Source organism: uncultured Demequina sp., from assembly GCF_913055775.1.
In the GTDB taxonomy this organism is placed as follows: domain Bacteria; phylum Actinomycetota; class Actinomycetes; order Actinomycetales; family Demequinaceae; genus Demequina.
The window spans coordinates 1-41,723 of the sequence record NZ_CAJXJX010000003.1 but is presented as its reverse complement, the minus strand read 5'-3'; the positions used below and the strand labels follow the sequence as shown (position 1 = coordinate 41,723).

Genomic DNA, 41,723 nt, shown 5'->3' with positions numbered 1-41,723 from the left:
GCGATCGCGTGTCGTACCCGGCCGAGTGGGCGGGCACCGACTTCATGCTCATGGACACCGGCGGCTGGGAGGCCAAGGTCCAGGGCCTCGACCTGTCGGTCGCTCAGCAGGCCGAGGTCGCGATCGACATGGCGGACGCGATCCTGTTCGTCGTCGACGCGACGGTCGGGGCGACGGCGTCGGACGAGAAGGTCGTGAAGCTGCTCCGGCGCTCCGGCAAGCCGGTGATCCTCGCCGCCAACAAGGTGGACGGCCCGCAGGGCGAGCTCGAGGCCGCGGCGCTGTGGAACCTCGGGCTCGGCGAGCCGTACCCGGTCAGCGCGCTGCACGGTCGTGGCACGGGCGACCTGCTCGACGCGGCTGTCGCGGCACTGCCCACGGAGATGCCGGAGGTCGAGATCGACCCCGAGGCGCCGCGCCGCATCGCGCTGGTGGGCCGGCCCAACGTGGGGAAGAGCTCGCTTCTGAATCAGCTCGCGGGGGAGCGTCGCGTCGTGGTCGACGAGACCGCGGGCACCACGCGCGACCCCGTCGACGAGCGCGTCGAGATCGGCGGCCGCGCGTGGACGCTGGTCGACACCGCAGGCATCCGTCGCCGCGTTCACATGACCAAGGGCGCGGACTTCTACGCCTCGCTGCGCACGGGTGCCGCGATCGATCGCGCCGAGGTCGCGCTCGTGCTGCTCGACGCGTCGCAGCCGCTCACGGACCAGGACACGCGCGTCATCTCTCAGGTGGTCGACGCCGGTCGTGCGCTGGTGCTGGTGTTCAACAAGTGGGACCTGGTGGGTGAGGACGAGCGCTTCCTGCTGGAGCGCAGCATCGAGCAGGACCTCGTGCAGCTGCCCTGGGCGCTCCGGATCAACCTCTCGGCACGCACGGGCTGGCACACGAACCGGCTCGTGCCCGCGATCGACCTGGCGCTTGGCAGCTGGGATCAGCGCGTCTCGACGGGCCGGCTCAACTCCTTCCTGGGAGAGCTGGTCGCGGAGCATCCCCATCCGGTGCGCTCCGGCAAGCAGCCCAAGATCCTGTTCGGCACGCAGGCGTCCACGCGGCCGCCGAGGTTCGTCATCTTCGCGAGCGGCTTCATCGATCCCACGTACCGTCGTTTCATCGAGCGGCGACTGCGCGAGCGTTTCGGGTTCGAGGGATCGCCGATCCAGATCTCTGTGCGCGTGCGCGAGAAGCGCAAGAGGCGGTGACGGCAGCGCCCACCCGGCCCCCGCATCGGCCCGCCATGAGCTGAGGCCGACGGGCCTACCCCACCGGCGGAACGGACAGGTGCAGCAGCTCGAACGCGTCGTCCTCGCCGTCGCGGGGAAGCCCCGTCCTGAGGTCGACCGCCAGCGAGCAGCCCCGACCCGGATCGACCCCTCTCGCCGCCGCGTGGACATCGCGGCTGCGCAGCGCCTTGTCCGCGGCGTCCTTCGCCTGGGCTCCCAGGGCTGACAGGGGAGTGTCCGCGTCGGGGGCGGAGGTCTGGATCACCAGGCGATCGGCGCGGCCGGTCTTGGCGCGATCGATCTGGAGCCCCGCGATCGACCACAGTGAGACGTCGACGCTCCCGTACTGCGCGCGCACGCGCTCGAGACCGCCGGGCTCCCACAGGTACGCCGCGAGGCGTGAGGTGTTCGACCACACCGCCGCCATTGCCAGCCGGTGCGTGCCGATGCCTCGCTCGCCGGCGACGCGCAGCCCGTGCGCGAAGAGCAGGAGCCCCGGTGCGGAGTCCAGCTCGGGCGCCTGGGCGGCCACACGCTCCCGCACGCGGTCCACGGAGTAGTCGCGCGGCAGGGAGACGGAGCAGTGCAGAAGGATCATGCGTCGAGCCTAGGCGGTCGCGTCATAGTCCCCGTGCTGGTAGCCCAGGTCGATCAGATCGCGGAGAACCTCCTCGTCGACGTCTTCGAGGCGCTTGACGTAGACGCAGCTCGCACCGGACGTGTGAGGACCGAGGCGCTCAAGGAGCGCCTTCTGCGCGGGATCCTCGTTCAGCCCGTACAGCGAGAGCTGGGCCTTGCGCGGCGAGAAGCCCACGCGGAGCATGTCGCCCTCGCGACCGGACGCGTAGCGGTAGTGGTAGCTCCCGAACCCGACCATCGTGGGCCCCCACATCACGGCCTCGTCACCGGTGACCTCGGTCATGATCGCGAGCAGACGCTCGCCTTCGAGCCTGCGCCGCTCGGGCGTGACGCTCGCGAGGAAGTCCGCGACTGGCTGATCCGTCGGTTGCGTCTTGTTCTCTGCCATGACCCCAGGGTATGTCTGGCGCGACCCCGTCGCGCGGGCGCGCGACGGGACGCCTCGAGTCCGCGCACGATCCACGGCGTGGCGTGCGTCACGATCCTCTCGCCAGCGCGCCCGTGCGGCGGATAGGTTGTGCTGCGTGTTCGACATCGAGACCATGCGCCTGATGCTCGGCGCCGTGTCGCTCATGGTGCTCGTGCTGTTCTACCTGGGTGTCTACCGACCGACGCGATCGGCGTTCGCGGGCTGGTGGACGCTGGCGCTGCTGTGCTCGGGCCTGTCGTCGACGTTCCTGCTGATGAACGGCACGATCGTGCAGGGGCTCGCGAACCCCGCGTCGAGCGTGGCGTCCGCCGTGGGGGTCACGTGCACGTGGTTCGCTACGCGGTCGCTGAGGCGGTCCACGGTACCGATCTGGGTGCTGCCGGCAGGGGCGGCCCTGGTCCTCGCTCTTGCCGCGCTCGGTGACCCCGCGGAGAACATCTGGGCGGGCGACGGCATCCTGTTCATCTACATGGCGGCGATGCTCGGGGCCGCCGCGACCGAGGTCTGGGCGACGTGGCACGAGCATCGCCGCGAGCTCGGGTCCGGCGGCGAGGCGAGGGTCGCGCTGCTCGTGAGCGCGCTGGCCGCGACCGTGCTGTGCGGGTTCTACGTCGAGCGCGCGGCGCTGTTCCTGGCGGTGGGCCCGGAGTCCGCGCTGTTCCAGACGCTCGCGGGCACGGGGGCCACCTCGGCCATCCTCCTGCTGTGCCTCGTCGCCGTCACCTTCTCGGCGTCGGCGCTCGGCTGGGATCAGCGCACGCATGACCTCCGGCGCCGGGCCATCTCGGATGACCTGACGGGCCTGCTGGGGCGCTCGGAGTTCCTGGCGTGGGCGGAGACGGCCGTGACGGACTCTCCTGCGGGCGTGTCGTTGGTGGTCGCCGATCTCGACCACTTCAAGCAGATCAACGACGTGCACGGGCATGCCGCCGGCGACCTGGCGCTCCGCGAGTTCGCGGACGTGCTGCGCGAGGCCGTGGGCGTCGGCGAGTTCGCCGGCCGGCTGGGCGGCGAGGAGTTCGCTCTGCTGCTCCGGGACGCGCCTGAGCGCGCGAGCGAGCGCCTCGACGACCTCGCAGCGGCCTTCGCGGCACGTGCCGCGAGCTTCGAGACGCCGTTGCCCACCGTCAGCTTCGGTGTCGCCGCCGGCGAGCACGGGGAGACGCTCACGGACGTCTTCGAGCATGCGGACAAGGCGATGTACCAGGCCAAGGCCGACGGCCGGGACCGCGTGGTCGCCTACACGCCCGAGCCGACCTGAACGGTTCGGACCGTAGAGCTCCGCGGTCGCGACGCGCCGCAGATTTGACGTCTCCGCCATCTCCCTCCTAGTGTGAACCACAACCTGAATCATGTTTCAGGTTGACTGCTTTCAATGGCGAAAGGGACGCATGATGCGTGTAGTGAAGCCGGTGCTGTTCAGCACCGCGGTCGTGATGGCCACTGTCCTGGCGGCGTGCGCGCCGTCCTCCGAGCCCGAGGAGACCAGTGCTCCTTCGGACGACTCCTCCGCAACCGAGGAGCCCACGGTCGAGATGCAGGAGGTGACCGTCGGGATCATCTCGTCCGAATCCGGCCCTCTGGCCGGCTACGGCGAGCAGTACCTCGCCGGCTTCCGCGCCGGCCTCGACTACGCCACCGATGGCACCAGCACGGTGGGCAACTACGAGATCGTCGTGGACTACCGCGATGACGGCGGCGACCCCGACAAGGCCGTGACCGCGGCCAAGGAGCTCATCGGTCAGGGAGTGAACATCCTCGGCGGCACGGTCTCCTCGGGTGTGGCCCTGGCGCTCGCCGAGCAGGCCGCGCAGAACCAGGTGCTCTACGTGTCCGGCCCGGCTGCGGCCGATGCGATCACTGGCCTCAACGAGTACACGTTCCGCTCGGGTCGCCAGAGCTCGCAGGACGTCGCGACGGCCGGCTCGTTCCTCGACGGCATCGACGGCAAGGACGTGCTGGTCTTCGCCCAGGACACCGCGTTCGGCCAGGGCAACGTGGCCGCCGTGGACGCGATCCTGGGTGCGGGCGGAGCGAACGTCGACTCGATCCTCGTGGCCGAGGACGTCACGGAGTTCACCACATTCGCGCAGCAGGTGATCGACGCCGACCCCGACCTGGTCTTCGTGGCCTGGGCGGGTGCGACCTCGGTCGCCATGTGGCAGTCGATGAGCCAGCAGGGCGTGCTCGACCAGGTCCAGGTCGTCACCGGCCTGGGTGACGTCGCGACGTACGGCGCCTACGGCGAGGCGTCCGAGTCCATCGGGTTCCTCAACCACTACTTCGCGGGAGGCCCGGACAACGAGGTCAACACCGCGATGGTCGAGGCGATCGAGGCCGAGGGCGGCGAGGCCGACCTGTTCAGCCCCGACGGCTTCAACGCAGCGCTCATGATCGTGCATGCGATCGAGCAGGGCGCGGGCGACGTCGACGCGATGATCGCCGCTCTCGAGGGCTACACGTTCGATGGTCCCAAGGGCTCCACGACCGTGCGCGCGTCGGACCACGCTCTGATCCAGGAGATGTACCAGGTCTCCCTCGTGGCCGACGGTGACTCCTACGTGCCCGAGCTGATCGCGACCGCCCCGGCGGACGCGGTGGCACCGGCCGAGGCGCAGTAGGCCGCGCGGTTCAAGGAGGAGCCAGAAGGTGAGCACACCAGTCCCGTCCGCGCTGTCCGTCCAGGGCCTCGGCCTGACGATCGGCGGCGCGACCATCCTGCAGGATGTCGATCTCGAGGTCGAGCCGGGAGCCCTGATCGGGGTGATCGGTCCGAACGGCGCAGGCAAGACCACGCTGTTCAACGCGATCTCCGGGCTCATGCGGCCCACGGCCGGATCGATCTCCATGGACGGCCACGACATCACCGCGATGTCCGTGCCGGCCCGAGCGCGGGCGGGACTGGGGCGCACCTTCCAGACCTCGAGCAACTTCCCGAGGCTGAGTGTGCTCGAGAACGTGCGCGTCGCCGCGCAGGTGGGGATCGGCGGCGACTACTCGCTGCTGCACTTCCCGCGGCGCGGCGACCGTGCGACCGAGGTCGCGATGGACTGCCTCAGGGCTGTGGGGCTGGACCATCGTGCCCACACCGCAGCGGGAGACATCTCCCATGGCGACAAGCGCAAGCTGGAGATCGCCGTGCTGCTCGCGACCGACGCGGGACTGGTGCTGCTCGACGAGCCCATGGCCGGCGTGGGCTCAGGCGATGTCCCCGGCCTGGTCGATCGCATCCGCGACCTGCACGAGGAGAAGGGCTGCACCGTGCTCATCGTCGAGCACCACATCGAGGTGCTGATGGACCTCGCCCAGAAGGTCGCGGTCATGGCGTCCGGGACGATCATCGCGTTCGACACCCCGGACAAGATCATGGCGGATCCGCGCGTGCAGAGCGCCTACCTGGGGACGGCGGCATGAGCGCCCAGCCCATCCTGGAGGTCGAGGGTCTCCAGGCGACCATCGCCGGCCAACAGGTGGTCGAGGACGTCTCCTTCTCGGTGCCGTCCACCGGCATCACGGCGGTCCTGGGCCGCAACGGCGTGGGCAAGACCTCGACGCTGCGAGCGATCCTCGGCCTGATCCAGCGCACGGGCTCGGTGACGCTCGCCGGAGACCGCATCGACGGTCTCGCGACCCATCGCATCGTCCAGCGCGGCATCGGCTACGTGCCCGAGGACCGCGAGGTGTTCTCGAAGCTCACGGTCGCGGAGAACCTGGCGCTCGCCGAGCGTCAGAAGAACCCGCGTCGCGAGTTCGTCGACGCACTGTTCCCGGATCTCGTGAAGCGGCGCCAGCAGGCGGCCGGGACCCTGTCCGGCGGCCAGCAGCAGATGGTCTCGCTCGCTCGAGCGCTCATCAACGACAACCGGCTGCTGATGGTCGACGAGCCCACCAAGGGCCTCGCGCCCCGCATCGTGGGCGAGGTGGCCGAGGCTCTCGCCGAGGCATCGGCCACTGTGCCGATCCTGCTGGTCGAGCAGAACCTCGAGGTGGTGCGCCGGCTCGCCGCGGACGCGATCGTCCTGGATGGAGGGCGCGTGGTGCACACGGGCGACGCGAACGCGATCCTCGACGACGACGCGCTCGTGCACCGCCTGCTGGGCGTCGGCACCGCGGAGACGGGAGCGAGCGCATGAGCACGCTGATCCTGATCCTCATCACGGGAGTGGGCCTGGGAGCGCTGTACTTCCTGGTCGCCTCCGGCCTGAGCCTGATCTACGGGCTCATGCACGTGCTGAACTTCGCTCACGGAGCCTTCCTCACGTTCGGAGCGTTCCTGGGCTTCGAGATCGCGCGGCGCATCGGTTCCGACACGTGGTGGGCGTTCGCCGCCTCCGTGGTGATCGGCGGCGTGGTCGGAGCACTGTTCGCGACGCTCACCGAGCTCGCGCTCATCAGGCCCCTGTACGAACGCCATATCGAGCAGGTGCTGGTCACGGTGGGTCTCGCCCTCGCGGCGGTCGCCCTGTTCGAGGGCATCTGGGGGTCGGACCCGATCTACATCTCCGCGCCGGCCTGGATGAACGAGACCACCAGCGTGTTCGGCGCCCAGGTGCCCAACACCTACTGGGTCCTCATGGCGGCCGCGACGGCACTGCTGATCTCGCTGGTCGTGTTCCTGCGCTTCACCCGGTTCGGCATGATCATCAGGGCCGGGGTGGAGAATCGCAAGATGGTGACCGCGCTCGGCATCGATGTCAGGAAGGCCTTCACCCTGGTCTTCGCGATCGGCGGGTCCGCCGCAGGAGTGGGCGGCGTGCTCGCGTCGCACTACACGGGCTACGTGTCCGCGCACCTGGGATCGACCCTGCTGATCTTCGCGTTCATCGTCACCGTCATCGGTGGCCTGGGCTCGCTCACCGGTGCGGCGATCGCGTCCGTGCTCGTGGCCGTGCTGCAGCAGTTCGCCAACTACTACCTGGGCGGCACCGGCGACCTCATCGTCGTCGTCGCCCTCGCGGCAGTGCTGCTCGTGCGGCCCGCGGGACTCTTGGGGAGGACGGCATGACCGCCACCGACAACTCAGCCCCCGCATCGGCTGGCCGTGGTTGGAGCAGTGAGCTGCGGCGTCGTGCGCCGCTGCTCGCGGGAGTGGGCTTCGTGGTCCTGCTCGCGTGCCTGCCCCTGCTGAACATCTCGATTCCTGGCATCCTGCCCACGCCCACCTACCAGCCGGGAGCAATGGCCCTGATGTCGCTGGCCATGGTGTTCGCGGCGCTGGCGCTCAGCTACAACATGCTGCTGGGCACCTCGGGCATGCTGTCGTTCGGCCACGCGCTGTACTTCGGCGCCGGCGCGTACGGACTGGGCATCGCCCTCGAGCACCTGGGCGTGCCGCTGTGGCCGGGCGTGCTCATCGCGCTGCTCGGCGGGCTGGTCATCGCGTTGATCACCGGCTCCGTGGCGATGCGCGTGAACGGGATTCCGTTCGCGATGGTCACGCTGGCCTTCGCTCAGGCCGGATCGGTGCTCGTGCGACGCAACGCCTCGGTGACCGGTGGCGAAGAGGGACTGAGCCTCAACACCGAGGGCGTTCCCGACGCGCTCGTGGGCGTGATCAACACGCGCAACCTGTACTGGGCCTGCCTCGTGATGGTGGTCGTCGTCTACCTCGTCGCGCTGTGGGTGGACCGTTCGCGCCTGGGGCACCTCGCGAGCGCGACGCGCGAGAATGAGCTGCGGGTGCGCGTGCTCGGGCTCAAGCCCAACCGCGCCCGGCTCACGCTGTTCGTCATCGCCGGTCTGTGCGCAGGCCTCGCCGGCATGGCCTACATGCTCCTGCAGTCCGGGACGGTGCCGCGCGCCGTGTCCGCGGACCTGACCATCACCGTCCTCGTGATGGTCGTGCTCGGGGGAGTGGGCTATCGCTGGGGCGCCGTGCTGGGCGGCGTCGTGTACACGATCCTCGACCAGCGCCTCACGGTCCTGGCGGGATCGGACGCGATCGACGCACTGCCCTCTGTGCTCCGCATCCCGCTGTCCGAGCCGCTGTTCATCCTGGGCACGCTGTTCATCCTGATGGTGCTGTTCGCGCCCGGCGGCATCGCCGGCACGGTGCATGCGTGGATCGACCGGCGCCGCCACCGCAACGCCCGCGACGAGGGACTGCGCGAGCTCGACGCGGACGCGTCCGCGAACGACGAGCCGGTCGAGGTGCGCGCATGACCGAGACCACGCGCCACACGATCGGGCGCTTCCTGCTCGATCGCGCCGTTCAGCACCCGGAGCGGATCGCGATCGACGACCGCGGTGTCGCGACCGACTACCGGACACTCGCGGTGCGGGCCGATGCGCTGGCGCAGGGGCTGCGGGACGCCGGCTATGGGCCGGGTCACCGCATCGCGACGGTGTCCGCGAGCTCGACCGACCAGGTCATCGCGTTCTTCGCGTGCGCCCTGGCAGGAGTGGCGTTCGTGCCGCTGTCGTGGCGCCTCACGGCGTCCGAGCTCTCCGCGCTGGTGCAGCGCGCCGCTCCGGAGCTGATTCTCGTCGACGAGCAGCACTCGACGCTCGCCATGGAGGCCACGCGCATCGCCGGGAGTGCCGCGCCTCAGCAGACGCTCGGCACGTCCGGCATCGAGGCGCACGTGCCTGCTGCGCGCCAGCCCGTCACAGCGCGGCCCGTGCGGGACTCGGACCCGCTCCTGGTGATCTTCACCTCCGGCTCGGCGGCCGAGCCCAAGGGCGTGGTGCTGACCCACGAGAACTGCTTCTGGAACAACCTCGCGCTGCAGCAGGCACTGCCGCTCACCGCCGACGACGTGGTGCTCGCGATCCTGCCGCAGTTCCACGTCGCCGCGTGGAACGTCCAGCCGCTGCTGGCGTGGTGGGCGGGGGCGACGGTCGTGCTGGAATCGTCGTTCGAGCCGTCGCGAGCGCTGCGGCTGATCGGCGAGCGCGGCGTCACCACGATGATGGGAGTGCCGACTCAATACCGGATGCTCGCGGACGATGCCTCGTGGCCTCAGGCCCGCCTCGAGACGCTGCGCCTCGTCGTGGTGGGAGGGGCGCCACTGACCGAGGACGTCGCCGACGCGTGGGCAGCGCGCGGCATTCGCCTGACGGCCGGATACGGCCTGACCGAAGCCGGTCCCAACGTGCTGCATGTGCCCGCCGGGCTGGCCGACGCGGGGCCCGGAACCGTCGGCAGGCCCTACCCGCACGTCGAGGTGATGATCGCCGACCCGGATACCGGGCTTGCGCTCGAGGGCGAGTCGACCGGGGAACTGTGGGTGCGGGGGCCGTCGGTGTTCGCGGGCTACCTGGACGATCCCGTGGCCACCGCCGACGCCATGCACGGCGAGTGGCTGCGCACGGGGGATCTGGCGCATCGCGATGCGGACGGTGACTACGCGATCGTGGGGCGGCTCAAGGAGATCTACATCTCCGGCGGGGAGAACGTCGCGCCCGCGGAGGTCGAGGCCGCGCTTGCGCTGCACCCGCTGGTTGCGGAGGTGGCCGTGGTGGGAGCACCTGACCCCGTGTGGGGTGAGCGCGGAGTCGCCTTCGTGGTGCCGCGCGGTGGTGCGGCGCTGTCCGCGGATGAGCTGCGCGCACATGCCCGGTCGCGCCTCGCAGGCTTCAAGGTCCCCGGTCACATCGAGATCGTGGCGGCGCTGCCGACCGCGGGACCGCACAAGGTCGCTCGCGCCCAGCTGCGTGAACGCGCCGCGCGGATGATGGAGGAGGCCAGCCATGACTACCGATGAGCAGTCGCTGTCCACGGCAGGCCGTCCGCTGACCGCTCGCGGCGAGAAGACCCGGGCTCGGCTGCTGGATGCCGCCGAGCATGTCTTCGCGGAACTGGGGTATCACGAGGCGTCGATCGTGAAGATCACGGAGCACGCCGGGATCGGTCTCGGCACGTTCTACCTGTACTTCGAGACCAAGCAGGCGATCTTCGAGGACCTGGTGCTGGACCTCAACCAGCGGGTCCGGCGCTCGATGTCCGAGGAGATGGAAGGCGCGACGACGCGCATCGAGGCAGAGCGCGCCGGATTCGCAGGCTTCTTCCGGTTCACCGCCGAGCACCCGGCCCTCTATCGCGTGGTGCGCGAGGCCGAGTTCGTCTCGCCTCCCACGCTCAAGCTCCACTACGAGCGCATCGTCGAGGGCTACCGTCAGGGCCTGGCCCGGGCGCAGTCCGACGGCGACATCGACCCTCGGCTCGACCCGCACGTCGCGGCATGGGCGCTCATGGGCGTGGGCGAGCTGATCGGCATGAGGTTCCTGCTGTGGGACCGCGACGTGAACGGCGCACCGGCGGCCCTCGACGACGAGGTGTTCGACTCCATGATGCGCTTCATCGACAACGCGCTGGGAGGCCGGCGCACGCAGGGAGGCGATGAGTGATGGCGGACAGGGGACTCGAGGGCAGGCGAGCGATCGTCACCGGCGGCGCGAGTGGCATCGGGCGTGCGTGCGTCGAGGAGTTCGCCCGGCTCGGGGCGACAGTGACCGTCGCTGACATCGACGGCGATGCCGCTGCGGCCGTCGCAGCGGAGGTCGGGGGAGAGGCCTGGCAGGTCGACCTGGCGGACACGACGGCGCTCGAGACGGTCGAGCTCGACGCAGACATCCTGGTCAACAACGCGGGCATCCAGCGGGTGTCGCCCCTCGAGAGCTTCGACCCGGCGGCCTTCCGCTTCATCCACGACCTCATGCTCGTCTCGCCGTTCCTGCTCATCCGGGCGGTGCTGCCGGGGATGTACGAGCGCGGCTGGGGGCGGATCCTCAACATCTCGAGCGTCCACGGGCTGCGCGCAAGCGCGTTCAAGTCGGCCTACGTGTCAGCCAAGCACGGGCTGGAGGGCCTGTCCAAGGTCACAGCGCTCGAGGGCGGGCCGCACGGCGTCACGTCCAACTGCATCGACCCGGCCTATGTGCGCACGCCGCTCGTCGAGAAGCAGATCGCGGATCAGGCGCGCGTTCACGGGATCCCCGAGGGCGAGGTGGTCGAGCGGATCATGCTGACAGAGACCGCCGTCAAGCGCCTGGTGGAACCGCGCGAGGTCGCGTCGCTCGCGAGCTGGCTCGCGTCCGACCACGCCGGCATGGTCACGGGGGCGTCCTACACGATCGACGGCGGCTGGACGGCGCGATGACGGGTCAGCACTATCGGACGCTCGACGTCGCGGTCGACGGGGGCGATCTGCGCGTGGGCGTGTGGGAGCCCGACGGTGGGGACAGCGACGGCGCCGTGGTCCTCATCCACGGTGTCACCGCGTCGCACCTGGCCTTCGCGCACGTGGTGCCGCACCTGTCGAACGCGCTGGTGATCGCCCCGGACCTGCGGGGGCGCGGGCGCAGCGCGGGTGTGGGCTCGGCCGCAGGCATGGCCGCGCACGCCGATGACATCGTCGCCGCGCTTGACGCCCTGGGCGTCGAGAGTGCCACCGTCGTGGGCCACTCCATGGGTGGCTTCGTCGCCATGGTGCTCGCGCATCGGCACCCCGACCGCGTCGCCCGCACCCTGCTGGTCGACGGCGGGCTGCCGCTCGACGTGCCGGCCAACGTGCCCCCCGAGGTGCTCGTGGGCGCGATCCTGGGTCCCACCGCCGAGCGGCTGTCGATGAGGTTCGCGGATCTCGACGCCTATCTCGACTACTGGCGACCGCACCCGGCGTTCGCGGCATCGTGGGATGAGCAGCTGGAGGCCTACTTCGCGTACGACCTGGTGCCCGAGGGAGAGGAGTACCGCGCCGCGACCTCGTTGGAGGTCACGGTGGCGGACACCGCCGACATGATCGAGGGGAACGCGCTGCGCGACGCCATCGCGGCGGTGGAGCCACCTATGCGGCTCGTGACGGTCGGGCGAGGACTGCTGAACGAGGAACCGGGCCTCTATGCCCCGGACTACCTCGAGCGCGTCCTCGCGGATCTGCCGGCGATCGAGCACCAGCGCATCGACGGCTTCAACCACTACACCATCGTGATGTCGCCGGACGGGGGTCGCATGGTCGCGGCGCTCGCCGCGGAGGAGATCGAGGCCGCGAAGAAGGGAGCCCTCGCATGATCGACAAGACCATCGGATCGGCCATGGAGGCCGTCTCGGACATCCCGGATGGCGCTTCCTTGGCCGTGGGCGGGTTCGGGCTGTGCGGCAATCCCATGGCGCTGATCACCGCACTGCTGGCGCAGGGCACGCGCGATCTGTCGATCGTGTCGAACAACTGCGGCGTGGACGACTGGGGCCTGGGGCTCCTGCTGCGAGCGCAGCGCATTCGCAAGATGACGTCGTCGTATGTTGGGGAGAACAAGGACTTCGAGCGCCAGTTCCTGTCGGGGGATCTCGAGGTGGAGCTCACGCCCCAGGGCACGCTCGCCGAGAAGCTCCGCGCCGGCGGTGCGGGCATCGCAGCGTTCTTCACGACCACCGGCGTGGGGACTCAGATGGCCGATGGCGGGCTCCCGTTGCGCTACGACGGTGCGGGCGGCGTCGCGGTCGCCTCCGAGCCCAAGGAGGTCAGGACCTTCACCGTCGACGGGCGCGAGCGTGAGTACGTGCTGGAGGAGTCCATCGTGACGGACTACGCCCTGGTGCACGCGCGCCGTGGCGACCGGCACGGCAACCTGGTCTTCGACAAGTCGGCCCGCAACTTCAACCCCCTCGCCGCGATGGCCGGTCGCGTCTGCGTGGCGCAGGTCGAGGAGCTGGTCGAGCCGGGCGAGATCGGTCCCGATGAGGTGCATCTGCCCGGCGTCTTCGTGCATCGGGTGCTCGAGGTGGGCGTCGGCATCGAGAAGCGCATCGAGAGGCGGACCGTGTCCGCCGCGGAAGGAGCGTGATCGCCGTGGCGCTCACCCGGACCGAGATGGCCGCCCGCGCGGCGCGAGAGCTGGCGGACGGCTCGTACGTCAACCTGGGCATCGGGCTCCCGACGCTCGTGCCCAATCACCTGCCGCCCGGCGTCACCGTGGTGCTGCAGTCCGAGAACGGGATCCTGGGCGTGGGGCCGTACCCCACCGAGGACGAGGTGGACCCCGACCTCATCAACGCCGGCAAGGAGACCGTGACGGTGCTGCCGGGTGCCGCGTACTTCGACTCCGCCACGAGCTTCGGCATGATCCGCGGCGGCAAGATCGACGCCGCGATCCTGGGAGGCATGCAGGTGTCGAGCGGCGGAGACCTCGCGAACTGGATGATCCCGGGGAAGATGGTCAAGGGCCCGGGCGGCGCGATGGACCTGGTCCACGGTGCTCGCAAGGTGATCGTGCTGATGGAGCACGTCGCGCGCGATGGCAGCCACAAGATCGTCGAGCAGTGCACACTGCCCCTCACTGGCAAGGCCGTCGTGGACCGCATCATCACTGACCTTGCGGTGATCGACGTGACGTCTGAGGGCCTCGAGCTCGTGGAGATCGCGCCCGGGGTGACCGTCGCTGAGGTCGAGGCCGCCACCGGCGCGCCGCTGACCATCAAGGTGGCCGCGTGAGCGCCGAGGTCGTCATCGTCGGCGCGGCGCGCACGGCGCAAGGGAAGCTGCAGGGTTCTCTGTCGGGTGTGCCAGCGCACGAGCTGGGCGCGACGGCGATTCGCGGTGCGCTGCGGCGCGCGGGAGCCGATGCCGAGCACGTCGACGCGGTCGTGATGGGGCAGGTCCTGCAGGCGGGGTGCGGGCAGAACCCCGCCCGGCAGGCGTCCATCGCGGCGGGCATCCCGTGGAGCGTCCCCGCCGGCACGGTGAACCGGGTGTGCCTGTCCGGGCTGTCGGCCGTGATCGACGCCGCACGCATGATCCGCCTGGGCGAGGTCGAGGTCGCCGTCGCTGGCGGCATGGAGTCGATGTCCCTGGCACCTCACCTGATGCCGGGATCCCGCTCCGGGTGGCGCTACGGCAGCATCGAGGTCCTTGACCACCTGGCGCACGACGCCCTCACGGACGCCTTCGAGCGGGACTCGATGGGTGCCTCGACCGAGCGGCACAACGCGCACTTCGGGGTGAGCCGGGAAGACCAGGACGCGTGGGCGGCGCGCTCTCACGAGCGAGCCGCAGAGGCCCAGGCCGCGGGCATCTTTGATGGCGAGATCGAGCCAGTGACGGTTCCGCAGCGACGCGGAGACGACGTCGAGGTGACCGTCGACGAGGGCGTGCGTGGCGACACGACGGCCGTTGCGCTGGCCCGGCTGCGGCCCGCATTCTCGCCCGAGGGCTCGATCACTGCGGGCAACGCCTCGCAGATCTCCGACGGCGCGGCCGCGGTGGTGCTGACCACGCGGGAGCGCGCCGAGCGGGAGGGCTGGGCCGTCATGGCCGTCCTCGGTGCGCACGGGCAGGTGGCAGGCCCGGATCCGTCGCTGCAGGAGCAGCCGGCTCGCGCGATCGAGGCCGCCTGTGCCGCTGACGGCATTGACGCGCGCGACATCGACATGGTCGAGATCAACGAGGCCTTCGGCGCGGTGGTGGCGCGGTCGCAGTCGATGCTGGGCGTCGACGCCGAGCGCGTGAACATCCACGGCGGCGGCATCGCGGTGGGGCATCCGGTGGGCGCCTCGGGCGCACGACTGGTGGTCCATGCGGCCCATGAGTTGGCGAGGCGTGGAGGCGGCACGGCCGTCGTCGCGCTGTGCGGCGGAGGCGGTCAGGGAGACGCTCTGCTGCTGCGCGCCTGAACCGCTCAGGACTCCGCGTCGGCGTGGCGGTCGAGGAACTCGTACACGGCGACCCGGTCCACGCCGGTGGCGGAGCCGGACGGCGCCGCGGCGAGCAGCGACGAGTTGAGCCGCGCTGACGGCCGGACCTTGCCCGCCCAGCGCGTGCTGAGCTCGGGCCGCGGCTCGCGGCAGCAGTCCGGATCGGGGCAGTGCGAGGACTGGCGAGTCTGCGTGTCTCGCCCACGGAACCACTTCGTGTGCTCGTAGCGGGTCCCCACGGACACCGAGAAGTCCCCGGCCGCATCGGACTGCACCGCGGACGTGCACCAATAGGTGCCGTTGGGCTTGTCCGTGTACTGGTGGTAAATGCCGTAGCGATCGTCGCGCTCGAAGACCTGACGAGCGCTCCACTTGCGGCACACGCGCTGGCCCTCGATGTGGCCCAGCGCGTCGCGCGGGAAGGTCACATCGTCGTTCTCGTACGCCTTCGACACGATGCCGGAGGCATCGGCCTTGAGGAAGTGCACCGGAAGCCCCAGATGCTCGGTGGCGAGGTTGCAGAACCGGTGCGCCGCGGTCTCGTAGCTCACCGAGAAGGCGTCCCGAAGGTCCTCCACCGACAGGTCGCGGGCGTCCTTGGCCGCCGCCAGCAGGTCCACGGCAGACCGTTCGGGCATCATCAGGGCACCCGCGAGGTAGTTGGTCGCGACGCGCTGGCGCAGGAGCTGCTCGTAGGTGTCCGGCTCGTCGTGCTCGAGGACGGTGCCGGCCAGGGCCTGCAGCAGGACCACGCGCCGGTCATTGCCCGACTGCCGGATGGGCAGGTAGATGCGTCCGCGCCGGTCGTCGGTGACGGAGCGCGTGGTCACCGGCAGGTCGTGGACGTAGTGCAGGGAGTAGCCGAGATGATGGGCGAGCGCCGACGCGGCGGAGTGCGACAGGGGGCCGCCGCGGTGATCGATCGCGTCGAGCAGGCCCGCGGCGGTGCGCTCCAGCTCGGGGTAGTGGTTGGCTCGGCGGCGCTGCTCTGCACGCAGCTCGGTATTCGCGCGTCGCAGCTCCTCGGGTGTGGACGCATGCCGATCCAACTCCGCGAGCAGTGCGCGGTGCAGCCCCAGCACCGTCTCGATCGCCTCGTCGGGCAGCGACTTGCGCACGGGGAGCTCGGGCACATCCAGGGACTCGAAGAGTGGGCCTGACTGCACGCGCGCGAGCTCGAGCTCCAGCGCGTCGCGGCGGCTCGGGGGAGAGGGATCGAGCAGTTCCTCGAGACCGCAGCCCAACGCGCGCGCGACGTTCTGCAGCTCACTCAGCTTGAGCTCGCGCCGACCGTTCTCGATGACCGAGATCTGCGACCCCGCCCGGCCGATCTCCTCGCCCAGCCGGTGCACCGTCCACCCCTTGGCCTGGCGCGCCGCCCGGACGCGCCGCCCGACGGTGAGGGCCGTAGGGCCATCGGCGGAGGGCTGGTCGACGAGGCCGGAGACGGCGGGCTGGGCATCGGTGTCCATGCCGCCATGGTGCCAGCGCGAAGTTCCACTGTCCAGAACATCGTGGAAAGTTCTGCCGGATTGGCGGGGAACGAGCGTGAATCGTCTGCATATGTTCGTCATGTGAGACCACACCGACCGCAACGAGGCGAAGGAGCCACGATGTCCCCGACCATCCGCCCAGGAGACCAGACCCAGACCGCATTCGAGCTCGAGGCGCAGTGGGCCACCGACCCTCGATGGGCGGGTGTCAAGCGCGACTACTCGGCTCAGGAGGTCATCTCGTTGCGCGGAGCGTTTCGCGAGGATCCCACCATCGCGCGTCGCGGTGCGGAGCGCCTGTGGGAGCTGATCCAGGAGAACCGCGAGAACCCGGAGGAGTGGATCTCCGCCCTCGGGGCTCTGAGCGGTGGCCAGGCAGTCCAGCAGATCCGCGCGGGCCTCAAGGCCATCTACCTGTCGGGCTGGCAGGTCGCCGCCGACGCGAACCTGTCGGGACAGACCTACCCGGACCAGAGCCTGTACCCCGCGAACTCCGTGCCCGCGGTCGTGCGGCGCATCAACAACGCGCTGATGCGTGCCTCGCAGATCGAGTCGACCTCGCTGGGGGAGGCGACGCGTGACTGGATGGCGCCCATCGTCGCTGATGCCGAAGCGGGCTTCGGCGGGCCGCTCAACGCCTACGAGCTCATGCACGGCATGATCCAGGCGGGTGCCGCGGGCGTGCACTGGGAGGACCAGCTGGCATCCGAGAAGAAGTGCGGGCACATGGGCGGCAAGGTGCTGGTGCCCACGTCACAGCACATCCGCACGCTCAACGCCGCGCGGCTCGCGGCGGACGTCGCCGGCGCGCCCACGATCGTGATCGCCCGGACCGACGCGCTCGCCGCCACGCTGATCACCTCGGACGCGGATGAGCGCGACCGCGAATTCCTCACCGGGGACAGGACGGCCGAGGGCTTCTTCGAGGTCCGGTCCGGCATCGATCCGGTGCTCGCCCGTGGACACGCCTACGCGCCGTATGCGGATCTGCTCTGGGTCGAGTCGGCGACGCCCGACCTCGAGCTGGCGCGCCGCTTCGCGGAGTCGATCCATGCTGAGTTCCCGGACAAGCAGCTCGCCTACAACTGCTCGCCCAGCTTCAACTGGCGCCGCCACCTGGACGACGCGCAGATCGCGTCCTTCCAGCGCGAGCTCGCCGCCATGGGCTACGCCTTCCAGTTCATCACCCTGGCCGGATTCCACTCGCTGAACCACGGCATGTTCGAGCTCGCCAGGGGCTACGCGCAGACCCAGATGAGCGCGTACGTCGAGCTTCAGGAGGCGGAGTTCGCCTCGGAGGCCAGCGGCTACACCGCGACCAAGCATCAGGCGGAGGTGGGCACCGGCTACTTCGACCGGGTGTCCACCGCGCTCAACCCCACTGCCTCGACCCTGGCGATGGCCGGGTCCACCGAGGCCGAACAGTTCTAGGAGGAATCATGTGTGACACGCACATGGAGATCGACGGTCCCATGCGAGACCGCTACGACCAGATCCTGACCCCGGAGGCCTTGAGCTTCCTCGCGAGGATGCACCGCCGTTTCGCGGGCGAGCGCGCCGACAGGCTCGAGGATCGCCAGGTCCAGGCCGCCGCGGTCTCCAACGGGCGCGACCTGCGCTTCCTGCGCGAGACCGAGGACATCCGTCAGGACCCGACGTGGCGCGTGGCGGGACCTGGCCCCGGGCTCGAGGATCGGCGGGTCGAGATCACCGGCCCGACCGACCGGAAGATGGCGATCAACGCGCTGAACTCCGGCGCACGGGTGTGGCTCGCGGACCACGAGGACGCCAACACGCCCACGTTCGCGACCATGATGGAGGGCCAGCTCAATCTCCACGACGCGATCCGTCGGACCATCGAGTACACGAGCCCGGAGGGCAAGGAGTACCGGCTGGGGGAGACCAGCCCCACGATCGTGTTCCGCCCCCGCGGGTGGCATCTCGTGGAGCGGCACCTCCTGCACGTGGACACGCACGGGCACCGTCACCCCGCATCGGCGTCGCTCGTGGACTTCGGGCTGTACTTCTTCCACAACGCGAAGGAGCTGATCGCTCGCGGGTCGGGTCCGTACTTCTATCTGCCCAAGATGGAGGGCCACCTCGAGGCGCGGCTGTGGGATCAGGTGTTCTCGTTCGCGGAGGAGGAGCTCGGCATCGAGCACGGCACGATCCGCGCCACGATGCTCATCGAGACCTTCCCCGCGGCCTTCGAGATGGAGGAGATGCTGTACGAGTTGCGGGACCACTGCGCGGGGCTCAACGCCGGGCGCTGGGACTACATCTTCTCCGCGATCAAGACCTACCGGGAGCGGGGATCGCAGTACGTGCTGCCCGACCGGTCGCAGGTCACCATGACCGTGCCCTTCATGCGGGCGTACACCGAGCTGCTGGTGTCCACGTGTCACCGGCGTGGTGCGCAGGCGATCGGCGGCATGGCGGCCGCGATCCCCAATCGTTCCAACCCGGAGGCCACCGCGATCGCGCTCGAGAAGGTCGCGCAGGACAAGCGACGGGAGGCTGCGGACGGCTTCGACGGCTCATGGGTGGCGCACCCTGGCCTGATCGCGACCGCGCAGGCCGAGTTCGACGCCGTGCTGGGCGACCGTCCGAACCAGATGGACAAGCGTCGGGACGACGTCTCGGTCAGTGCGGCCGACCTCCTGGACCTGCGGATCCCCGGGGCGACTGTCACGGCCGCGGGCGTGCGGCACAACGTGTCCGCAGGTCTGCGCTACCTCGAGAGCTGGCTGCGAGGCACCGGGGCGGCAGGCATCGACGACCTCATGGAAGACGTGGCCACCGCCGAGATCAGCCGTTCGCAGCTGTGGCAGTGGATCAGGTACGGCACGTGCACGGACACGGGAGAGGTGGTCACCGCCGTGCGGGTCTCGGGCATTCTCGACGAGCTCCTCGAGGACATGCCCCGATTCCCCGGGGACTGCTTCGATGAGGCCGCGGAGCTGCTGCGGGAGGTCGCGCTGGGGGACGACTTCCCGACGTTCCTCACCCTTCCGGGCTACTCGCGCTACCTGCGTGAGGAGCAGCCGGTTCCCGCCTGATCAGGCGGACCCAGGCACGGCCCGGCGACCCCGGGCCGTGCTTTCTGCCTGTTCAGCGCAGGGCACAATGGAGGGCGACGTCCGAGCCATCCAGGGAGTGCCCATGACCGAGCCGATCATCCAGACCACCACGGCGGGCTCGCTTCCGCGTTCGCCCGAATTGGTCGCGGCGACGCAGGCGCTGACGGTCGCCGAGGACGGCTTCACCCTGGAGCGCACGGCCGAGTACGACGAGCTCGCGGCACAAGCCGTGAAGAACCTGGTCCAGCGCCAGCTCGACGCAGGCATCACCATTGTCGGTGACGGCGAATACGGCAAGGCGATGACGGCGGCCCACGACTTTGGCGCGTGGTGGTCCTACTCGTTCCAGCGCACCGCCGGCCTGGCTCTGCCTCCCGCAGACGCCGCACCGCCGGAGCCCGCACGCTCGGCCCCGGGCGACGTGCGCCTCACCTCGATGAACGACCGCCGCGACTGGGTCGAGTTCGCCGAGGCCTACGGCGACCCGACCTCGGGTGTCCTGCTGGGAGAGCCGCCCTTCTGGCCCATCACCACAGGCGACCTGAGCTACCGCGGCGAGGAGCTCATCGGCGCGGACATCGCGAACCTGGGTGCCGCCCTCGATGCCACCGGGCAGACCACCGGTTTCCTGACATCGCTCGCGCCCGGCAGCGCCGCGCGCATCGGCAATGCCCACTACGCCTCCGATGAGGAGCACATCTGGGCCTGGGCGGACGTCATGCGCCACGAGTACCGCGCGATCGTGGACGCTGGCCTCACCGTGCAGCTGGACGACCCGTCGCTCGCCGAGAGCTGGGATCAGATCAACCCCGAGCCCTCGATTGCTGACTACCGCGCGTTCCTGCGCACGCGCATCGACGCGCTCAACCATGCGATCGAGGGCCTGCCGAGCGAGCAGGTGCGCCTCCACATCTGCTGGGGTTCGTGGCACGGCCCGCACACCACGGATCTTGAGCTGCGCCACATCGTCGATCTGCTGCTCGAGATCAACGCCGGCGAGTACTCGTTCGAGGCGGCGAACGTCCGTCATGAGCACGAATGGAAGGTCTGGCGAGACGTCGACCTGCCCGCGGGCACGCGGCTCGTGCCGGGTGTCGTGAGCCACGCGACCAACGTGGTCGAGCACCCGGAGCTGGTCGCGGACCGGATCTTGCGCTTCGCGGAGATCGTCGGTCCCGAGAGCGTGATCGCCTCGACGGACTGCGGCCTGGGCGGCCGGGTTCACCCGCAGATCGCGTGGGCCAAGCTGCGGTCGCTGGGAGAGGGAGCGGCGATCGCGACGCAGCGCCTCGCCGGCTGACCCTCCGCACGACACGAGCGAGTCGGGCCCGATTAGCTCGCCTCAGCGCTTGGATGAGCGAAGTGGGCCCATTTCGCTCGTCTAGGGGCTGGGGTGAACCCTTTCGCACCGCCAGGGATGGCGATCGGCCGATGCGCGCGCGGCTGGCTAGTCGCGCGGGGTTCGCGGCTTGCGGGGCTTGCGCGGCCCGCGGTCGTAGCTCGCCCCACCGTCGCGGTCCCGGCTGCCGCGGTCGGAACGGCCGCCGTCGCGACCTCCTCCGTAGCGCGGTCCCGATGACCGGGGTCCACCGCTGCGAGGCGCGCGGCCCTCGTCTGGACGCAACTCGATCAGCACGCCGCTGATGCGCGTGCGCTCGAGACGCTTGAGCGCATCGGCGGGGATCTCCGCGGGAAGGTCGACGAGCGAGAACCCCGGCAGGATCTTGATCTGACCGAAGTCCCCTCTGCTCAGGCCGCCCTCGTTCGCGATCGCGCCCACGATCTGCCGCGGCTCCACCTTGTGACGCTTGCCGACAGCGATCCTGTACGTGCGCATCGGCCCGGACGAACCGCGCCTGTCGCGCGAGTCCCGGTCCCGCGACTGGCCCTTGGGACCGCGAAACTCCTCGCGCACGGGCTCGTCCGCGGGGTCGAGCAGCAGGGGAGTCTCGCCCTGGGCCACCACGGCGAGGGCCGCCGCGACATCCGCCTCGGGGACGTCGTGATGCGTCACGTAGTGATCGATGATGTCGCGGAAGCGGTCGATGCGTGACGTCTGCCCGAGCGCCGCGGTGATGGCGTCGTCGAACCGACTGAGCCGCGTCGCGTTGACCTCGTCGACGCTCGGCAGGTGCATCTGCGTCAGCGACTGCTTGGTGGCGCGCTCGATCGAACTCAGCGTGCGCCGCTCGCGCGGCGTCACGAAGCTGATGGCGTCGCCTGAACGGCCGGCGCGTCCGGTGCGGCCGATGCGGTGGACATACGACTCCGTGTCGATGGGCAGGTCGTAGTTGACCACGTGCGTGATCCGCTCGACGTCGAGGCCGCGCGCCGCCACGTCCGTGGCGACCAGAATGTCGAGCTTGCCGTCCTTGAGCTGCTTGACGGTGCGTTCGCGCTGGGCCTGCTGGACGTCGCCGTTGATCGCGGCGGCAGCGTAGCCGCGGGCCCGGAGGCGTTCCGCGAGGGTCTCCGTCTCATTCTTGGTGCGCGTGAACACGATCATTGCGTCGAAGTTCTCGACCTCGAGGATGCGTGTGAGGGCGTCGACCTTCTGCGGGTACGAGGCGATGAGGTAGCGCTGCGCGACGTTGCTCGCGGTCGTGGTGGTCTTGCGGACCGCGATCTCCTGCGGGTCGCGCAGGTACTTCGCGGACAGCCGCCGGATCTGGGCGGGCATGGTCGCGGAGAACATCGCGACCTGCTTGTCCTCGGGAGTCGCTGCGAGGATGGTCTCGACGTCCTCGGCGAAGCCCATCTTCAGCATCTCGTCGGCCTCGTCGAGCACCAGGTACTTCAGCTCGGACAGGTCCAGCGTGCCGCGGTCGAGGTGATCCATGATGCGTCCGGGGGTTCCCACGACGACGTGGACGCCGCGCCGGAGTGCGGACAGCTGGACGCCGTAGCCTTGGCCGCCGTAGACGGGCAGGATGTGGACGGCCTTGGAGTGTCCCGCATACTGCTCGAAGGCCTCGCAGACCTGCAGTGCGAGCTCTCGGGTAGGCGCGAGCACGAGGGCCTGAGGCGACTTCTGGCCCTTGTCCAGGCGCTCGAGGATGGGCAGCGCGAACGCCGCCGTCTTGCCGGTGCCGGTCTGCGCGAGGCCGACGACGTCCCGGCCGCCCAGCAAGGTCGGGATCGTGGCCTCTTGGATGGCGGAGGGGCGCTCGTATCCGACCGCACTGAGGGCCCTGAGGACGGACCCGGACAGACCCAGATCGGCAAACGTCGTGGGGTTCTCGTCCAAGGTTTCGTCGTCGCTCATGCCTCCACGCTAGTCGCGTTGGTGATCCTCCACGGGATGGCGGGCACGAACCGCCGACTATCGTGGCTGCGCGAGCGATCGCAGTGCGTCCCTGATCTCCTTCAAGAGTGCGGTCTGCTTCTGCATCTCACGATGCACCTTGTCGAAGTCGTGTCCGTAGCTGGCCATCGCCATTCTCCTCTCCTCACCGTGAGGCTCACGCTACGGCCAGCCACCGACACGCGGCTCGGCTGCGCTACTTGGCGTCGGCGCGCGACCGTGCCTCCTCGATCTCCCTCAGGCCCCTGCGCAGCACCTTGCCCACGTTGGTCTTGGGAAGTTCGTCGATGAACTCGATGTGGCGGGGCCGCTTGTAGCCGGTGAGCCGTTCCTTGAGGAACGCCATGAGCTCCGCCTCCGTCAACGATGCGTCGCGCTTGACCACGAACAGCTTGGGGACTTCGCCGGCGTGCTCGTCAGGGATCGGGATCGCGCCCGCCTCCGACACCTTCGGGTGCTGCATGGCCGCGTCCTCGAGGTCGCCCGGGTAGACGTTGAAGCCGGAGACCACGATGATCTCCTTCTTGCGGTCGACGATCCGCAGGTAGCCCTGCTCGTCAATGGTCGCGATGTCACCGGTGAGGAGCCAGCCGTCGTCAGTGAGCACGGCCGCGCTCTCCTCCGGCTTGCGCCAGTAGCCTCGCATCACCTGAGGGCCCTTGACGGCGAGCTCGCCTGGCTCGCCGAGCGCGACCTCCTGGCCGTCCTCGCCCAAGATGCGGACGTCGGTGCTGGGCAGGGGCACGCCGATCGTGCCGATGTTGGGGGGCAGGTGGGTGGGATTGACGCTCACCACCGGTGACGCCTCGGTGAGACCGTAGCCCTCGATGATGTCGGAGTCGGTGATCTCGCGCCAGCGCGTGCCCACGGCGGTGCGCAGCGCCATGCCGCCGGCCACGGACACCTTGACGTTCGAGAAGTCGAGCTTCGCGAAGTCCTCGTTCTCCATCAGGGCACCCGCGAGTGTCGAGACGAGCACGAGCGCGTCCGGCTTGGACTCGTCCAAGGTCTTGACGAACGCCGGAATGTCGCGCGGGTTCGTGATGAGCACGTTGTGCCCGCCAAAGCGGAAGAAGCCGATGCAGTTCACCGTTAGCGCGAACACGTGGTACAGCGGGAGCGCGGCGACGACAGTCGAGTCGGCCTCGTCCAGGACGGCGCGCAGCTGGCCGATGAACTGCTCCTGGTTGTTGAGCAGATTCCAGTGGGTGAGGACGGCCGCCTTGGTGCCTCCGGTGGTGCCGCCTGTGTACTGCAGGAAGGCGACGTCGCCGTGCTCGACGCCCGGATCCGTGAAGGCTGCCGGGTCGCCGCCCAGGAGGTCGCGGAACGGAATCGCGCCGGGGAGCGAGTACGCGGGGACCATCTTCTTGACGCGCTTGGCGACAAGGTTGACGATGCTCCGCTTGGGCTGGTGGAGCATGTCGCCCGCCTGGGTGACGATCACGTGCTCGATCGGGGCGTCGGCGACGACCTTCTCCAGGGTGTGGGCGAAGTTTGCGAGCACAATGATCGCCCGAGGCTCGGCGTCCCTCACCACGGCTGTGAGCTCGCTGGCGGTGTACAACGGGTTGGCGTTGACCACGATCAGGCCCACGGAGTACTGCATGAGGTTGGGCATCTGCAGGACGATGCGGTCACCCTTGCGCAGACCCAGGGTGTTCTGTAGGTAAGACGCGATGCGGGTCGCATGGGCGTCGACCTCAGTGAAGGTCAGGGTGCCGCCGAGGTTGGAGAAGGCGACGCGGTCGCCGTAGCGTTCGGCGGCGCCGGCGGCCATGTCGCCCAGCGACTTCTCCGCCGGGGCCTTAACGGCGCGGGCCACGCCCGGGGGGTAGTAGTCGAACCAGGGACGCTCGGCGCCCGCGACGGGGTCGTGCCCGGGCAGCGAAGCAGAGGTGTCGTGGGGACTGGTCATCGGGCATCTCCGTTGATGTTGATGGTGGTTGGGGGAACTGTAACGCGATCGGGGGAGGTCAATCGACAGGGTGTCGTGTGTGGTGTGTCCAATCCGTCATCCAGGGCTCCACGGTGAGTCGCTCCGGCACGTCGCCGATGGCCTCGAGGAGGTCGGCCATGTCGACGGTGCCTCCTGCGCGCTTGACGAAGCGCACGCGGACGAGGGCGTGCGCGTAGAGGTCATCGCCGACCATGAAGCGCTGCTCGAGGTAGGCCCAGCGATCGTCCATGCCGACCACGCGCGTGCGGAGCACGAACCGCTGCCCGAGCCTCAGCGACCTCCGGTAGGTGATGGTCTGGCCCGCGACCACGGCGCCCCAGCCGCGTTTGAGGATCTGCGCCCACCACCCCGAGCGCCGCAGCAGGTCATAGCGGCCCAGATCCATCAGCGCGAGGTAGCGTGCGTTGTTCATGTGCAGCAGCACATCGAGATCAGTGGGCACCACGCGGAAGGTCGTCACATGGGTGTCCCACAGCGAGATCCGTGGTGCACGCACCTGCCGGAGGCGGATCAGCAGCAGTCGCCACCACAGGTTCATCAGGTCTCCTCGATTCGCATCCTCAGGTGCGGCTTGGAGCCATCGCGGTTCGTGACGTCGGCGACGATCCCGCCGTCCACCGTTGATGCGTGGAACCCGATGGTCCCCGGAAGCAGCACCGGCTTGACGAAGTCGACGCCAGCGGCAAACCGCTCCGGAAGCCGCCCCTCGAGCGCGGCGAGCGCGCGTGCGTGGGTCCACATGCCGTGGATGATCGGGCGCGGGAAACCGAAGGCCTTGGCCGCGACGCGGTTGGTGTGGATCGGGTTGGGATCTCCCGAGACGGCGCGATAGCGACGGCCGAGGTCCCCGCTCAGTCGCCATCGGGCCTGCGGCGTGACCGCCTCCCAGGAAGGCCGCTCCACCTGCTCCGGCTCGCCCGGCGCCTTCATGCCCTGCGCCAGGTAGGTCGAGACACCGGACCAGACGGTCTCACCGTCGACCTCGGCGCGTCCCACGAGGTCCACCAGCGCACCGCGCCGGTGGGGACGCAGTCCCTCGGCGTGGACCGTGAGATCGAGCGCCTCGTCGGCAAGCACAGGCCGGTGCAGCGTCATCGTGTTCGACGTGTGCACGGCTCCCGCGAGCCGGATGGTCGAGTCCGCGTCGCCCAACAGGTGCACGTGGAGCGGAAAAGTGAGCACGTGGATCCAGGTCGGCGGCACGGCATCGCGCAGCGTGAAGCCGCACACGCGGCTGTAGGCCGCAAGACGCGAGCGATCCTGCGAGAAGTCGTGAATGGTGAGCTCATGCTCGGGCAGTCGCGCGCGCTTGGCTCGCGACGGCACCAGAGCACGGGCGAACGCCGCCCCAAGGCCCGGTGAGCCTTCCAGATGCACCACCGGCCGGGGAGTGCCGACGGTGTCAGGAGCCCCCGTCACTGGCCCACCAGCGCCTGGCCGCACACCCGGATGACCTGGCCCGTCACGCCCTGCGAGTCGGGATCGATCAGGTAGCCGATGGTCTCCGCGACGTCGACCGGCTTGCCGCCCTGGTCCAAGGAGTTGGCCCGGCGGAACATCTCACGCTGCACGAACGGGATCTTGCCGGTCATCTCCGTCTCGATGAAGCCTGGAGCGACCGCGTTCACCGTGATGCCCCGGTCCACGAGGTCCGGCGCCATGGCGGTCACGAGCCCGGCCACGCCGGCCTTCGAGGCGGCATAGTTGGTCTGGCCCTTGTTGCCGGCGATGCCGGAGGTGGACGCGATGCCGACGATGCGCCCGCCATCGGCCAGACCGCCCTCAGTCGCTGGGTCCAGCAGCACCTCGTTGATGCGCAGCTGCGCCGCCAGGTTGACGTCGAGCACAGAGCTCCACCGTGCCGCATCCGTGTTCACCAGCATCTTGTCGCGCGTGATGCCCGCGTTGTGCACGATCGCGTGGATGCTCTCGCCACGCTGGGCGACGTGCGCCGCGATCGTGGCGCCGGCATCGGCTGCCGTGATGTCGAGCTGCAGCGCGGTGCCGCCCACCTCGTTGGCGACCGCAGCAAGCTGCTCGCCGGCAGGCGGAATGTCGACCGCGACGACGCTCGCACCATCCCTGGCGAGGGTGCGTGCGATCGCCGCGCCGATGCCCCGCGCGGCTCCCGTGACGACCACCACGTGGCCGTCCAGGGGAGTCTCGGCGAGGGACTCTACCGCCACGCCGCCCGGCGCGACGGTCCAGCACTGCCCGGTCACGTAGGCGGCGCGGCCCTGGAGTACGAACCCGAGGCTCGACACGAGGTCGCCGGGTGTCGCGTCAGGCGCGACCCGGATCAGGGTCGCCGTCGCGCCCTTCCGCAACTCCTTGGCCACCGTGCGATTGATGCCGTCGAGCGCGCGCGCCACGGACCGCGATTCCCAGTCTCCTGCGGCCGGTCGGGCGAGCACCACGATGCGGCCCGAGCCCTCGACCGCGCGCACGGCGGGCCGCAGCAGCGCCCGCAGCTCCTCGAGCTGGTCGATGCGCGTGACCTCGGTCGCGTCCACGACGAGGGCGCCGATGCGCGCGCCGTACCCGGGGGCGGCATCGCCGTCATCCACGATCGGGCTCTCCGCGGCACGGCCCAGCAGTTCGAGCGTCTGCGCCCCGACCGTGCCGCCCCCGATCGAGGCGAGCACGATAGGGCCCTCGGGCCAGGTGCGTCCGCGGCGCAGCCGTGCGGGCTCTTTGAGGCCGGCCTTGGCGGACACCGCCTTGCCGACAGGGGAGTAGAAGGCCTTCTCGAGGATGCTCATCACACGGCCTCCAGAATCGCGACCACGCCCTGCCCGCCCGCGGCGCACATAGAGATCAGACCCTTGGATCCGGGCCCCTTCTGCTGGAGCAGCTTGGCGAGCGTGGGCACGATGCGCGCTCCGGTCGCCGCGAAGGGGTGGCCCGCTGCGAGGGAGGAACCGGTGACGTTCAGCTTGGCGCGGTCGATCGTGCCGAGCTTGCTGTCGAGGCCGAGGCTCCTGCAGTAGTCCTCGTCGTCCCACGCCTTGAGGGTGGTGGCCACGGTGGAGGCGAAGGCCTCGTGGATCTCGATCAGCGCGAAGTCGTCGAGCGTGAGTCCCTGGCGGGCGAGCAGACGCCCGGCGGCCGCGATCGGCCCCAGGAGCAGGTCGTCGCCGCCCGGGTGATCGACTGCGGCGACCTCCGCGTCCACGAACCGAGCGAGCACGGGCAGGTGGTGCTCTCGTGCCCAGTCCTCGTTCGCGAGCAGGGCCGTCGCCGCACCGTCGGACAGCGCCGTCGAGTTGCCGGCGGTCATGGTGCCGTCAGGTCCGCCGAACGCCGGGCGCAGCGCCGCGAGCTTCTCGATCGTGGTGTCGGGACGCAGGATCGCGTCCCGCGCGACGCCCATGTACGGGGTCACGAGGTCGTCGAAGAAGCCGTCCTCCCACGCCGCAGCGAGCTTGTGGTGCGACGCGGCGGCGATCTCGTCCTGCTCGTCGCGGGTGATGCCCCAGCGCTCGGTGGTGAGTGCCTGGTGCTCGCCCATCGACAGGCCGGTGCGAGGCTCCGCGACGCTGGGAGCCTGGGGCTTGAGGTGGCGGGGTCGCACCCGGGCGAAGGGCGCGATGCGGTCCTTGGTCGAGCGGGCCGCGTTCGCCTTGAGCAGGGTCCGGCGCAGCGGGTCGGAGACCACGATGGGCGCGTCCGATGTGGAGTCGACGCCGCCCGCGATGCCGGAGTCGATCTGGCCCAGGCGGATCTTGTTCGCGATGTAGATGGTGGTCTCGAGGCCGGTGCCGCATGCCTGCTGCAGATCGCACGCGGGAGTGGCCGGCGACAGCGGAGAGCTGAGCACGGCCTCGCGCGTGAGGTTGAAGTCCCGCGAGTGCTTGAGGACGGCTCCTGCCGCGACCTCGCCGATGCGCTGGCCGGCCAGGCCATAGCGCGCCACGAGTCCATCGAGGGCTGAGGTGAGAAGGTCATGGTTCGAGGCCTCGGCGAAAGGTCCGCCTGCCTTCGCGAAGGGGGTGCGATTGCCCCCGACGACCACGGCGCTGTGGGTCATGTGGTGCCTCCATCGTTGAGAGAAACTATCCGATACCGACGGTAGCAGATACCGCAAGTTTCGGGTAACGTCTCGTCTATGGCCATCGACGGCAGGGACTCCCGCTGGGAGCAGCATCGCGCTGACAGGAGGCGCGAGCTGGTCTCGCACGCTCTGCGCGCGATTCGCGTGCACGGCGCCCAGGTGGGCATGGATGCCATCGCGGCCCGTGCCGGCACCTCGAAGACGGTCATCTACCGCCACTTCGGCGACCGCGAGGGCCTGTACGACGCTGTGGTCGAGTCCGTGCACAGCTACATCCACGAGGGTCTGGCCGCGGCCTTCCGCCTGTCCGACCCGGCGGACCTGGGGCGCCTCACCGCAGATCTTGCGGACGCGTACCTCGAGCTGGTCGAGCGCGACCCGGAGATCTATCGCTTCGTCATGACCCCGCCGCCGCAGCAGGCGGACGCTGTCGCGGATCCCGTGCGCGGGCTGCCCGGCATGATCGGCGAGCAGATCTCCGCCTCGATCGCCGCCAATCTGACCGCCCGAGGCATGGACGCCTCGGCCGCCCCGACGTGGGGTCATGGTCTCGTGGGCTTCATCAAGGCAACCGCGGATCACTGGATGGCGCAGTCGCCGAGGCCGCCCCGCGACGAGGTGGTCGCCCACGTACGCGAGTTCTTTGCCCCCGCCATGGTCGGCGCAGCCGCGCCGTCCTACGACTCACTGGAGGATCGACGATGACGTTGACGCACCCCGAGACCACGCCCCTGAACGAGGAGCGCCTCACCACCCTCGGATCTGCGCTGCGGACCGCCCTCGACGGCCCCTACGCCGCCGAGCGCGCGGTCCGGCGCGCGACGTTCCCGTCGGAGGGCATGCTGCGTGATCCCGAGCTGGATGTGGAGGCCTCGCGGGAGTGGACGCTGCAGCGCCTGCTCGACCTCGACGCACAGGGCTTCGGCCACGTGGGAGTACCGGAAGGCGCCAACACGGTCTCCGATCCTCTGACGGCCGTGCTCGCCTTCGAGATGCTCAGCCACGGCGACCTGTCCGTGACCATCAAGTCGGGAGTGCAGTTCGGGCTGTTCGGCGGCGCGGTCACCAACCTGGGCAACGACTGGCACCACCAGACCTACCTGCCCGACATCACGTCGATGAAGCTGTTGGGCGGATTCGCCATGACCGAGTTGGGCCACGGCAGTGACGTCGCCAGCGTCGAGACCACCATCACCTACCTGCCGGACACGGACGAGTACGAGGTCGACTCGCCCACGCCGGGCTCCACGAAGGCGTACATCGGCAACGCCGCGAAGCACGGCACCATGGCCGCAGTGTTCGGCCAGCTCGTGGTCGACGGCGCATCCCATGGTGTTCACGTGATCCTGGTGCCCTTGCGCGACGACGCCGGGGCGGACCTGCCAGGCGTCACCACCGGCGACCAGGGACACAAGGGCGGGCTGCTGGGCGTCGACAACGGCACCATCCGCTTCGACCACGTCCGCGTCCCGCGCCGCATGCTGCTGGACCGCTACGGCGGCGTGACCGAGGACGGCGTGTATGCGTCGCCGATCGACAACGCGAATCGACGCTTCTTCACCATGCTGGGCACATTGGTGCGCGGCCGCGTGTGCGTGGGCGGCGGCGGTGCGATTGCGGGCCGACGTGCGCTGTCGATCGCCACGCGGTGGGCACTGAAGCGCCGCCAGTTCCCGGCAGCCGGCCGCCCTGACGGCGTTCTCCTGCTGGACTATCTGGTGCACCAGAAGCGCCTCCTGCCCCGTATCGCACGGGCGTATGCGCTGGGCTTCGCGCAGAACGAGCTCATCCAGGACCTCGTCCACGTGCAGGGACCGGAGGAGTCGACCGAGGCGGATCAGCGCTCGCTCGAGACCCACGCCGCAGGGCTCAAGGCCATGAGCACATGGTTCGCCAACCAGACGGTGCAGGAGGCACGCGAGGCCTGTGGCGGCGCGGGATATCTGAGCGAGAACCAGCTGGTCGAGATGCGGCGCGACGTCGACATCTTCGCGACCTTCGAGGGCGACAACACCGTCCTGATGCAGCTCGTCGCGAAGGCTCTACTGACCGACTACAAGAAGGAGTGGAGCGAGCTCGACCGCTCCGGCGTGGTCCAGGCGACCGCTCGCGTCGCGAGCGGCGCTGTGGTCGAGGCGACCTCGGCGAACCTCGTGCTCGGGGCCCTGGCCGATGCCGTGCGCCGCCGCCCTGAGGAGACCACCCTCGTGGATCGCCGCTGGCACGCGCTGATGTTCGAGGAACGCGCGCGCCACTCGCTCGAATCCCTCGCGCGCCGCATGCGCGCGGCCGCAAAGGAGCGCGGCGATCAGTTCGAGTCCTTCAACGCGCTGGGCGATCACGTGCAGTTCACGGCCCGGGCCTACATGGAGCAGCGACTCCTGACTGCCTTCATCGACGGCATCGAGGCGTGCGAGGACCCCGAGGCCCGTCGAGTGCTGGAGAGGCTGTGCAGCCTGTACGCACTGCAGTCGATCCATGACGACCGCGCGTGGTTCCTCGAGCACAACCGCATCAGCTCCGGGCGCTCCAAGGCGATCGGCGCGCAGATCAACGACCTGTGCCGTGAGCTGCGCCCGCACTCGCTTGGGCTGGTCGAGGGCATGGGCATCCCCGAGTCCTGGCTGGGAGCGGCATTCCTCGCCGACTGACCCCACGCATGGGCACCGGAAGGTGACGGCGGCGGGCGCCTGCCCGCGCATCGGCGACAATGGTCACCGAACTCTGCGGGCGCATCGGCCCGTCGCCCATCCCACCGGAGGTTTCTGTTGTCCGTCGTCGACCCGCCCATCGCCGAGAAGCACTCGGTGTGGGAGGACGCCCTCGCCCTGCCCACCGGCGCATTTCTGATCTCCTTCGGGCTGTTCCTGCTCGAGCAGATCGGGGGAGTGTCAGGCGGTCTCGCCGGCGTCGGAATCCTGGGCAGCTACTGGACAGGACTGTCGTTCGGTCTGGTGTTCTTCGTGATCAACCTGCCGTTCTACTGGCTGTCCGTGAAGCGCATGGGCTGGCCGTTCACGATCAAGACGTTGGCGACGGTGACCCTGATCTCGGTGATGTCCGCGGTGCACGGGCTGTACCTCGATGTCAGCTCGATCGCTCCGCTGTATGCCGCGATCTTCGCGGGAATCGCGATCGGCGTGGGCATGATCGTGGTGTTCCGCCACGGGGCCTCCGCCGGCGGGTTCGGCATCCTCGCGGCGTACCTGCAGGAGACGCGCGGCATTCGCGCGGGGTACGTCCAGGGCGCGCTTGACGTGGTGGTCGTGGCGGCCTCGCTCGCGTTGGTGCCGCTGGACATCCTCGCGTACTCCATCCTGGGCGCTGTGCTGCTCAACCTCGTGCTGGCGATCAACCACCGCCCGGGACGGTACTTCGGCTGACCACAGTCGCATACCCCAGGGGGTATAGTGTCCACATGTCGAGTCTCGTGTCCGAACTGCGCGCATGGCCGGTCCGTCGCTGGTGGGTCGCCTTGGGCGCCGCGATAGCGACCTACGTGGCGATCGGGATCCCGACCGTCCTGATTCCCAACCCGATCTTCGGGCGCGAGATCCCGCCCACGGCGTGGTCGTACTGGGCCGCCGCGATCACCGCGGTCCTGTCCGGGCTGCTCATGGCCACCTATGTCGCGACTCCCGCCGAGTCGCAGCGGGAGGGCAAGTTGGGCGTGGCCGGTTCCGTGGTCGCGTTCTTCGCGGTGGGCTGCCCGGTGTGCAACAAACTGGTGCTGCTCGCTCTGGGGTCCACGGGCGCGATCCAGTTCTTCGAGCCGGTGCAGCCGTACCTGGCGGTGGTGGCGATCGGGCTGCTGCTGTGGGCGTTCGTGGCGCGCGTGCGGCGTGAGCGCGCGTGCGTGCTCCCGCAGTCGCGTGTCGATACGTCTGCGTCACGCGACGTGCCCACCAGTCGCTAGAACGGCGCGGCGGTCACGTCAGGGCTGCGAGCCGTTCGAGTGCTTCGAGGCCCGCTGGGGCCGCCTCTGCTGACCTCTCGAGCGCCGATGCGGTGGCGGGGTCGGCCGCGTCGGTCACGCGGGCGGGGTTCAGGGTCGTCCCGTTCGCCCAGGCTGCGATGTCGGGTTCTGCCATGAATCTGGTGACGGCGCGCGCCCCGCGCACCGTCATGGCGACCCAGTCCGCGCGGGTGTCGCCGTACAGATTGGGCGGGCACAGGGCGTTCTTGGTGGCATCGTCGGTGCGCGTGGCCTCGACGTAGCCGGTGAGTGCGGCGCCAAAACAGGGGAAGCCGGCGCGGACGGTCTGCAGGGTGATCGCCTCGGTTGACCAGATTGGCTGAGGTGCGGGGCGGCGGAGCCCGTCCGCGGCGCAGTGGATGATGGTTGCGTCGCGCGGAATCTGGACGTCGCCGTGCTGGAGTCGCAGGAGGCCTGGGCGCGACTCGACGATCCTGCCCGCGCGCACGATGTTCTCGACGCTGCGCAGCAGGTCGAGTTCCCAGCGTCCGAGCGTGGGTGCCTTCGCCATCGTGGGCGTCACGGACGGGTCGATGCGCATCATGACGCCAGCGGCTTCCATGCGGGCGAACAGGTCGTCGAGACTGCTCGCTTGGGCGGCGCTCTCGAGGACGGCCGCGCCCATCTCGTGGAACGCCGCCGATTTCGGCTGCACCAACGCTCGGTCGAGCATCCAGGGGTCGCGAGGGCGGATCCAGGTGATGTCGCCGGGGTCGGTGCCGTGGGTGAGCAGGTGGACGATCGCGTCGGTGGCCGTCTTGCCGGAGCCGACGATGACGAGACGACCGGTGGTGTCTGGGTCCAGCTTGCTTGACGGGATGACGTGGCTGCCATTGCCGACCGCCCAGGGTGGCGGTGTCGTCTGGGGGACTGTGGGGGAGAGGTAGCGGGCGTCGACGATGCGGGTGCCAGGCCTCGCCCGGTGCTGCCTGCCGGTGGCGAGTTCGGTAATGAGGCCGCCGCCTTCGTGGCGTCGGCGGCCCAGGAACTGCACGCGTCCGGTGGGCTCGAAGACGTCGGTCATGACGGCGGCGTAGTACTCCAGCACCTGCGCTCCGGTGGCCCGCTCGTGAAGGCCGGACTCGGGGCCGGTGGTCTGCAGTTCGCCGCCCAGAACCGTCGAGGCGACTCCGTAGTACGGCGACGCCTGGTGCAGTTGGACGAAGGGGTACGCGTCGTGCCAGTGCCCGCCTGGCGCATCTCGGGTGTCGACCAGGGCCACGGTTGCGTCCGCGTGGGCGATGAGTGCATCGGTGAAGGCCATCCCCGCGGCGCCGGCGCCGATCACGAGGTAGTCGACATCGAGATCCGCGAGCATGGATCCAGTAGACCACCGCCGCGCCGTCTACCCGTGCCGCTGTCACAGGTTGCCCGAACTATCCGCTACGATTGTCAGGCTGTCACGGGCTGTGGCGCAGCTTGGTAGCGCACCTGACTGGGGGTCAGGGGGTCGCAGGTTCAAATCCTGTCAGCCCGACCGAAGCCGAGGGCCGTTCATCCTGCTAAATGCTGGGATGGACGGCTCTTTGCGTACACGCGCAGAGGCGATGTCGGTGGTCGCGGATAGGTTCGCGTCATGGCGTCCCGCGAGTCGTACTCCGACAATGAGCTCGCGGGCGCGGTCGCTTCGTCTGACTCATGGCGGGGCGTTCTCAGGGCGTTGGGCCTGCGGGCGACATCGGGCAGCGCGATTGCCTCGGTGCGCCGACGGGCCGAGCAGGCCGGCTGTCCGACGGACCATCTCGGTGCCCCGCGCGCCCGACAAACGGGGGGCGAGCCGGCTGTCAGTCCGGAAGCCGGTGGCGGTGTTCATGTTGGTGGAAAAACAGGCGGCGGGCCTCCGTCGCCCTGCGCGTCTCCCGTCGGGGCCGAAGGGCGTTCTGAAGCACTGCGTAGCGCAGGCCGGCAGGACGAATCGTTCGAGCTAAGTGCTCTCCGCCGGACGGGACCACTGCTGGCCGCAGCGTGGTACTCGCTACGTGGCGCAGATGTGTCATGGCCGCTGGAGCCCTGCGCCTACGATCTCCTAGTCGTACATGAGCAACGAGTTCAGCGTGTTCAGGTGAAGACGACAACAGCTCGTGAGAACGGGGCATGGAAGGTGTTCCTCTCCCGATCCGGGAGCACGCGCCGCAGGTACCGTTCGAGTGAGGTTGATCTCTTCTTTCTCATCGACGGCACGTTGGGCGCCTACGAGATTCCTGCGGACCTGGTGGCCGAGCGCCACGCGGTACATCTGAATCGGTACGAGAACTGGCGTGTGCATGGCGCTCCCTTCAATGCGTGAGGCGGGCTAGGTCGAGTCAGCGCAATTCTTCGGCCCGACCTGGAGCGCCTCCGATGTCAGGCGCGGGTGAGACCATCCTTTGAGGGACGTGTGATGGCGGGAGGTGTGACATGCAGGGCGAAGCGACCGTGCTCCACGCCGACCTCGACGCGTTCTACGCCTCGGTCGAGCAGCGAGACGAGCCCGCACTGCGGGGACGGCCCGTGATCGTGGGCGGCGGGGTCGTGGCGGCCGCGAGCTACGAAGCCAAAGCCCGGGGCGTGCGCACCGCGATGGGCGTGCAGCGGGCGCGGGCGCTCTGTCCCGAAGCCATCATCGTTCCGCCACGCATGCAGGCCTACTCTGCAGCAAGCCGTGCGGTGTTCGCGATCTTCCATGACACCACGCCGTACGTGGAGGGGGTCTCGATCGATGAGGCATTCCTCGAAGTGGGCGGTCTGCGCCGCATCGCTGGGACCCCCGAGCAGATCGCCGCGCGCCTGCGGGAACGCGTGCGTGCCGAAGTTGGGCTCCCGATTTCGGTAGGTGTAGCAAGGACCAAGTTCCTCGCGAAGGTTGCGAGCGCGGTCGGCAAACCCGACGGGCTCCTCGTGGTGGAGCCGGGCCGCGAGGAGGCGTTCCTCCATCCACTCCCCGTCGAGCGACTCTGGGGCGTTGGCGCGATGACCGCGCAGAAGCTGCACAGCAACGGCATCTCCACGGTCGGGCAGTTGGCGGAGCTCGAAGCCGCGACCGCCGAGCGATGGCTCGGCAAGGCGGCCGGTGCGCACCTGCATGCGCTGGCCCGGCTCCGGGACCCGCGGCCCGTCGAGACGACTAGGCGCCACGGGTCCATCGGCTCGCAGCGGGCACTCGGCAGTCGGTCGTACCCATCCGGTGAGCTCGGGCTGATCCTCACCCAGATCGTCGACGGCCTCGCAAAGCGTCTGCGCGATCGAGGATCATCGTGCAGCACCGTGGTCCTGAGGCTCCGCTACGGCGACTTCGCGAAGGCGACCCGATCGCGCACGCTCACAGCGCCAACCGACCGCACCGAGGTAGTCCTCGCCGTCGCCCAGCAACTGCTCGCCGCGGCGGATCCTGACATCGCCGAGCGCGGCGTCACCCTCATCGGCGTCTCGCTCGGACAGCTGACCAGTGCCGGCGAGGTTCAGCCGGAGCTTCCGATCGACTGGAACGACGGGGCGCGCATCGACGCTGCCCTCGACAGTTCCCTCGACACCGCGCTCGACGCGGTCCGCGATCGCTTCGGCTCCGCCGCCGTCACACGCGCAGCGCTCATCGGTCGCGAACCTGGTTGGTCAACGCCGCGGCTGCCCGAACACGAGTAGGCACACGACCCGCCCGTCTGATGAACCGCGATCACGGACGCGCCTCAGGACTCCTGCACGCGTTCCGGAAGCGAACGGAACCTCTTGCGGAGCTCGACCTTGCGCACCTTGCCGCTTGCGGTGCGGGGGAGGTCGTCCACCAGGACGGCCGCGCGCGGGAGCTTGTACTTCGCGACCCGCCCGCGCACATGCGAGAGGACGTCCTCGGGCGTGACCTGCGCGCCCTCGTGGAGCGCGACGATGGCGAGCGGCACCTCGCCCCAACGCTCGTCGGAGACGCCGATGACCGCGATCGAGCGCACCGCGGGCATCTCCATCACGATCTGCTCGATCTCGGCGGGGTACACGTTCTCGCCGCCCGAGATGATCATGTCCTTGAGGCGGTCGGTCACGGTGAGGTAGCCGTCGTCATCGAGTCTGCCGATGTCTCCTGTCCGGAACCACTCGCCGTCGCGGGCCTCCGCCGTCGCCTCCGGGCGGCGCCAGTACTCGCGGATGACGTTTGGGCCGCTGATCTGGATCTCGCCCGCCTCGCCGACGGGGAGCGCGCGGCCATCGTCGCCCACCACCCGCACGTCCGTGAAGAAGTGAGCCAGGCCCGAAGTCCCCGCGTGGTCGCGGGCCTTGGACACGGGCAGCGAGGTGGCGCCGGGGGAGGCCTCCGTCATGCCGTAGCCGCTCGAGAACGCGAGTCCGCGCGCCTCGTAGGCCTCGATGACGCGCAAGGGCATCGCCGAGCCGCCGCACGTGAGCTTCCGGATGCTCGACAGATCGGTGGTGTCCCAGGCGGGATCCTCCGACAGGAACTGGAACGTGGTCGGCACGCCCGAGAGGCTGGTGATCCCGTGCTCCTCGATCGCGTGCAGCACGTCGCTCGCTTCGAAGCGCTCGTGCAGCACCACCGCACCGCCCTTGAGCAGCGTGGGCAGGGCGCCCATGCTGAGCGCGGCGACGTGGAACATCGGCGACATCATCATCGCGACCTCGTCGCGCGTGACGTCGTAGTCGACGATCGCGTTGAGGACGTTCCAGGTGAGGTTGCCGTGGGTGAGGACGGCGCCCTTGGGCTGGCCCGTCGTCCCCGACGTGTAGAGGATCATCGCCGGGTCGTCGAGCGACACCTCCGTGTCGAGGAACGTGGGCTCGGTCGCGTCGATCACCTCGTCCAGGCTCTCGACGGCGGGAAGGTCCGCAGCTCCGTCGACCACCAGACGCTTGCGGATCCCGCTGGACCATGCGGCGGCGCGGGCGAGGTCGCGCACCGAGTCGTGGGTGACCAGGAACACCGCGCTCGAGTCCTCGATCATGTACTCGAGTTCGCGCGGCGCCAGGCGAGTGTTGAGCGGCACGAAGATCGCGCCCAGCAGGCCGCATGCGAAGAACGTCGTGAGAAAGTCCGGGTGGTTGTTCCCCAGGTACACGAGGCGGTCGCGCTTGGACAGGCCGCGATCAGCGAGAGCCTGGGCGAGCCTCGCGACGCGGTCGGCGTACGCGTCGTACGTGTACGTGCCACCCGACCAGATGATGGCCGTGTCGCCCTCGGACTTGATCCGCCGCCGGGCGATCCAGTCGCCGAGCCCCTGGTTCTTCATGTCATCCTCGCTGATGCAGTAGGGGTGGTGCTGCCGTGGGTCAGGCGTAGAAGCGGTACAGGCCTCGCGCCGCGACCGCGGGCTTGGTGCCGCCCTCGATCTCGATGGTCTGATCGACCGTGAGCTGGAAGCCGCCGCGGATCTCGGCCACCTCGGCGATCACCGCGTTCATGCGGACCCGTGCACCTACCTGGACGGGCGAGATGAAGCGCACCTTGTCGAGTCCATAGTTCACCTTGGTGGTGACGCCGTCGACCTCGAGCAGCTCGGTCCAGAACTTGGTCGTGAGCGACAGCGACAGAAAGCCGTGCGCGATGGGGCCGCCGAAGGGGCTCTCCGCGCGCGCGCGCTCCGGCTCGACGTGGATCCACTGGTGGTCGTCCACGGCATCGGCGAACAGGTCCACGCGGTCTTGGGTGACCTCAAGCCAGTCGGACCAGCCGAGGTCGCGACCCTCGAGAGAAGTGACGTCGGAGTAAGGGACAGTGGTGGTCATGTGAGGTGCCTTTCGCGGGAGTGGGGACGATGCGGTGGTGGGGTGGGTGACGATCAGCCGAGTCGGAGCAGCCGGACGGCGTTGTCCTTAAGAATCGCGGGCAGGCGCTCGGGCTTGAGTGCGCTGTGGCCGATGTCGTCGAGCCAGCGGTCGGGGGTGAGGAGCGGGAAGTCGGTGCCGAACAGGATGCGGTCCTTGAGGTACGAGTTCGCAGCCCGCACCAGCTGTTCGGGGAAGTACTTAGGGCTCCACCCCGACAGGTCGATCCAGGTGCGGGCCTTGTGGGTGGCGACCGCGAGAGCCTCGTCCTGCCACGGCACGCTCGGGTGAGCCATGATGATGTCGAGGTCGGGAAAGTCCGCAGCCACGCCGTCGAGCAGCATCGGGTTGGACCACGCGAGGCGGAGCCCCCGGCCTCCCGGCAGCCCCGCGCCGATCCCGGTCTGCCCCGTGTGGAACAGTGCGGGCACTCCCGCGTCCTGGATGGCGCCGTAGAGCGGGTACCAGCGCTCGTCCGAGGGGTCGAAGCCCTGGACCGTGGGATGCAGCTTGAAGCCACGCACACCGTGGTCCTGCGCGAGGCTGCGCACGCGATCGACAGCATCGGGACGATGCGGGTCGACCGAGCCGAAGGGAATCAGCACGTCTGCGTGGTCCGCCGACTGCGACGCGATCTCCGCACTGTCAAGCGTGGCGTGGCCCAGCTGCGTCTCGGCGTCGACGGTGAAGACCACCGCGGCCATGCGGCGCTCGCGGTAGTAGGTGGCGATCGCCTCCAGCTCTGGCCGCGGCCCGTCGGTACGGAAGTAGCGGGAGGCGGCCTCGACCAGGTCGGGCGGCAGGGAGGCGTGCCCGTGGCCGTCGACCTCGATGTGCACGTGGACATCGATCGCCTCGATCGCGTCGAGGTCGATCGCAGGCTCGTAGCGTGTCATGTCGGGCCCGTTCAGGCGTGGGGTGCGGGCCGCACCAGCGATTCGGGGAGCGCGGGGAATCGCTCGCCTACGGACTGCAGGTTTCCCTCAAGCAGCCCCGGCAGGTCGGCGGTGAGCGTATCGAAGCTCCAGCCGCCCTCGTGGTAAGCCGTCGCGACAGCTTCGGGGTGGGACCACACCTGAAGGCGGTCGCCGCCGATCCCGAGCGCCTGCCCGGTGACGTCCGCGGCGGCGTCAGAGGCCAGATACGCGACCAGCCCCGCGACGTCGTCCGACGTGCCGAAGCCCAGGTCGTGACGGAAGAAGTCCGGCATCGGCTCGCCAGCGGCGTCAGCCTCGACAGCGGCGGCGAAGTACGGGACGGTCGCCGTCATGGCGGTCGCGGCCACGGGGATCACCGCGTTGACCGAGACCCCCGCTTTCTTGAGCTCCATCGCCCAGGTGCGCACCATCCCGACGATGCCGGCCTTGGCGGCGGAGTAGTTGGTCTGACCGAAGTTGCCGCGCTGGCCGGTGGGGGAGCCGATGCAGACGATGCGTCCTGGTACACCGTTGTCGCGGAAGTGCGTGGCGGCCGCGCGCACACAGGTGAACGTCCCGCGCAGGTGCACGTCGATGACGGTGTCGAAGTCGTCGTCGCTCATCTTCCACAACACGGTGTCGCGGAGCACGCCCGCGTTGGTGACGAGGATGTCGAGCCGGCCGAAGCTCTCGAGCGCGGCCGCGACAAGCGCATCGGCTGTGGAGGTGGGGCCGACGGGAGCGACCACGGCGACCGCCGCACCGCCCGTGCTCTCGATGGCGGACACTGCCTCCTGAGCGGCTGTCTCGTCGACATCGTTGATCACCACGGAGGCGCCCTGGCGGGCGAGCTCGAGGGCATAGGCGAGGCCGAGGCCGCGGCCCGAGCCGGTGATGATCGCGGCGCGACCTGCGAGCGGGGCATGGTGTGAAGGCATGATGGAACTCCTTTGTTCAGGATGTCAGCACAGCAGTAATCGTTGAGAATGTCAATTGTTGACTTTCTCATCTGCGGTGGCAGGATAGCCCCATGGTCACCGACGACACACCGGCGCGCGTCTCCCCGACGCTTGACGCCGACGTCAGCTTCCTGCTTGCGCGGGCGAGCGCGATCACGGCCGCCGCGGGCAATCGCGCGCTCGCCGCCGTTGGTCTCAAGGTGCGCTCGTACTCGGTGCTCGCGCTCGCTGCGGAGGTGGGCCCATCTCAGCGGGAACTCGCCGAAAGGCTGCGTCTTGATCCGAGTCAGATCGTCGCGCTCGTCGACGCGCTCGAGTCGGGCGGCTACGTGGAGCGTCGTCAAGACCCCGCCGATCGCCGTGCGCGCACGGTCACCGCGACGCCAGCGGGAGTGGAGCTGTTCGCGCGCGCTCGCGCCGCGGTCGACGATGCTCAACGCGAGAGCTTCGCCGCGATCTCGGACGCCGAGTCCGACGTCGTCCGCGCCTTTCTCCAGCGCATCGCGTATTCCGATCTGAGCTGACCACCGGGTGGGCGTGAAGGGCGTTCGGACGTCACCGCATCGGCTCACCCCCAGTCCGGTGTCCCGATGAATGGGATCTCGCGGCCGGTGCGTGCCATGCTGAGCGCGTGGCGAACTCGACCTCTGGCGACTCGGTAACAGCGCGCCTCATGCGCGTGCTCGAGGCCTTCACGCCCACGCGAACGTCGCTCTCGGCCGCCGAGATCGGCCGCGCCGCAGGGCTGCCGTCATCGACAGCGCATCGCATCGTGGGCGAACTGGTGGACGCCGGGCTTCTTGAGCGGGACGAGAACCGGCGCGTGCGGATCGGCATGCGGCTGTGGGAGCTCGCCACGCGGTCGTCGCATGCGCTCCGGTTGAGGCAGGCGGCGCTGCCGTTCATGGAGCAGGTTCAGGCGCGCGTGCGCGAGCACACTCAGCTCGCGATCCTGGACCAGGACGAGCCCCTCTTCCTGGAGCGACTGAGCCACCCGGACGCCGGCGCGAACCTCACGCGGGTCGCGGGACGGCTGCCTCTGCACGCGTCGTCATCGGGACTGGTGCTGCTCGCGTTCGGCGATCGGGAGCTGCAGGAGCGCGTGCTCACGAGCCGCCTGCGGGCATTCACTCATCGCACGCCCACCGACCCGGCGGTGCTGCGGCGCAAGCTCGACGAGGTGCGCAAGGTGGGCCACGCGCTCTCGCCCGGGTTGCTGGATGAGGCGTCGACGGGGCTCGCGGTGCCGGTGCGCGACGAGGCGGGCCGCACGGTCGCCGCGTTGTCGGTGGTCCTGCCGCGGGACGCG

Annotated in this window: 39 protein-coding genes and 1 tRNA gene; 26 read left to right on the top strand and 14 right to left on the bottom strand. The window is 69.5% G+C overall.

Annotation, left to right across the window (positions count from 1 at the left end):
- Nucleotides 1-1,205 (top strand): ribosome biogenesis GTPase Der (der, locus tag QZ483_RS00700; protein ID WP_297081020.1); only part of this gene is annotated, 1,205 nt, incomplete at its 5' end.
- Between the two features lie 55 nt (nucleotides 1,206-1,260).
- Here the strand turns inward: der and QZ483_RS00695 are convergent.
- Together QZ483_RS00695 and QZ483_RS00690 are read right to left on the bottom strand one after the other, a co-directional pair.
- The gene (locus QZ483_RS00695; RefSeq protein WP_297081018.1) at nucleotides 1,261-1,824 is read right to left on the bottom strand and encodes a DUF4865 family protein; all 564 of its coding nucleotides are present in this window, start codon (nucleotides 1,822-1,824) and stop codon (nucleotides 1,261-1,263) included.
- 9 nt (nucleotides 1,825-1,833) lie between these two features.
- Nucleotides 1,834-2,253 (bottom strand): DUF1801 domain-containing protein, encoded by a 420-nt coding sequence (locus tag QZ483_RS00690; protein WP_297081016.1) that lies wholly within the window; start codon nucleotides 2,251-2,253, stop codon nucleotides 1,834-1,836.
- A gap of 136 nt (nucleotides 2,254-2,389) precedes the next feature.
- Here QZ483_RS00690 and QZ483_RS00685 point away from each other — a divergent pair, with 136 nt between their 5' ends.
- From QZ483_RS00685 to QZ483_RS00625, 13 genes are all read left to right on the top strand, one after another.
- Nucleotides 2,390-3,556 (top strand): diguanylate cyclase, encoded by a 1,167-nt coding sequence (locus QZ483_RS00685; RefSeq protein WP_297081015.1) that lies wholly within the window; start codon nucleotides 2,390-2,392, stop codon nucleotides 3,554-3,556.
- A 133-nt stretch (nucleotides 3,557-3,689) separates the two neighbouring features.
- On the top strand, nucleotides 3,690-4,916 hold the full coding sequence (locus QZ483_RS00680; protein WP_297081024.1) for a substrate-binding domain-containing protein: 1,227 nt from the start codon (nucleotides 3,690-3,692) through the stop codon (nucleotides 4,914-4,916).
- Nucleotides 4,917-4,944: 28 nt separating this feature from the next.
- Nucleotides 4,945-5,709, top strand: coding sequence for an ABC transporter ATP-binding protein (locus tag QZ483_RS00675; protein ID WP_297081013.1), 765 nt, complete (start codon nucleotides 4,945-4,947; stop codon nucleotides 5,707-5,709).
- Nucleotides 5,706-6,428, top strand: coding sequence for an ABC transporter ATP-binding protein (locus QZ483_RS00670; protein WP_297081011.1), 723 nt, complete (start codon nucleotides 5,706-5,708; stop codon nucleotides 6,426-6,428). Before QZ483_RS00675 ends, QZ483_RS00670 begins: the two co-directional genes overlap by 4 nt.
- Nucleotides 6,425-7,300: a branched-chain amino acid ABC transporter permease gene (locus QZ483_RS00665; RefSeq protein WP_297081009.1), complete on the top strand. Its 876-nt coding sequence runs from the start codon at nucleotides 6,425-6,427 to the stop codon at nucleotides 7,298-7,300. Before QZ483_RS00670 ends, QZ483_RS00665 begins: the two co-directional genes overlap by 4 nt.
- The gene (locus QZ483_RS00660; RefSeq protein WP_297081007.1) at nucleotides 7,297-8,457 is read left to right on the top strand and encodes a branched-chain amino acid ABC transporter permease; all 1,161 of its coding nucleotides are present in this window, start codon (nucleotides 7,297-7,299) and stop codon (nucleotides 8,455-8,457) included. The genes QZ483_RS00665 and QZ483_RS00660 overlap by 4 nt, the downstream gene beginning before the upstream one ends.
- Complete coding sequence (locus QZ483_RS00655; protein ID WP_297081005.1) at nucleotides 8,454-10,001, top strand: class I adenylate-forming enzyme family protein; 1,548 nt, start codon at nucleotides 8,454-8,456, stop codon at nucleotides 9,999-10,001. The genes QZ483_RS00660 and QZ483_RS00655 overlap by 4 nt, the downstream gene beginning before the upstream one ends.
- Nucleotides 9,988-10,644: a TetR/AcrR family transcriptional regulator gene (locus QZ483_RS00650; protein ID WP_297081003.1), complete on the top strand. Its 657-nt coding sequence runs from the start codon at nucleotides 9,988-9,990 to the stop codon at nucleotides 10,642-10,644. The genes QZ483_RS00655 and QZ483_RS00650 overlap by 14 nt, the downstream gene beginning before the upstream one ends.
- Entirely contained in the window at nucleotides 10,644-11,396 is a 753-nt protein-coding gene (locus QZ483_RS00645) for a 3-hydroxybutyrate dehydrogenase (protein WP_297081001.1), read from the top strand. Before QZ483_RS00650 ends, QZ483_RS00645 begins: the two co-directional genes overlap by 1 nt.
- Nucleotides 11,393-12,307, top strand: coding sequence for an alpha/beta fold hydrolase (locus tag QZ483_RS00640; RefSeq protein ID WP_297080999.1), 915 nt, complete (start codon nucleotides 11,393-11,395; stop codon nucleotides 12,305-12,307). Before QZ483_RS00645 ends, QZ483_RS00640 begins: the two co-directional genes overlap by 4 nt.
- Entirely contained in the window at nucleotides 12,304-13,080 is a 777-nt protein-coding gene (locus QZ483_RS00635) for a CoA transferase subunit A (protein ID WP_297080997.1), read from the top strand. Before QZ483_RS00640 ends, QZ483_RS00635 begins: the two co-directional genes overlap by 4 nt.
- A gap of 5 nt (nucleotides 13,081-13,085) precedes the next feature.
- Entirely contained in the window at nucleotides 13,086-13,727 is a 642-nt protein-coding gene (locus QZ483_RS00630) for a CoA transferase subunit B (RefSeq protein WP_297081022.1), read from the top strand.
- On the top strand, nucleotides 13,724-14,905 hold the full coding sequence (locus QZ483_RS00625; protein WP_297080995.1) for an acetyl-CoA C-acetyltransferase: 1,182 nt from the start codon (nucleotides 13,724-13,726) through the stop codon (nucleotides 14,903-14,905). Before QZ483_RS00630 ends, QZ483_RS00625 begins: the two co-directional genes overlap by 4 nt.
- 5 nt (nucleotides 14,906-14,910) lie before the next feature.
- On the opposite strand, the gene QZ483_RS00620 is transcribed toward QZ483_RS00625, so the two are convergent.
- Nucleotides 14,911-16,398: a helix-turn-helix transcriptional regulator gene (locus QZ483_RS00620; protein ID WP_297080994.1), complete on the bottom strand. Its 1,488-nt coding sequence runs from the start codon at nucleotides 16,396-16,398 to the stop codon at nucleotides 14,911-14,913.
- Nucleotides 16,399-16,539: 141 nt separating this feature from the next.
- On the opposite strand from QZ483_RS00620, the gene aceA reads away from it, so the two are divergent.
- From aceA to QZ483_RS00605, 3 genes are all read left to right on the top strand, one after another.
- Nucleotides 16,540-17,850, top strand: coding sequence for an isocitrate lyase (gene aceA, locus QZ483_RS00615; protein WP_297080992.1), 1,311 nt, complete (start codon nucleotides 16,540-16,542; stop codon nucleotides 17,848-17,850).
- An 8-nt stretch (nucleotides 17,851-17,858) separates the two neighbouring features.
- Nucleotides 17,859-19,478 (top strand): malate synthase A, encoded by a 1,620-nt coding sequence (gene aceB / locus QZ483_RS00610; protein ID WP_297080990.1) that lies wholly within the window; start codon nucleotides 17,859-17,861, stop codon nucleotides 19,476-19,478.
- Nucleotides 19,479-19,581: 103 nt separating this feature from the next.
- Complete coding sequence (locus QZ483_RS00605; RefSeq protein WP_297080987.1) at nucleotides 19,582-20,799, top strand: cobalamin-independent methionine synthase II family protein; 1,218 nt, start codon at nucleotides 19,582-19,584, stop codon at nucleotides 20,797-20,799.
- A gap of 147 nt (nucleotides 20,800-20,946) precedes the next feature.
- On the opposite strand, the gene QZ483_RS00600 is transcribed toward QZ483_RS00605, so the two are convergent.
- The 6 genes from QZ483_RS00600 to QZ483_RS00575 form a co-directional block, all read right to left on the bottom strand.
- Nucleotides 20,947-22,764: a DEAD/DEAH box helicase gene (locus tag QZ483_RS00600; RefSeq protein ID WP_297080984.1), complete on the bottom strand. Its 1,818-nt coding sequence runs from the start codon at nucleotides 22,762-22,764 to the stop codon at nucleotides 20,947-20,949.
- Nucleotides 22,765-22,999: 235 nt separating this feature from the next.
- On the bottom strand, nucleotides 23,000-24,721 hold the full coding sequence (locus QZ483_RS00595) for an AMP-binding protein (RefSeq protein ID WP_297080982.1): 1,722 nt from the start codon (nucleotides 24,719-24,721) through the stop codon (nucleotides 23,000-23,002).
- A gap of 58 nt (nucleotides 24,722-24,779) precedes the next feature.
- Entirely contained in the window at nucleotides 24,780-25,301 is a 522-nt protein-coding gene (locus tag QZ483_RS00590; protein ID WP_297080980.1) for a thioesterase family protein, read from the bottom strand.
- On the bottom strand, nucleotides 25,301-26,182 hold the full coding sequence (locus tag QZ483_RS00585) for a MaoC/PaaZ C-terminal domain-containing protein (protein ID WP_297080979.1): 882 nt from the start codon (nucleotides 26,180-26,182) through the stop codon (nucleotides 25,301-25,303). Before QZ483_RS00585 ends, QZ483_RS00590 begins: the two co-directional genes overlap by 1 nt.
- Entirely contained in the window at nucleotides 26,179-27,525 is a 1,347-nt protein-coding gene (locus QZ483_RS00580; RefSeq protein ID WP_297080977.1) for a 3-oxoacyl-ACP reductase, read from the bottom strand. The genes QZ483_RS00585 and QZ483_RS00580 overlap by 4 nt, the downstream gene beginning before the upstream one ends.
- Nucleotides 27,525-28,793, bottom strand: coding sequence for an acetyl-CoA C-acetyltransferase (locus QZ483_RS00575; RefSeq protein ID WP_297080975.1), 1,269 nt, complete (start codon nucleotides 28,791-28,793; stop codon nucleotides 27,525-27,527). The genes QZ483_RS00580 and QZ483_RS00575 overlap by 1 nt, the downstream gene beginning before the upstream one ends.
- Nucleotides 28,794-28,871: 78 nt before the next feature.
- Between QZ483_RS00575 and QZ483_RS00570 the strand changes: the two genes are divergently transcribed.
- From QZ483_RS00570 to QZ483_RS00555, 4 genes are all read left to right on the top strand, one after another.
- Nucleotides 28,872-29,522, top strand: coding sequence for a TetR/AcrR family transcriptional regulator (locus QZ483_RS00570; RefSeq protein ID WP_297080973.1), 651 nt, complete (start codon nucleotides 28,872-28,874; stop codon nucleotides 29,520-29,522).
- The gene (locus tag QZ483_RS00565) at nucleotides 29,519-31,468 is read left to right on the top strand and encodes an acyl-CoA dehydrogenase (RefSeq protein ID WP_297080971.1); all 1,950 of its coding nucleotides are present in this window, start codon (nucleotides 29,519-29,521) and stop codon (nucleotides 31,466-31,468) included. Before QZ483_RS00570 ends, QZ483_RS00565 begins: the two co-directional genes overlap by 4 nt.
- Nucleotides 31,469-31,585: 117 nt before the next feature.
- Complete coding sequence (locus QZ483_RS00560; protein WP_297080969.1) at nucleotides 31,586-32,200, top strand: YitT family protein; 615 nt, start codon at nucleotides 31,586-31,588, stop codon at nucleotides 32,198-32,200.
- Nucleotides 32,201-32,235: 35 nt separating this feature from the next.
- Complete coding sequence (locus QZ483_RS00555; RefSeq protein WP_297080967.1) at nucleotides 32,236-32,733, top strand: hypothetical protein; 498 nt, start codon at nucleotides 32,236-32,238, stop codon at nucleotides 32,731-32,733.
- Nucleotides 32,734-32,746: 13 nt separating this feature from the next.
- Here the strand turns inward: QZ483_RS00555 and QZ483_RS00550 are convergent, their stop codons facing one another.
- Nucleotides 32,747-34,111, bottom strand: coding sequence for an NAD(P)-binding protein (locus QZ483_RS00550; RefSeq protein WP_297080966.1), 1,365 nt, complete (start codon nucleotides 34,109-34,111; stop codon nucleotides 32,747-32,749).
- An 85-nt stretch (nucleotides 34,112-34,196) separates the two neighbouring features.
- On the opposite strand from QZ483_RS00550, the gene QZ483_RS00545 reads away from it, so the two are divergent.
- The 3 genes from QZ483_RS00545 to dinB all read left to right on the top strand — a co-directional run bounded on the left by QZ483_RS00545 (nucleotide 34,197) and on the right by dinB (nucleotide 36,411).
- Nucleotides 34,197-34,270: transfer RNA gene (locus QZ483_RS00545), tRNA-Pro, on the top strand.
- A gap of 99 nt (nucleotides 34,271-34,369) precedes the next feature.
- Nucleotides 34,370-35,080 carry a group I intron-associated PD-(D/E)XK endonuclease gene (locus tag QZ483_RS13570; protein ID WP_367117075.1) on the top strand — a complete coding sequence of 237 codons (711 nt, stop codon included), beginning with the start codon at nucleotides 34,370-34,372 and terminating at the stop codon, nucleotides 35,078-35,080.
- 110 nt (nucleotides 35,081-35,190) lie between these two features.
- Nucleotides 35,191-36,411 carry a DNA polymerase IV gene (gene dinB, locus QZ483_RS00540; RefSeq protein ID WP_297080964.1) on the top strand — a complete coding sequence of 407 codons (1,221 nt, stop codon included), beginning with the start codon at nucleotides 35,191-35,193 and terminating at the stop codon, nucleotides 36,409-36,411.
- Nucleotides 36,412-36,455: 44 nt separating this feature from the next.
- Here the strand turns inward: dinB and QZ483_RS00535 are convergent, their stop codons facing one another.
- From QZ483_RS00535 to QZ483_RS00520, 4 genes are read right to left on the bottom strand one after another with little or no spacing between them, the layout of a single operon-like run.
- On the bottom strand, nucleotides 36,456-38,003 hold the full coding sequence (locus QZ483_RS00535; RefSeq protein WP_297080962.1) for a long-chain fatty acid--CoA ligase: 1,548 nt from the start codon (nucleotides 38,001-38,003) through the stop codon (nucleotides 36,456-36,458).
- Between the two features lie 40 nt (nucleotides 38,004-38,043).
- The gene (locus tag QZ483_RS00530) at nucleotides 38,044-38,499 is read right to left on the bottom strand and encodes a MaoC family dehydratase (RefSeq protein WP_297080960.1); all 456 of its coding nucleotides are present in this window, start codon (nucleotides 38,497-38,499) and stop codon (nucleotides 38,044-38,046) included.
- 53 nt (nucleotides 38,500-38,552) lie between these two features.
- Nucleotides 38,553-39,434 (bottom strand): amidohydrolase family protein, encoded by an 882-nt coding sequence (locus QZ483_RS00525; RefSeq protein ID WP_297080958.1) that lies wholly within the window; start codon nucleotides 39,432-39,434, stop codon nucleotides 38,553-38,555.
- Nucleotides 39,435-39,445: 11 nt separating this feature from the next.
- Nucleotides 39,446-40,393, bottom strand: coding sequence for an SDR family NAD(P)-dependent oxidoreductase (locus tag QZ483_RS00520; RefSeq protein WP_297080956.1), 948 nt, complete (start codon nucleotides 40,391-40,393; stop codon nucleotides 39,446-39,448).
- 92 nt (nucleotides 40,394-40,485) lie between these two features.
- Here QZ483_RS00520 and QZ483_RS00515 point away from each other — a divergent pair, with 92 nt between their 5' ends.
- Nucleotides 40,486-40,938 carry a MarR family winged helix-turn-helix transcriptional regulator gene (locus QZ483_RS00515; RefSeq protein ID WP_297080955.1) on the top strand — a complete coding sequence of 151 codons (453 nt, stop codon included), beginning with the start codon at nucleotides 40,486-40,488 and terminating at the stop codon, nucleotides 40,936-40,938.
- 107 nt (nucleotides 40,939-41,045) lie between these two features.
- The coding region (locus QZ483_RS00510) for an IclR family transcriptional regulator (RefSeq protein ID WP_297080953.1) at nucleotides 41,046-41,723 on the top strand (678 nt) is incomplete at its 3' end.

Excerpts from the sequence above, each read along its gene's own strand:
- QZ483_RS00580 (WP_297080977.1), bottom strand. The coding sequence starts at position 27,525 with ATGAGCATCCTCGAGAAGGCCTTCTACTCCCCTGTCGGCAAGGCGGTG.
- QZ483_RS00575 (WP_297080975.1), bottom strand. The coding sequence starts at position 28,793 with ATGACCCACAGCGCCGTGGTCGTCGGGGGCAATCGCACCCCCTTCGCG.
- QZ483_RS00655 (WP_297081005.1), top strand. The coding sequence starts at position 8,454 with ATGACCGAGACCACGCGCCACACGATCGGGCGCTTCCTGCTCGATCGC.
- QZ483_RS00600 (WP_297080984.1), bottom strand. The coding sequence starts at position 22,764 with ATGAGCGACGACGAAACCTTGGACGAGAACCCCACGACGTTTGCCGAT.
- QZ483_RS00515 (WP_297080955.1), top strand. The coding sequence starts at position 40,486 with ATGGTCACCGACGACACACCGGCGCGCGTCTCCCCGACGCTTGACGCC.
- QZ483_RS00565 (WP_297080971.1), top strand. The coding sequence starts at position 29,519 with ATGACGTTGACGCACCCCGAGACCACGCCCCTGAACGAGGAGCGCCTC.
- QZ483_RS13570 (WP_367117075.1), top strand. The coding sequence starts at position 34,370 with ATGGCGTCCCGCGAGTCGTACTCCGACAATGAGCTCGCGGGCGCGGTC.
- QZ483_RS00570 (WP_297080973.1), top strand. The coding sequence starts at position 28,872 with ATGGCCATCGACGGCAGGGACTCCCGCTGGGAGCAGCATCGCGCTGAC.
- aceB (WP_297080990.1), top strand. The coding sequence starts at position 17,859 with ATGTGTGACACGCACATGGAGATCGACGGTCCCATGCGAGACCGCTAC.
- QZ483_RS00670 (WP_297081011.1), top strand. The coding sequence starts at position 5,706 with ATGAGCGCCCAGCCCATCCTGGAGGTCGAGGGTCTCCAGGCGACCATC.
- QZ483_RS00555 (WP_297080967.1), top strand. The coding sequence starts at position 32,236 with ATGTCGAGTCTCGTGTCCGAACTGCGCGCATGGCCGGTCCGTCGCTGG.
- QZ483_RS00520 (WP_297080956.1), bottom strand. The coding sequence starts at position 40,393 with ATGCCTTCACACCATGCCCCGCTCGCAGGTCGCGCCGCGATCATCACC.
- QZ483_RS00530 (WP_297080960.1), bottom strand. The coding sequence starts at position 38,499 with ATGACCACCACTGTCCCTTACTCCGACGTCACTTCTCTCGAGGGTCGC.
- QZ483_RS00695 (WP_297081018.1), bottom strand. The coding sequence starts at position 1,824 with ATGATCCTTCTGCACTGCTCCGTCTCCCTGCCGCGCGACTACTCCGTG.
- QZ483_RS00605 (WP_297080987.1), top strand. The coding sequence starts at position 19,582 with ATGACCGAGCCGATCATCCAGACCACCACGGCGGGCTCGCTTCCGCGT.
- QZ483_RS00660 (WP_297081007.1), top strand. The coding sequence starts at position 7,297 with ATGACCGCCACCGACAACTCAGCCCCCGCATCGGCTGGCCGTGGTTGG.
- QZ483_RS00535 (WP_297080962.1), bottom strand. The coding sequence starts at position 38,003 with ATGAAGAACCAGGGGCTCGGCGACTGGATCGCCCGGCGGCGGATCAAG.
- QZ483_RS00525 (WP_297080958.1), bottom strand. The coding sequence starts at position 39,434 with ATGACACGCTACGAGCCTGCGATCGACCTCGACGCGATCGAGGCGATC.
- QZ483_RS00590 (WP_297080980.1), bottom strand. The coding sequence starts at position 25,301 with ATGAACCTGTGGTGGCGACTGCTGCTGATCCGCCTCCGGCAGGTGCGT.
- QZ483_RS00595 (WP_297080982.1), bottom strand. The coding sequence starts at position 24,721 with ATGACCAGTCCCCACGACACCTCTGCTTCGCTGCCCGGGCACGACCCC.
- QZ483_RS00640 (WP_297080999.1), top strand. The coding sequence starts at position 11,393 with ATGACGGGTCAGCACTATCGGACGCTCGACGTCGCGGTCGACGGGGGC.
- QZ483_RS00680 (WP_297081024.1), top strand. The coding sequence starts at position 3,690 with ATGCGTGTAGTGAAGCCGGTGCTGTTCAGCACCGCGGTCGTGATGGCC.
- QZ483_RS00650 (WP_297081003.1), top strand. The coding sequence starts at position 9,988 with ATGACTACCGATGAGCAGTCGCTGTCCACGGCAGGCCGTCCGCTGACC.
- QZ483_RS00635 (WP_297080997.1), top strand. The coding sequence starts at position 12,304 with ATGATCGACAAGACCATCGGATCGGCCATGGAGGCCGTCTCGGACATC.
- QZ483_RS00690 (WP_297081016.1), bottom strand. The coding sequence starts at position 2,253 with ATGGCAGAGAACAAGACGCAACCGACGGATCAGCCAGTCGCGGACTTC.
- QZ483_RS00665 (WP_297081009.1), top strand. The coding sequence starts at position 6,425 with ATGAGCACGCTGATCCTGATCCTCATCACGGGAGTGGGCCTGGGAGCG.
- QZ483_RS00620 (WP_297080994.1), bottom strand. The coding sequence starts at position 16,398 with ATGGACACCGATGCCCAGCCCGCCGTCTCCGGCCTCGTCGACCAGCCC.
- dinB (WP_297080964.1), top strand. The coding sequence starts at position 35,191 with ATGCAGGGCGAAGCGACCGTGCTCCACGCCGACCTCGACGCGTTCTAC.
- aceA (WP_297080992.1), top strand. The coding sequence starts at position 16,540 with ATGTCCCCGACCATCCGCCCAGGAGACCAGACCCAGACCGCATTCGAG.
- QZ483_RS00550 (WP_297080966.1), bottom strand. The coding sequence starts at position 34,111 with ATGCTCGCGGATCTCGATGTCGACTACCTCGTGATCGGCGCCGGCGCC.
- QZ483_RS00645 (WP_297081001.1), top strand. The coding sequence starts at position 10,644 with ATGGCGGACAGGGGACTCGAGGGCAGGCGAGCGATCGTCACCGGCGGC.